41 protein-coding genes (1 of these 41 only partly in view) are annotated in these 42,879 nt (G+C 38.7%); 15 read left to right on the forward strand and 26 right to left on the reverse strand.

Annotation, left to right across the window (positions count from 1 at the left end):
- On the reverse strand, positions 1–427 hold the 5' portion of the coding sequence (locus EHW67_RS09330; protein ID WP_126162102.1) for an N-acetylmuramoyl-L-alanine amidase family protein. The gene continues 233 nt to the left of window position 1, outside the view; 427 of the gene's 660 nt are visible here — the first part of the coding sequence; the start codon lies at positions 425–427; its stop codon lies off the left edge, out of view.
- 203 nt (positions 428–630) lie between these two features.
- On the opposite strand from EHW67_RS09330, the gene EHW67_RS09335 reads away from it, so the two are divergent.
- The 9 genes from EHW67_RS09335 to EHW67_RS09380 all read left to right on the forward strand — a co-directional run bounded on the left by EHW67_RS09335 (position 631) and on the right by EHW67_RS09380 (position 9,121).
- Positions 631–918 (forward strand): hypothetical protein, encoded by a 288-nt coding sequence (locus tag EHW67_RS09335; protein ID WP_126162103.1) that lies wholly within the window; start codon positions 631–633, stop codon positions 916–918.
- A gap of 270 nt (positions 919–1,188) precedes the next feature.
- A complete protein-coding gene (locus EHW67_RS09345) occupies positions 1,189–3,603 on the forward strand; it encodes a TraG family conjugative transposon ATPase (protein WP_126162105.1) in 2,415 nt (804 codons plus the stop codon).
- Positions 3,600–4,181 carry a conjugal transfer protein gene (locus EHW67_RS09350; protein ID WP_126162106.1) on the forward strand — a complete coding sequence of 194 codons (582 nt, stop codon included), beginning with the start codon at positions 3,600–3,602 and terminating at the stop codon, positions 4,179–4,181. Before EHW67_RS09345 ends, EHW67_RS09350 begins: the two co-directional genes overlap by 4 nt.
- Positions 4,182–4,184: 3 nt before the next feature.
- Positions 4,185–5,027, forward strand: coding sequence for a hypothetical protein (locus tag EHW67_RS09355; protein WP_126162107.1), 843 nt, complete (start codon positions 4,185–4,187; stop codon positions 5,025–5,027).
- Between the two features lie 43 nt (positions 5,028–5,070).
- The gene (locus EHW67_RS09360) at positions 5,071–5,685 is read left to right on the forward strand and encodes a conjugal transfer protein TraK (protein ID WP_126162108.1); all 615 of its coding nucleotides are present in this window, start codon (positions 5,071–5,073) and stop codon (positions 5,683–5,685) included.
- Positions 5,675–6,598, forward strand: a complete 924-nt coding sequence (gene traM / locus EHW67_RS09365) for a conjugative transposon protein TraM (RefSeq protein WP_126162109.1) — start codon at positions 5,675–5,677, stop codon at positions 6,596–6,598. The genes EHW67_RS09360 and traM overlap by 11 nt, the downstream gene beginning before the upstream one ends.
- A gap of 21 nt (positions 6,599–6,619) precedes the next feature.
- Positions 6,620–7,438, forward strand: coding sequence for a DUF4138 domain-containing protein (locus tag EHW67_RS09370; RefSeq protein WP_126162110.1), 819 nt, complete (start codon positions 6,620–6,622; stop codon positions 7,436–7,438).
- A gap of 352 nt (positions 7,439–7,790) precedes the next feature.
- Entirely contained in the window at positions 7,791–8,558 is a 768-nt protein-coding gene (locus tag EHW67_RS09375) for a phospholipase D-like domain-containing protein (RefSeq protein WP_126162111.1), read from the forward strand.
- A 278-nt stretch (positions 8,559–8,836) separates the two neighbouring features.
- Positions 8,837–9,121, forward strand: coding sequence for a hypothetical protein (locus EHW67_RS09380; RefSeq protein ID WP_126162112.1), 285 nt, complete (start codon positions 8,837–8,839; stop codon positions 9,119–9,121).
- Between the two features lie 55 nt (positions 9,122–9,176).
- Here EHW67_RS09380 and EHW67_RS09385 read toward each other — a convergent pair whose 3' ends face one another.
- From EHW67_RS09385 to EHW67_RS09435, 11 genes are all read right to left on the reverse strand, one after another.
- Positions 9,177–9,938: a phospholipase D family protein gene (locus EHW67_RS09385; RefSeq protein ID WP_126162113.1), complete on the reverse strand. Its 762-nt coding sequence runs from the start codon at positions 9,936–9,938 to the stop codon at positions 9,177–9,179.
- Positions 9,939–10,035: 97 nt separating this feature from the next.
- Positions 10,036–11,637: a type IV secretory system conjugative DNA transfer family protein gene (locus tag EHW67_RS09390; RefSeq protein ID WP_126162114.1), complete on the reverse strand. Its 1,602-nt coding sequence runs from the start codon at positions 11,635–11,637 to the stop codon at positions 10,036–10,038.
- 40 nt (positions 11,638–11,677) lie between these two features.
- Positions 11,678–12,703: a MobB family relaxase gene (mobB, locus tag EHW67_RS09395; protein ID WP_126162115.1), complete on the reverse strand. Its 1,026-nt coding sequence runs from the start codon at positions 12,701–12,703 to the stop codon at positions 11,678–11,680.
- A 4-nt stretch (positions 12,704–12,707) separates the two neighbouring features.
- The gene (locus EHW67_RS20675; protein ID WP_238389880.1) at positions 12,708–13,262 is read right to left on the reverse strand and encodes a BfmA/BtgA family mobilization protein; all 555 of its coding nucleotides are present in this window, start codon (positions 13,260–13,262) and stop codon (positions 12,708–12,710) included.
- 598 nt (positions 13,263–13,860) lie between these two features.
- Positions 13,861–14,241 (reverse strand): DUF6876 family protein, encoded by a 381-nt coding sequence (locus EHW67_RS09405; protein WP_126162116.1) that lies wholly within the window; start codon positions 14,239–14,241, stop codon positions 13,861–13,863.
- Between the two features lie 83 nt (positions 14,242–14,324).
- Positions 14,325–14,663 (reverse strand): single-stranded DNA-binding protein, encoded by a 339-nt coding sequence (locus tag EHW67_RS09410; RefSeq protein WP_126162117.1) that lies wholly within the window; start codon positions 14,661–14,663, stop codon positions 14,325–14,327.
- Between the two features lie 682 nt (positions 14,664–15,345).
- Positions 15,346–16,458, reverse strand: coding sequence for an endonuclease/exonuclease/phosphatase family protein (locus EHW67_RS09415; RefSeq protein WP_126162118.1), 1,113 nt, complete (start codon positions 16,456–16,458; stop codon positions 15,346–15,348).
- Between the two features lie 97 nt (positions 16,459–16,555).
- Entirely contained in the window at positions 16,556–17,239 is a 684-nt protein-coding gene (locus tag EHW67_RS09420; RefSeq protein ID WP_126162119.1) for a P-loop NTPase family protein, read from the reverse strand.
- Entirely contained in the window at positions 17,223–17,897 is a 675-nt protein-coding gene (locus tag EHW67_RS09425; protein ID WP_126162120.1) for a hypothetical protein, read from the reverse strand. The genes EHW67_RS09420 and EHW67_RS09425 overlap by 17 nt, the downstream gene beginning before the upstream one ends.
- A complete protein-coding gene (locus EHW67_RS09430; protein ID WP_126162121.1) occupies positions 17,894–18,184 on the reverse strand; it encodes a helix-turn-helix domain-containing protein in 291 nt (96 codons plus the stop codon). The genes EHW67_RS09425 and EHW67_RS09430 overlap by 4 nt, the downstream gene beginning before the upstream one ends.
- 291 nt (positions 18,185–18,475) lie before the next feature.
- Positions 18,476–19,321 carry an RteC domain-containing protein gene (locus EHW67_RS09435; protein WP_126162122.1) on the reverse strand — a complete coding sequence of 282 codons (846 nt, stop codon included), beginning with the start codon at positions 19,319–19,321 and terminating at the stop codon, positions 18,476–18,478.
- Positions 19,322–19,677: 356 nt separating this feature from the next.
- Between EHW67_RS09435 and EHW67_RS09440 the strand changes: the two genes are divergently transcribed.
- From EHW67_RS09440 to EHW67_RS09455, 4 genes are all read left to right on the forward strand, one after another.
- The gene (locus EHW67_RS09440) at positions 19,678–20,064 is read left to right on the forward strand and encodes a DUF7793 family protein (RefSeq protein ID WP_126162123.1); all 387 of its coding nucleotides are present in this window, start codon (positions 19,678–19,680) and stop codon (positions 20,062–20,064) included.
- Between the two features lie 46 nt (positions 20,065–20,110).
- On the forward strand, positions 20,111–21,100 hold the full coding sequence (locus tag EHW67_RS09445) for a helix-turn-helix domain-containing protein (RefSeq protein ID WP_126162124.1): 990 nt from the start codon (positions 20,111–20,113) through the stop codon (positions 21,098–21,100).
- A gap of 84 nt (positions 21,101–21,184) precedes the next feature.
- A complete protein-coding gene (locus EHW67_RS09450; protein ID WP_126162125.1) occupies positions 21,185–21,685 on the forward strand; it encodes a MauE/DoxX family redox-associated membrane protein in 501 nt (166 codons plus the stop codon).
- Positions 21,686–21,774: 89 nt separating this feature from the next.
- The gene (locus EHW67_RS09455; protein WP_262707163.1) at positions 21,775–22,071 is read left to right on the forward strand and encodes a DUF6520 family protein; all 297 of its coding nucleotides are present in this window, start codon (positions 21,775–21,777) and stop codon (positions 22,069–22,071) included.
- Positions 22,072–22,163: 92 nt separating this feature from the next.
- Here EHW67_RS09455 and EHW67_RS09460 read toward each other — a convergent pair whose 3' ends face one another.
- The 3 genes from EHW67_RS09460 to EHW67_RS09470 are packed head-to-tail and all read right to left on the reverse strand — an operon-like array spanning position 22,164 to position 29,485.
- Complete coding sequence (locus tag EHW67_RS09460) at positions 22,164–24,995, reverse strand: M16 family metallopeptidase (protein ID WP_126162127.1); 2,832 nt, start codon at positions 24,993–24,995, stop codon at positions 22,164–22,166.
- Between the two features lie 18 nt (positions 24,996–25,013).
- On the reverse strand, positions 25,014–26,423 hold the full coding sequence (locus EHW67_RS09465) for a RagB/SusD family nutrient uptake outer membrane protein (protein WP_202911944.1): 1,410 nt from the start codon (positions 26,421–26,423) through the stop codon (positions 25,014–25,016).
- Between the two features lie 11 nt (positions 26,424–26,434).
- Positions 26,435–29,485 carry a SusC/RagA family TonB-linked outer membrane protein gene (locus tag EHW67_RS09470; RefSeq protein WP_126162129.1) on the reverse strand — a complete coding sequence of 1,017 codons (3,051 nt, stop codon included), beginning with the start codon at positions 29,483–29,485 and terminating at the stop codon, positions 26,435–26,437.
- Positions 29,486–30,635: 1,150 nt separating this feature from the next.
- On the opposite strand from EHW67_RS09470, the gene EHW67_RS09475 reads away from it, so the two are divergent.
- Complete coding sequence (locus EHW67_RS09475; protein ID WP_126162130.1) at positions 30,636–30,956, forward strand: hypothetical protein; 321 nt, start codon at positions 30,636–30,638, stop codon at positions 30,954–30,956.
- A gap of 96 nt (positions 30,957–31,052) precedes the next feature.
- On the opposite strand, the gene EHW67_RS09480 is transcribed toward EHW67_RS09475, so the two are convergent.
- From EHW67_RS09480 to EHW67_RS20685, 11 genes are all read right to left on the reverse strand, one after another.
- Positions 31,053–31,781 carry a hypothetical protein gene (locus tag EHW67_RS09480; protein WP_126162131.1) on the reverse strand — a complete coding sequence of 243 codons (729 nt, stop codon included), beginning with the start codon at positions 31,779–31,781 and terminating at the stop codon, positions 31,053–31,055.
- A 250-nt stretch (positions 31,782–32,031) separates the two neighbouring features.
- Complete coding sequence (locus EHW67_RS20365) at positions 32,032–32,178, reverse strand: hypothetical protein (RefSeq protein WP_158285113.1); 147 nt, start codon at positions 32,176–32,178, stop codon at positions 32,032–32,034.
- Between the two features lie 284 nt (positions 32,179–32,462).
- On the reverse strand, positions 32,463–33,236 hold the full coding sequence (locus EHW67_RS09485) for a hypothetical protein (RefSeq protein ID WP_126162132.1): 774 nt from the start codon (positions 33,234–33,236) through the stop codon (positions 32,463–32,465).
- Between the two features lie 453 nt (positions 33,237–33,689).
- Positions 33,690–33,905, reverse strand: a complete 216-nt coding sequence (locus EHW67_RS09490; protein WP_126162133.1) for a hypothetical protein — start codon at positions 33,903–33,905, stop codon at positions 33,690–33,692.
- Positions 33,906–34,345: 440 nt separating this feature from the next.
- A complete protein-coding gene (locus EHW67_RS09495; RefSeq protein ID WP_126162134.1) occupies positions 34,346–35,041 on the reverse strand; it encodes a toll/interleukin-1 receptor domain-containing protein in 696 nt (231 codons plus the stop codon).
- 11 nt (positions 35,042–35,052) lie between these two features.
- Positions 35,053–35,295 carry a hypothetical protein gene (locus EHW67_RS09500; RefSeq protein ID WP_126162135.1) on the reverse strand — a complete coding sequence of 81 codons (243 nt, stop codon included), beginning with the start codon at positions 35,293–35,295 and terminating at the stop codon, positions 35,053–35,055.
- A gap of 350 nt (positions 35,296–35,645) precedes the next feature.
- Entirely contained in the window at positions 35,646–36,368 is a 723-nt protein-coding gene (locus EHW67_RS09505; RefSeq protein WP_158285114.1) for a GNAT family N-acetyltransferase, read from the reverse strand.
- 430 nt (positions 36,369–36,798) lie between these two features.
- Positions 36,799–37,641 (reverse strand): hypothetical protein, encoded by an 843-nt coding sequence (locus EHW67_RS09510; RefSeq protein ID WP_126162137.1) that lies wholly within the window; start codon positions 37,639–37,641, stop codon positions 36,799–36,801.
- Positions 37,642–37,795: 154 nt separating this feature from the next.
- Positions 37,796–38,950 (reverse strand): DUF3800 domain-containing protein, encoded by a 1,155-nt coding sequence (locus tag EHW67_RS09515; protein WP_158285115.1) that lies wholly within the window; start codon positions 38,948–38,950, stop codon positions 37,796–37,798.
- A gap of 664 nt (positions 38,951–39,614) precedes the next feature.
- Entirely contained in the window at positions 39,615–40,151 is a 537-nt protein-coding gene (locus tag EHW67_RS20680) for a Fic family protein (RefSeq protein WP_238389881.1), read from the reverse strand.
- Between the two features lie 17 nt (positions 40,152–40,168).
- A complete protein-coding gene (locus tag EHW67_RS20685; RefSeq protein WP_238389882.1) occupies positions 40,169–40,501 on the reverse strand; it encodes a Fic/DOC family N-terminal domain-containing protein in 333 nt (110 codons plus the stop codon).
- Between the two features lie 727 nt (positions 40,502–41,228).
- Between EHW67_RS20685 and EHW67_RS09525 the strand changes: the two genes are divergently transcribed.
- Positions 41,229–42,879 (forward strand): proprotein convertase P-domain-containing protein (locus EHW67_RS09525; protein WP_202911945.1); only part of this gene is annotated, 1,651 nt, incomplete at its 3' end.

A 42,879-nucleotide genomic window follows, 5' to 3' on the forward strand; every position in this document is an offset into this window, starting at 1 on the left:
GAGCCAATTCTTCAGACTTGAATAGAAGCTCCTTATCGGTACTTGCGTCTGGACGCGGTACATACACTTCTATTCCTTGGGCAGATTTTCTGGTAGCCTGATTGCAATGGATAGAGATAAAAACATCAGGCTTTAATGACTTGGCCAATTTTGTTCTATCCCCTAATGAAATCAAGGTATCATTGTATCGAGTCAGATAGAACTCGATTTCATTATCGAACAGTTCTTTGTTCAAGCGAATCATTTCTTTTACGACCTCCAGAACAATGTCCTTTTCCTTTATTCCATTAACTCCAAAAGCCCCCGAATCCACTCCCCCATGCCCCGGGTCAATGACTACTATTCTACCTCCACTTTCCTGAGCATGAGTGATAATCCCTAACAGGGCAAAGCAAATCCATAGGCAAACTATCCGAAAACGTTTCATAAATTCAATTTTTTAATTGCGTGTTGCACAATTTTCATCCTTTCCTTGGGTTCGTCACGAATCCGTAAAATTTTAACGCGCTCGGCTGTTAAAATTTATATGATTCCCATCGTTATACCAGATCCTTTAGAAATTCCTTAACGAATAATCCGATGCCTCTCCTCAAAAATGGAATTTGAGGGACATCACATAAATATCATATCATGAAAAAACCGATCAAAGTATTTGCCATTGCCCTATTGACCTCCCTATCGGCCCATTCTCAAATTGGGGGTATAGAAGATTCTGTCAACGATGTTTCGGACACCATTAGGGCCATTTTTCCAATTATCCTTGGGGTCATCTTTCTTATTGGCTTCCTGTTCAATGCAGGCCATTTTTTTGGCGAGAACTCCGATCTAAAAAAAGGGATTACCCGGGTATTGGTCTTTGTCCTTATAGCCGGAGCGGTAGTGGGCATCTTTACGTATCTAATAGGAATTGTGGTATAATGCAAAAATTCGAGGTATATAGGAACATCAGAAAAAAGGCCATGATATTTGGACTGTCCGTCCCTTTCTTCGCCCTCCAAATGACCTGCCTCATAGCCTCCTTAATGGTCATTATTTTTTCCTTTAACCTGTTTGTTATCATTCTGGCGTCCACTTTTAACAGCGCAGTCTATGTGATATTGACACGGGTCTCCCAAAATCCGCTTCACATCATTATCACGAGCATATTTCCCAAAATCATAAGCAACAAAAAATCCACCCTGTTAGACTATGAAAAAGATTAATCTCGTTGCCCAACACCCCATCCTCCATATCCGGTCCAATTTGGTCTTTGCCAACAATGGCAACGTAGTTCTATGTTATAAAGGACAACTTCCGGAAATCCACTCTCTCTCCGAAAAGGATTTTGAGGACCTGCACAATACTTGGCTCCAGGCCCTTAAATCCTTGCCCATCGGGTGTGTGGTCCACAAACAAGATGTTTATCAAAAAAAACGCTTCTCATCAAAAAAATTGCCCGATACCACCTTTTTGGCCAAGGCTACCCATGAGTATTTCAAAGGTCGGGAGTATATGGAACATGAGTGTTTTCTGTTTTTCATATTGGCCAGGAACAAAGCCCTGAACAACCCAATCTATGTAAACCCTTTTCGGAATGTTCCAGCTAGTATCCACTCGGATATGGACACACAGTTAAATGCCTTTGTGGAAGCGGTAAATGATTCGGTTTCCTTTATAAACAATGGCCGTAAAATGCAGTTTGCCCCTTTGACCGAAAATGAAATTCTATCCATGACCGACTACTACTTCAATGGTTTCAACGAGGGTTTTGACACCGACATTCTTTTGGAAAGTTCCAATGTCAACATAGGAGAGCATTATTTTGATGTTCTGGCCGTAAACAGCGAATTATGTTTTGGGGGAGTCGTCCAAAGCAGTAGGCCCAATGAAAAATTCACCTCGGACGATTTCTCCTTTCATCAGGGGTTTATAGATGGTTTAGGGCTCGCCCTTAATGAGAATCACATCGTCAACCATATCATCTACCTTGACGACAAACACAAATGGCGCAAGGTTCTGGAAAAAAGAATCGAGGAATTGAAAAAAAGCTCCAATTTCGGTTCCCAGAACAAGGTTTCGCTGTCCAAGGTCCAACAGATCCTAGACCAGATCAATGCTGATGAAAGTTCCCGAATTGTCCGCGGTCAACTCAATATTATCTATTGGGATCACGGATTGGCTAACCTTCGTAATATAGGATCAAAGATCAGGAGCGAATTCAAGGAACTTGACATTACCCCTTATTACCCTAAAGGCGAGGAACGCAAGAATTACTTCCTAAATAGTTATTTCTGCCACTCCTCCAATTTTTCAGATCAAGACCTTTATGTGACCGACCTAAAACATGCCCTATGCCTGTATATAAACACTACCAATTATAAATCGGACCCTTCAGGGATCCTATTTAACGATCGCGTCCATAACATTCCTATTATCAAGGATGTTTGGGACGAAGGAAAAAAGCGTATCAAGGCACGGAACTTTGCCATTTTCGCCCCTACCGGGGAAGGAAAATCATTTCTGGCCAATAATATCCTAAGGCAATACTTCGAGGCGGGAGTCCGTCTGGTCATTATCGATCTAGGAGGCTCCTATACAAAATTTGCCAAGCTCTATCCCGAACACTTCACCATTCTAAGATATGAAAGCGGCAAGAACCTGGGCATCAACCCTTTTTTCGTGGAAAGTCAAAAGGACATGGACCCAGATCGTCTGGAGGACCTGGCCATGTTCATTTTTGAACTGCTGGGGACAGGCAACAAGGTGAGTAAGGCACACCAGGTCTCCCTTAAAAAAATCCTTCAATGCTACTATAAACTCGTGCATAAAGGCCATTCCCTGGACAGCTTTTATCGCTTTATGGAGAACAACCAAAAGGATTTATTGGACCAGCTTAAAATACAGTCCGATTATTTCAACATACCTGCCTTCCTGCACATTATGTCCGAATTTGTTGAGGATGGACTCTATAGTTTCTTGTTCAACGTTAGCGAAGACCAATCCTTTCATATTGAGGACAAACGTCTGATCGTTTTTGAACTGGACGAGATCAAGGACAACAAGGAAATTCTCTCCGTGATGTTGAAACTGATCAAGTCGGCCATACAGGCTACCATATGGAAGAACCGTGCAGAAAGGGGCATCATATTGTTCGATGAATTTGCAAAACAGTTAAAATTCGACAACGTCTTGGAAAGTGTTGAATTTTACTATCAGGCCATCCGAAAACAGAACGGGGCCATAGGTATCATCCTCCAATCCATAAACCAACTGCCCAACAGTTCCACCTCGGCCAGTATCCTTGAAAACACCCAGGTAATTTATAGCCTCAACAATGAAAAAGGCTATGCCGAACTAAAAAGTAGGCTCAACCTTTCAAGCCATGACCACAATCAGTTGAAATCGATCAGAAACAACCTTACCGGCCCTAAAAAATATACAGAGGTTTTTATCAAAATAGGAAGGGAGAGCAACATTTTTAGGCTGGAGGTTCCCCCAGAGGTCCATGCCGCCTATCTAACGGATGGCGAAGAAAACGCGGCCATAATGTCCCTGTATAAAAAGACCCAGAATATGGAGACCGCTATTAAAGAGTATATAGAACTAAAAAAAGTAACATCATGAAAAAGAAAATCAGAATACTGGGAATTGCGCTTGCCTTTGTCCTTTTAAGGCCAGCAGGCGCTGCCTGCCAGGGTATGCCGGTCTATGATAACACCAATTTTATCTCCATGACCAAATCTCTTATAGAATCTGCCAAACAGACTTCTGAGCTATTAAAGACGGTGGAATTTTTAAAAGAGCAGAAAGAGAACATAATGAAGGTCAGCGATGTGGTAAAACAGCTCAGGGTCGTAAAGAATATGGCGGACAACAATCGCCGTATGATCGATATCGTAAACAGGGACCTAAGGGAAATCTTGAACTCCCCTTTTATAAAGGCCGAGGAGGTCTCAAGAGTATCCAACTCCTTTAATGCTATCATAGAAAATTCACTGAGCGACCTAGATTTTATAGAACAGATCCTTTCCAACGACTATCTAAAGATGACCGATGCAGAGCGCACTGTCCTGTTAAAGGAAAAGGAAATGAAGTCCCTTGAAATGGTGGCCGAGATCGAGGCCAAGACTAGGAGATATCGTGAGGTAATCGCATTTAGGGAAATGCAGGATATTATCAACAGCAGGGAAATAAAATATTGAAACATGTCAGGAATAGTTTTAAGCATAGGGCTCGAATATGTAGATACGGTCTTCCAAACCATTAAGAACAGTGATTTTGCACAATACACCATCACCGGGATGAAGACCCTGGCCATTCTGTTCTTCCTGATCAACATACTCAAAAAATACAATGAGGGCATTGCAAATAATGAGGGGTATACATGGGGGCTGACCCCCTCAGTACTGGCCAAGAATTTTGCTGTGGTCATACTGGTCATTTTTTCCACACAGGTGCTGGGGATTTTCGACACTATTTTGGTGGCCATTGAGGCCCAATATCGCGACACCGCCCCTGCATTGCTTCCCTTGCAACTTCAGGATATAGACTTGGAACAGGACGTAGGCCCGATAGAGGCTGCAAAAAAGGCAATGGCCCTAATATACGAAACCTTGATAACTCCTTTGTACGGGCTAAAAATACTGGCATTTATTTTAGGGGTGTTCCTTTGGCTCATGGACCTATTTATCTATCCATTGTTTCTGGCCGAGCGTTTTTTTCTGATGGGGATCATGCAGGCCTTTTTCCCACTTGTGATCAGCCTTGCCGTATTTGAAAAGTTTAGGGCCTTGGCCTACAACTACTTTAAATTATATACCGGCATCTATATGTTGGTCCCGGCGTTTTTCCTTGTCAATGTCTTTGTCAACAATCTGTACACCGAGGTGAACGGCAATTTTTGGACCACTCTTTTTGGTTCGGATTGGGGGAGCCGTTACTATGCACCTTTAGTAAATCTGGGATCTATCGGGTTCATTGTATTCTTAAAATTCAAATTGTACCGTAGGGCCATAGCCTTTACCATTAGGCTCTTCAGTGGGGCCTAACCAGCATCTAAACTAAATCCAGTGTCAAAATAAAAGTACCATCATGAAAACACCTTACAAAAATATCCACAACTTGCTAAGCCTTAACCGGCATATTGTGTGGTCCCTAGTGATAGGCACCACGGCAACCTGTATAATAGCCTTATTTTCCGTCTTAAAAATGCACAGGGAAATACTTCACAATGCCTTTGTTGTCAATAACAATGGAAGTGTAATACCATTGAAATGGGTGGCACAAAAAGAAAACCTGACCGTGGAGGCATTGTCCCATTTGGAGCTTTTCCATACCTATTTCTACAACATTGACGCCAGCAATTATAAAAATAATTTGGGGAAGGCCCTATGGTTGGGGGACAGTTCGGTGGATGGGCTATATCGCCAAAAAAATGCGGACGGGGTATATAATCGGCTATTGCAATATTCCTTGGTGCAAAAGGTCATCCAAATCGACTCCAGGTTAGAGCTATCCTCCAAACCCTATACCTTCACCACCACTACCATCTTTGAAATCAACAGGGGAACCGTAACGGATACCTACGAACTGGTCAGCACTGGACAACTGATCCATGTAGATCGCAACTTCCCCAAAAACACCCATGGGCTTTTGATCACAAACTATTTTGAAAAGACCTTAAAAAAATTACATCATGAAAATTGAAAAAAATAAAATCCTGTTCTCTTCTATATTGCTGGTCATTACATTGTTCATCATTGCCTACGCCATGATGGTGTTGGACAGTGGAGAGGATGGCAAGGAGCTGTTAAAGCAGACAGAGGTGCCAAAATTGGAACAACAGCAGGAAACGTATACCTCCAAATTGGAAGCCGTGGATAATATTGAGGAGGCGCGCACCACCAATGCACCTAGTATTTACGATGAACGAATGTTGGATTCCAATAATGTTTTCAACCCTGATCTTAGCGATAAGGAAAAACAGCGCAAAGTGGACAGTATTTATGAACAAGGCAGGATTAGGTATAGTTCGACAATGACTAAAAACAACATCACCACCCAAATACGGCCAAAAAAGGCCTTAATGCCAACACCCAATGAACCGGAGACTGAAGAGCCCCCATTTACTAGGGAAATGGCATTGGAACACCAACTGTTTTTTGCCTCGGCCCCACAGGCCACCTTAAAAAACTACATTGAAGAGGAAACAAATATCCACGTGCAAGTTGATGGCGACCAAGTGGTGAGGGCAAATAGCCGTTTGCAATTACGTTTATTGGAGGATATACAGCTGGGTTCCACTACGATCCCCAAGAACACTCTAATCTATGGTCTTGTGAGTTTCAAACCCAATAGAGCACTTCTCAAAATTGACAATATTGATCATATGCCCGTAAAAATGAAGGCCATTGATCTACAGGATGGATTGGAGGGCATCTATGTGGAGAACAGCTTCAGGGGTGAGGTAAAAAGGGAAATAGCCAGTGATATAGTAGAAGACATAAATGTTGTTGGCCTTCCACAATTAAGGGGTGTAAAAAACATCTTTCAGCGCAGTAATAGGAAGGTAAAAGTAAAAGTGGCCGACCATTACCAACTCATTTTAAAGGCCTATTAAACCATCTCTAATAATATTATTATGAAAAAATTAATAACCCTAAGCAGTATTCTCATTGTTACTGCCCATGTATATCCACAAAAGGATAGAACAATCGATACCATTTATACCAACGATCAAAAGATTGTTTCCTTGTTTTTTCCCGACCCCATTCGACAGGGTATAACTGGAACTCCCAATTATACTTTCAGTTATAATCGTGAAAAAGAGCAGTCTTTTGGATTGCTTCAGTCCACCACTGGGGAAGAAAGCAATCTCCTGGTCATTACCAGCCGTGGCAAAGTGTATTCCTATATACTGCGCCACTCCCAGAAACTGGAAAAACTCCATTACTTCATCGATTCCACGGAAAGCATAGGTCATGAACATAAAAGTTCACACCCCAATACAGGTACTTCAACCAAAACTATCCAGAAGAGCAAAACAGATTCTTTGGGCAAGGAAATATATTCTAAACTCTGTAGTCAATTGCTCGGAAACCCAAGGTCCTATAACCAAATAAAGTATAGGGACGGGCTTACGATCCGTATGGCGAAAAGTGTTTATTATGCCAACGAGGTATACGTGGTATTTGAAATAGAAAACAATTCCAAAATCGACTTCGAGATCAACACCTTGAACCTGTATACAGTAAATGGCAACAATAAACGCAAGTCGTCCTATCAAAAGCTTCTACTTTCCCCAATTTATGAGTATAAAATTCCAGCATTAGTTCCAAAAGGCCAGAGTGTTCAATTTGTATGTGTATATCCCAAATTTACTTTGGGCAAAAATGAAAAGCTTATGGTCACATTGAAAGAACTGAATGGGGCTAGGGATGTGGTGGCCAAATGGAAGTGAACACCCTTAAGTAAAGTTAGAAAATAGGGATTCAGAGCAATGTTAACATGATAAAACAAGAATCATCAACCTTTTGTCTAGTTTAATTTTAAGATAGAATTTTAGTTTAGATCCACATTCATAGTAGCTAATCGAAATTTAAACTAGCTAAGAATTCTAATTTATAGTCTATTTTGTTATATTTAAATCAATTATAACTTCCTGTTTGCTCTATTTCTCGTTAGAGAATATACAACTCCATTAAACCATTAAGAATAAATCAAATTTGGGTACTATAAAATCCAAATTTAGATGTGGTAAATATTAAATTTCTTCTGATGAGTATTTTTACTAAATTTAAATAAATTTATTTATGGAAGTTCATTTTGACAACATAAAGGAAAATATTATTAATGAAATAAACTGTGCCAAATTTTCAATTTATGTATGTGTTGCTTGGGTGAGTGAGAACTTTATTATAAAAGAGCTTACCAATTGTTTGAAGTTAGGGATTCAAGTTGAGCTTTTAGTGAATTATGACGATAAATTCGATTATTCTAAGCATAAATTTGAAGACTTTATTTCGAATGGCGGCAGATTATTTTTATTTGACACAAATACAAAGTTGATGCATAACAAATTTTGTATTCTTGACTTATCCACGACTATCACAGGTTCATTCAATTGGACCTATTCAGGAACAAAACATGAAGAAAACATAATTATTGAAAGAAAGAATATTGATTATGCCCATTTGTTTGCGAAACAATTTGTTAAATTAAAAAGGCAATCCACATTATTTTCCAACTTTTTCACTGGAAATGCTGATTTGTATCGTCATGTCAAGGTAAGCTATGAAACAAAAGAAAGTAGTCATCCAGGTCTACATTCGTTAACTTTAGTGTTTAGGGAAGGTTCAAAAGAATTTACTACTACAGTATTGAAAAGTAAATTCGAAGAAGCTCTTGGTCATAAAAATTATCCAAGGGAAATCTTAGGTTTCTGGAAATTAACGACAGAGTATTTCTCAGACCAGTTTACTGGTGAGCAAATGTTAGAGTTTTATGAATTTATTTGTGTTGAAAATAGGTTTAAAGGAATTTTGAGGGTAGATTTAGATGACAAATTTGGACGTAAATAGCTTTTATACAAATATTTAAAAAAATATCATTATCTAAAAAACAGTTCCCTTAGAATTAAATGACGACCTTTAAGTAAAATAAGACTTATTGTGGGTGAAATGCGATTCTTAGAAGGTTAGGTGAGGATAATATTTTATCCGCTTATGAAATTAAGAAACTCAGCACAGTCGTTTTGGAAACTTCAACCTTAAAAAGAGTTGACCAATTATGGTAAAAGTTTATTTAAACTTTAGTTTGATAGATTAACTGTATAAGTAAAATAACTAAAAATTATATCATGAATCCCTATGATGTTTTAATGGTTTTTGTAGGTTTCGTTTTAGGCATAATAGTATCAATTATAATTGCCTATCATTCAAATAAATTGGCGGACAAGGCACTGAAAAGGGCTGTCAATACAATTGTCAAAGAATTACCGAAAGCTACTGCTACGGCAGTAGAAACCAATCAAAAAGAAAAAATTGGAATTAATATTTTGTCTCTTGCTTTAAATCTCATAACAACCGAAAAAGCTATTAATTTTCTCAAAGGGATAAATAAGAAAGAAAAAGAGCAAGGATGAAGACATATTCCAATTAACGAAAATAATAGTTTGCCTCCCAAATATTATTTCTATTTCAATTCCCTGCCTCCCCATACAACTCCCTTCCCCACTCTGCCAAATCCCTTTCAGGATAATCTGGGTTGTGGAACAAGCTTTCAAATTCCCCCAACAGTTCCTTCACCGCTTTTTTATCCGTGATACGGATACGGGTCTCATAGTTGTTTCTGGTTCCATTGGCGGTAAAATTCAAGGAGCCCAGATAGGCAATCTCATCATCGATCAGATAGAGTTTTCCGTGAATAAATGGATGCGAATAGGAGTTGCTCTCAGGAGTCAAGAATACTCTAAAAGGAAATAGTTGCCGATAGGAATAAAGGTAAATTGTAGTATTCTTGATCCTTTTGGAGTAGTTACGGATCAAAAACCATAGCAATAGCAAAGGTATTCCCGTCCATAGTACCATTCTATCTTGTAATTTAAAGGCCATTACAAAAAGTACCGCGATCATTGTCCATAATAAAATGTACAGTAAGCGCTTTCTGAGAATCAATTTCGACCGCAGTGCCTTTGCTTCTTCATCAATAAATATGTCCTGAATTATCAATTGGTGTATATTCCTTTGCCAGTCCCCATAGAAATCCGCTATATCATCCATTGTTATCAGTTGTACATCAATATCCCTATGGTGTAGATCGATCAATTTTCTCACCAGAGCAGCAGACATATAGGGCGACATCACTTTTACGGAACGTTTTGCATTTTGGAGTTCTTCCATTAATTTCCTTCCTGCTCCCGTCCCGACATAAACATCACATATGGCCTTGTTATAATACATAGTACCGGCATTTATGAACACCCATTAAGTTACGAAATCGCCCTTTCAAAATAAAGTGAAATTCAGATATAGATAATTAGTTATCAACAAATTGCACTTACTTGGATTTTAATTTCAGGAACCTTCTGACGTCCAAATGGATCTTTTCAAAATTCTCTTTTATTGCTCCTGCCCCTGCAGTGAATTTGGCATCCGGAAGGTCTTTGGTGATGTTGGGCAATGGAAATTTTACTTTTTTGTCCTTACCGTCGGCAAAGGCGATGAACTCCCCTTCCCTCAACCTAAAGAATTTCTCGGCCCTTACCTTGCTCACCTCACGTTCCCCCCTTGTGATCCTGGTATCAAATTTCAGAATATTCTCCCCCCTACTAACACTTCTTGTGGGCCGTTTTACGATCTCGAAAAAACGTTCATAATACCTGGCCGTATCCGGATCGTTTGCCTTTCCGAAGAATTGGTAGGATAGGTTGCTCAAAATGGCGCGACTTGCCTTATCGCCGTACATCATATCATTTTGGATCTTGTCCTGCAGCACATAAATAGTGGCAATATCATAACTTCTTAGGGTGGCAGGGATTCTGTGCATATTGAGGAGGCGAATGGTTGGGGCCTCTTCCATCAAGACAAAAGAAGGATTTCGTCCGCGTATACTGATCTGTTTGGTGATGGTGTGCATAATGGTCGCGATAACCGGGGAGTACGCGGTTTCGTATTGGGGATTATTCACTATGGAAACCACGCAGGGGTGCTTGGGGTTGTTGATGTCCAATGGCACCTCGTCGGCTGAAAGTGCCATAAATATGCGTTGGGTGCTTATTTTTTTAAGGGCATTGGCCAAGGTGGCCATTACCCCAGCTGTCTGGCGTTCGGAATCCTTACCGGAGATAAAGGCATCGGCCATGGCTTTGGCCGTATAATCGGAACTCAGGAACTTGATAAGGTTAGGGGTATCCAGATACTGATAGATGGCAATGAGATGTGGCAGGGTACAATAGTTCCCATAGTCTGTCTTCAACTTCCATATCAAACCGCCCAATAGCCCTTCCACGGCATCGTTAAAGAATTTGGAGGAGCCCATGGCAACGGATTCGCGCTGCTCCAACAGATTTTCCAGAAGCACCCTGGAGACCTCGTTAACACTTTCCTCATCCTTCATATACCTTGGCGCTATGGGATTCACCCGGCCATGGATATCGTCAAAAGAAATGATATGGAAGGGAATGTTGGCCTCCTTATAAAGGGGGTAGGCCATTTCCGTGATCTCAAAATCCTTGTAGTCATGGATGACCCCTGAAAATCCATGTTTACAGAAATGTTCCAAAAAACCGTAAACCACGCTTTGGGTTTTACCGCTTCCCGCAGCACCAATAATGGAAGCCCCTCGACGGATATTTCCAAGTACCAAGTTTCCGTTCAAGAGGTTGAACTTCACCCTGAAACGTTCCGGCTCCTTAGCGGTGCTAAAATCATAGTTGAAACCTATAAAAAGTAACAGGTTCAATAGCTGCAACGGCAACAACCACCATATCATTAGCTTGGCAAAAACCAGCCACCCGTGCAGCGATTGTAAAGCCCCTCCCAATACCACCATTATCAGGACATTTTGGACGAAGGGATACTTTCCGTGCTTATAGGAGGTGTACATGATGGACATGGCAACAACATAGATACCAATGGAAATTAGAACGGTATGGTTCATCTCAAATTAATTTTACCAAGTTTTGTATAGCTCCCTATTTTCATAATCCAATGGTACTTGAGGATTTGGCCACATCAACGGTCTTTTTAAATTGTTTGATCGCTTTCAGGGCTACTTCCACTTTGTTCGTGGGAATATTGAGCCTTGGTACCTGTACCCCTGCGGTCCCTAAAATTTTAAAGGCGGCGCTCCTCTCATTGACAGGCAATCCCAAGAGGTGGGCAAAATATTTTTTCGGATCCTTAACAAAGGCCTTGTGGGCACTATAGGATTCAACATAGTTCCTATTGTATTTGAACAAGGTATCGAACCTCTTTTCTGCAGCTGCATAAAACCGGTCCCTATTAAAACCTCGCTTTACTATTTTGCCGTTCAGGACAGTCTCAGACTCCCTGTATTTGCTTCCTGGGGAAAGGCTGTACCTGTTGGAAATATCCTTTCTGCTTACAATTATATGTACATGGGTCTGTAGACCAGGCTTTTTCATTCCCTGGGCCACTACTTCCCCATTGATCCGGTGCGGGATATTTTTATTGAGTCTGGCTATTTTCTTCTTAATGGACTTTACATCTGTAGTAAGCTCGCCACGTTCCACCTTTCTGAGGTCGTGTTCCAATTTTACGATCTTGGCCCGGTAGGGTTGGTTTTCCTTGACTTCTTTATCGAAACCCTTAAAAGTGCGCTCATACTCCACCTTGGCATAATATTTAATGTTGTTTACGGACACCGGTCTATCCCTATAGAAAGACGCAGCATAATCTTTCATGACTTCGCGGACATATTGTTTAAGGAGTTTTGGATCGTTATTGATATGCTTTAATTCCCGCTTGCTGGGATTGATGGTAATAGAAAAGAATTTGGGTTCCCGCTTTTTAAGTTTTGCCGTATTGCCATCTATTTCCTTGATCACCTTTTCTGGATCAATCCGGTCATGTCTACGACCAAAAAAATGCTCTTGAAGTTCGGGTTGTTTTCCTTCGTTTTCTTTTTGCAGATAGGCCACAAAATCGGAACAGCTCTGGGAAAAGGTTTCGTTAAGATGCTGTTTGGTGATACTTATATACATAGTCCTAATGTTTAGCTATTTTAGTTTTTAGTTTCTCGAATTCCTCTACGCTCATTTCCAATTGTAACCGCGGTTTTCCAAAACCACCCTTCACCAATTGCACCTTGTTCAATAGGTCAATAAATTGAAGTCTCAATTGCCCATAATCCCGTTTAAGATCGGTATGCTCCCTTTCCATTTCTATGGCCCTTTCCACCTTTTTAAAGAACATCTCTTTTTCGGGGTCGGCTTCCTTCCCCTCCATCAGTAAAGGAGCCTGTCCACTTTTCTTTTGTGGGGAGGATTCGAACAGCAGTTCCAGCATGGTCTTGGTCGGGAGTACCCCGTGCGTTTCAATGTTCTTCATCATGGCGGCCATGGCATTGAATCTTTTCTTGATCAGGTTGGCAATGGTCCTACCATTGGGGCCGAAAGATTCCTTTGGGGAAATCTCGTTATAAACAAAAAAATCCAACATTGTTTGTAACGCTTCCGTATGGGTTTTGAACAACCGCTTCGAGAATTTCTGGAACTGCCGTGCCGTATCAATTTTAAACCGTATGTTGCTGAAAGTTTCCAAAATAGTTGTCTAAATTTTTTATTGCCGCAAATTCTGTCGTGTTTATTGGGGTTTTCGCGCCGTTTGTCGCAAAACTCTTTGTGTCTAATCCTCAATTATTGAAACATTCAAATTTAAACAACTAATAATCAGTTAATTACAATAAAAACAAACTAAACAACGTCGCAACGCGTGTTGTCCTCTTGCTATTCCTTTTTTTCGCCGGGGCGAAAAATTTTTATGTCTTAGATGAAGTTAGTGGGTCCAGTTTCCTTCCTGTGGCCCGTGGAAAATTTTAAGAGTAATGAAGTAGGATTTTTGAAGAATTTCCAATGGAATCGAAGAAATCATGAGAATGTTTTAAACCGGACGATTCCCCCAACATGGAGCCATGGGATCAAAAAACAAAAGGACCTCAGATCCCAAAAGTCATTAGCCTTAAAAATTGAAGATCAAATGGATTAAGGCCTTACCAAATACCCTTAAGGCAATGTGTTAAAAATTACCTAATTGTTCCATTGAACAATCCATATTTATCTATTTTCGCCCTTCTCTGTTTACTAGTTTATGGTAATGTAGAAAAAGAGGGCGGTTCTTGGTGGTGCGCCCTCTTTGTTGTTCAATACTCGCTTGGCAGCATCAGGGTATTGTCCACAAAGAACAATCTAATTTCTTCCAAGGGAAAGTCGGTCACATGATAGTTGTGGGTCTCAAAGATGTTCCCATTGCCATCGCTGTAATCAATTTTGGCCCCATATCCCCTAACTTCCCTTTCCTCTTCCGAAAACTTTTTGAAGTCGATGGTAATAAACCGACTTTTATCCATCAGGCTTTTGGCGATTACCGAGGTATCGGTGACTAACCAAAAGCATTCACCGGCCTGGGCAAGATATTTTATGCCCTCCGTAAATCTAGTATTTAGAAGGGGCATTTTAAAAAGTCTTAGCGAACCGTTAAAATGTTGTAACCCTTTCTTTAATTCTATATGTTTGGCATCCATTATCGATATAGTTTTATTTGATAGTGAAAAAACAATAAGAGGGCGTTTAATTTCGGGGACGCCCTCTTTATTGTATTACTCCTTTAGGACCTACCTCCCAATAATAAGATCTCATCGGCGACCACTTCGGTCACATAGCGGGTAGTACCGTCCTTGGATTCGTAGTTCCTGTTCTTAAGTTTTCCGGCCAGGCCGATTTCCTTTCCCTTGGCGGCGTACTTCTCCACAATCTCTGCGGTCTTTCCCCAAGCAACAATACTGTGCCAGTCCGTATCCTGCACCTTCTCTCCTTTTTTGTTTTTGTAGTGCTCATTGGTGGCCAACTGGAATCGGGCCAATTTTTTGCCACTTTCAAGATTGGTGACCACAGGGTCTTCCCCTATGTTCCCGATCAACTGTACATGATTTCTTAATTTACTCATAATTGAAAAAGATTATGTCCATGCTACTATGGACGGTTAATAATTGATTTTAAATGATTTACTTATTATATCCCGCACGTTTTCCTTGGCTGCGAGGTGCAGCCTATTTTGATTTTTTTGTGACGTTTTATTTTTAATGCTTGGATTTGATTTCATGACTTTCTGTTTTTGATTTACTTCCCATAGAGCTCTCACTGTTACCTTTTTTGATGCCATGCCGATACAATATTCGATCTTGGCAAGACGTATAAATAAGATCTCGCCTTGGGGCGGGACTGGTTTATGCCGTCGAAAAGAGCGAATGTTGTTGATTCGCTATCGTAAAAAAGGTACGGGAGCTCGGATAGTGGGGATACAAAAGCCGTTCATGGAAGAATGCCAAGGCCTATAAAACGGCGCAAAATGCATATATGGGATTCCTCTTAGGTGCTAATCTAGCAAAACCGATAGTTCCAATATTGGCAGATATCATTATTTAGATGGAAGGCCAGGCGGACTTGGGCAAGGGGTTCCGGGAAAGGCATTGCAGGATACGTAAGGACTCCCATGGAACCCTTGTTCGTGTCCAAGACATGCCCGAGGCGCTTTGCCCTGCACCCGTTTTTCAGGGAGCCGGGTAATGGGCCGCAGGTTCTGCCCCAGGGGACCAACATAGTTCAATTAGTTGTTCAGGTCGCCCATCTCATATACCATGGAACTCTCCCCAGATCAATGGGTGCGCACTGGCCGCATGTGAACTATTATTTAAACTGGAGTAAACCTCCCATTTTGTATTTCTATCGGGCCACATTCCTTTTCTATTAAGCCCACAAGAGCTCAGAAGCAGTTTCATTTCATAGGAAAGCAGCATATAATCCTTTTGTCGGATATTCACTCCCATTCGGTAGGCTCCCAATCGAAAATAGTCCGCCCTATTGCCAAAATCTTTTTGCGCTCTGTATTCGGGTTGCTTGGAAACATCCTCTAGATCAGTTTCCCTAAGTAGGGGCGTCAGACAATCACTGAAGGACACATCGTTCAAGGTCCCACATACCATGATCAGTTCCTTTCCTTCAGCCTTCATTTTTTCATAGATGGTGGCTAGCTTTTGTGCTTGTTTCTTTCTTTTGGTATCCTTTTCCACTGCAAATTGCACGGATAGGATATATATTTTAAGGCCTTGGGGTGTGCTAATGACATATTCCTGACAATCTGTTTCGAACAAGGGGTCCTGCTTACTGTCCAAGTCTGTCCCATGACTTTTCAACGAATCCAAAAGATAACCGTTCTTGGTCAATATTGCCATTCCCCTGCCCCGGGCATCGTTTCCTTCCAGAACAAGGATCTGTTCATAGGCGGCGATATCAAATTCCCCTAATCGTCTTATATTGAAATCCATCAATGATGCTCTGTCCTCCACTTCCTGTAGAATAAGGACATCGGCATCGGTTTCCGCAATAAGCCTAGCTTTGTTCTCCGTAGCTGTATGGGATATGGCCACACTTTGTAGTGCGACCCAACCGTTCCAATTGGTCAAATGAGTAGCCCGTGGTTCATTGGCAAATCCCCCTTGTTTTAAAAACAATTTCCCCTGTCTTTTCCTAAGGACCCCATAGGGTCGATGATCGATTTTATCAAATCCCAGCAAAAAGCTGAGTTCTCGGATGCGTGCAATATCGTTTTCACTTTTATGCAGTCTATGCAACAAGCTGTCCAGCTCGGACACCCAATCGGACACATTTTTGTTCTTCCGCTTAGCCAACAGATCCTTGTCCCGATGGTATAGATTTTCGATATTGAAGGTGGCTATTTTCATATGTCTAGATTTAATTATACTGTTTGCGTTGTGATACTCGCCTTTAAACATTCCTTTGTTATATCAGTTATCATGTTTTATTTCATAGTCCGTGATATTAGATCCGTTTATCTTTGGTATACCTGTCAAAAGAAATCAGGTTGAACATTTGGCGCATCCTACTGCGCACCCTGCTACCGTACCTATCTTCCAATTCCTCTGCATTGAGGTTGGTAGTGATATGGGTAAGGATCTTGGTTTTTTGGAACAGGTCATGTCTGGAGACCAATATCTCCCCCATTACGTTGCAATCGTCCCCAAAATACCTTCCCCTGGGTTCCACCCCTAGGTCGTCAAAACAATAGCACCGACCGTTCCCATAGTCCTCGATGATCTTATAACCAATGTGGTTAAATGCGAAGGTGATATTGCGCGCAGGAATAATTTCATAGGTCTTTTTGTGCGGCACGATATGGCGAACGAGCCGCATCATACTGGTCTTGCCACATCCAACCGGACCTGTCAGTAGTATTCCCTTCTTAAGGTCTATCTGCATTTTTTTACAGCTTTCGGAGTCCTGTACCAGGTAGCTAGATAGTTTTAAAAAAGTAAGTTTGTCCTCTTTTTTTATTTCAAACTTCTCACCGAAGAGGGACTTCCCTTTTGCATTCAGATAGGCAAGTACTTTATAAAAATCATAATCGATCCGTTTGCCATCAAATTTTCCGAGGCAAAATTCAGTACCGCCCTCCACTAGGATATGGGGGCGTGGATTCGTAGTGTTATCACAAGGGTTCTCCATAATCCTTTTGTATTGAGGTATCTAAATAATCTTCTGTTGCTCTGTTGTGGGACCTTGAAGCCATAGCTTTTTCCTCTTTCATATCCTTCGCCCTGATCATCCAGCTTTGTGCCGTGGCCTTCCAGTCTACGATGGTAGACTTCCCCCCTACCTTCCACCCTATCCCCTGATAATGGTTAAAAAATTTGTCCGCTTCATTGACCGGCCAACTATTTTTCTTAAAAAATTCCATAACCTCATCAATAGTTTTTGGTCGGCCTTTTCCCAAATGTTTATTTTCTGTTTTATTATGTTTATTATTGTTTATATATGATACCAGCGCCAGTCTAGGACCAGTTTCATGCTTGTCCACCACTTGTCCAGGACTTGTCCCAAAAATGGGCATCATAATTCGGCTTCCTTTAAATCGGTTATAAGAGGGTTGGTAGGCGATATATTTCCAATCGTTCAAATTGCTCAAACACCTATGGTAGGTCGACTTTGATCCTATTTTGGAAAGCGACATGGTTTCTTCCCGGTCTACCAAGAAGCTTTCGGGAAACCTGTTAAGGTTCCAGTATTGGAACAGAGCCATATAAAGGCTTATATGGGAGGGATTGAGCCTTGAATCTTTTGAGAACAGTTGAAATACCGCATTAAGGTGTCGTATGTAGTTCATTTTTTATCTTTTGAATGTTGCACCAGGTTTTCCATTAAGATTTTTTCAATTTGATCGGCCTCATAAAAAATAAGCCCACCAATCTTGGTATAGGACAGCGTACCGTTATCCCTTAATTTCTGCAAGGTCCCGGAACTAATATTGAGCTTATCCATTACCTGGGTACTCTTGAGCCATTCTTTTTTAATGACCTTCGCCTGATTTTCTCGCAAGAGTTCCCTGATCTCTTCGAATAACTCTGCTTTGAATTCCTTTAAATCGTCTGTAGTGATGATAGCTGTTGGCATATAAGTGAATTTTATAGACAATGTGGTACTTGACATGACGTCGACTTTGTCTAGGTTCAATTTATATGGCAAAAATCAAAAGCATTGAACAAACAACTTCACAAGGCGTTCGTAGTTACGGGGCATTTTAACAAACTATAATTTGGATCTATTTAATGGAATTTAGGGTCGCCGAAGTACTAAAAAGCAATTGGTTCCCAACAAAATGAAGCGATATTTTCATAAAAGTCCGTATCCGTAACCTCTTCGTAGTTACGAAGGTTTTTTGATCAATAAAGAAGTGTTCAAAGTTTAGAAACTATCATCCTCTCCCATTTTTTCATTGAATCTTGTGACCAAGTCCTCCAGAAATCGGGACCTTCCTCCTTTACGGGCCTTGATTTCAGAATAGGTCTTGTATAGGTTATCAAGATTTATATTGAACACCGATTCAAAAACAGCTGCTATAGCCTTGACATTTCCGCTGCCATCGTTAATGGCATTCACGGCATGTAAGGCATAAATAAGTTCGGTAAGGGCTGTTTTTGATGCATTCCAGGTCAATGATTTCTTGGTCCTTGCCCCTTGGAGGTCCCTATGTTTTTGTGCCCGCAACAGTTTGATACGTTCCTGCAGGTATATTATGAAAATGTTCAACCCTTTTATCCGTGCCCAAAGCATATCATGGGATGTAAAAAACTTGGGGTCCAGATAACATGCTTCTGGAAGGGAATATAGGGGAAATACCTGATTGGAGCGGGTAAAGTACTGTATGTCCAGATAACTGAGCCCTTCCTCCATATAGTGTACAAAGTCCCAGTTTCTATTAAAGAACTTATTGATGCGGTTTATTTTCTTTTCCAAAAAGTTCAATTGGTTGCTAAGACCGATCTTGGGCATTAAGAGTTCACAGGACCTCACTTCGCTAAAATAAACCAAATACCCCAATGGTTCGGACTTTACGGTTTTGAAAAAATGTACCTCCTCTTCCAAGGTCTTAAAGTCTTTTTTTTCCACCAAACTTCTAAGTAGGTAAAGGGTATTGTTACATAAATGGATGCCCTCGTTACATTTTTTTAGACTGTTTATTTTTTCAGGCTCTAACATTAAGAGCTTCTCCTTAAAGCCAAGGATCACTTTTTTAAATCTGAGGTTCATCCTGCAATCATTTTAAGTTAGGTTTAATGACCAACTAGGATAAGAGGTTCGGATATACATTTGGGGCCGACCCTGTAAACACATGAACTATTTATGATAGTCCTATGGCATAAGGTATAAAATAACATCAAATAGTGTAATGTACCTTTGAATAGTTTTTAGCAACGTATATATTTCACATTAAACTATACAAAATCAAATACTTATACACATTACAATTCTATTTGTCCTAAAAAAATCCCTTACAGATACGAAATACTCCCGCTTAGATATCTTTTTAACATTTTGTACGAATTTTCTTTTAGATGTAATAGTAAAAATTAGTATTTTAAAAGGCAATTGTTATTGGGCAAGCCATGAAAAAGTATATTGAAAATAATTTTGCCTCCTTTAAAATGGACAGGGGCATACTCCACATTGCCTACAAAGAAAATTTATGCCTTTCTCTAAAAGCTGCCAAGGAAGTGGTTTCCCAGCGTCTCAAGATACAGCATGGCAGGGCCTATCCCATTGTTTGTGATATGCGGGGCATTAAGGATGTCACTGTGGATGCCAAGGAATACCTTGTAACGGAAGGCTCCGTACTGATATCGGCCCTGGCCATGATTACCAAGACTCCCCTCTCCCTTCTATACACTGAAATTTATACCCTAGAAACTCCCCCCATTACAATAAGAAGGTTTACGGACGAATCCAGGGCCCTGGAATTTTTGCGTCCCTTTGTTGAATTAAACGATTTCTAATTGAATACCAGCACAAAACAGACGAAAGCATCAAATTACCAAAACTATGGACACATTTACAAACAGGCAAAGACTGCAAAAAATAAACCATCACCTATTGGAAATGGTAAAAGGCAATTTCTCTCTACGTATAGAGCGCAGTGACAAGAAGGACGAATTGGAGGCCTTGGCGGCCGCTATCAATTTCCTGACCGAGGAAATACAGGAATCGGTCCTACACCATGGCTATAAAAATCCGGACAATATCTTTGCCCTGACCGATCAAATGGTTTTTATTTTAAATCGGTCGTATCGGATCTTACAGACCAATAACAGCGTAAAAAGGTTTCTACAATTTAAACAACGGGATATCTTGCACAATGAATTCGAGCAACTATTATCCGCGGATTCCCTTAAGAATTGGAGGGAAACAGTAGAAAAATTGGAGGAGCAACAGGAACAGGAAGCTAGGCTACGGTTATCTTTCAAAACAGAAAAAGGGCTATTGTTACCGGCAGACTGCAAGCTTATATTCTTTAGAGGGAATGGGGTATTACAGGATAAAATTTTAGTTTCATCTTCCCATATTTTACCATCCCCAAAAAACTACGAACTGGTATCCCTAAGAAATGATGAATTCTCTAAAAAGATGATTCAACCAAGGGCCCTACACAAGAAGCATCACCTATATTCCTCAGATATTGAAAGTATACGTGCGGCACGGGAATTTATCATGGACCATATACAGGGTCCCGTTCCCTTGATAGAAATTGCCCATAGTGTGGGCATCAATGAGTATAAGCTAAAAAGAGGATTTAAGGAATTGTACGGATCAACTGTTTTCCAGTTCATAAAGGACCAGCGGCTAAGGAAAGCCCGTGTATTGGTACTATATACCAATAAATCCATTAGCGCTATTGCCAAATTGGTAGGCTTTAAAAAGGGCAACCATTTATCACGGGAGTTTAAGAAACTATATGGACATAGTCCCACCCAACTGCGTATCCTCAATATTGATCATTACACCAACAATTTTAACACAGACACTTCAAATTAATCCCTCTTAGAGCCAATTTATCATTTTTAGATACTTTGGTTCCAATAATTTTACACCATTGAATATCAAAACAGTACAAATGATATGAAATGGCACCAAAAACATAGGGAAACAATTGTAGCGGTCATCAGCCTGCTGTTCATTGTTCTTTTTGCCTATGCCGGGCTTACCAAACTCCTGGAAGGGCATATGTTCTATGACAACATCAGGAACTCCCCCGTACTTGGGGGCAGGGCCATGGCTTCCTTCGCCTCTTGGGCCATACCGCTATCGGAACTGGCCGTTGCCCTGTTATTGATTTGGAAAAAAACGAGATTGATGGGTCTTTATGGAGCAGGCATCCTAATGCTCCTTTTTACCGGCTACACCCTGGCCATTGTATTTTTTGCCCCTTATCTCCCCTGTTCCTGTGGAGGGGTGATATCACTGTTGAGCTGGGAGCAGCATTCAATTTTAAACTTATTGCTACTATTACTGGCCCTACATGGTATCATATCCTCCCACATGGACAGAAAAAGAATGCGGCGATTAAAACCATCAAAGACTTATAAATCTTATAACATTAAAAAAAACAGGAAAATGTAGAATGATATTTTGTTGCAACAAGAGCAGGGGAAAGACCGAAAACCTGTATAAAAGAGTAGGCACTTTTTATTAATTAAAATTACAGTATCATGAAAAAGTTAAAATTAATATTACCGATGTTGGCATTTGTTTTTGCCATTGCACTGTCGTTTGCGTTTGTGAGCACTACGTCCGAGGATTATTACGCTACCGGATTTATTCAGATAGGCACTACCTGGTACGAGGTGGATATGGATTGTTCTCCTGGAGAAGAGCTCTGTAAAGTAACTCTTGAAGGTGACGAAACTGAAACCAAATATCAAGTTTATGACGATGAGAATGGAAATCCTTTAGAAAGCACATCACCTTTTCCAGAGGAAATTCCCGATCCAAGATTAAATCCATAAGGATGGTTTAATAAAATAGGTACCGGAAAATACCCTCCGGTACCTAATGACCTTACTATTTACCTTGGCCATTAATCCCATTAGTTGTTTATTTATTGATAAGTGAATTCAAAAAGATGCTCCTCCTTTAAATATTTCCTAGCAACTTCCTGAATATCCCTTATACTCAATGATCTTAGAAATTGTTCTACTTCCAATGGGCTTACATAGGGCTCATTATATCTAAAGTGATGATAATTGGTAGATCGTGGTATATTTAATAGGCCTGGTTTGTCCACTACATTGTCCAAAATTTCATGGGCAAATTGCCCCTTCTTCACTTCTTCCACCATCTCCTTGCACATCTTCTGCAACATTTCCAATTCTTCCGGAATGCAATCCAGAGACATTCTGAATTCGTATTGCATCAATTCCCTATTATAAGTGGCTCCCGCATTCATTATATACAATGATGCATTTTTTAAGAAGCGTAGTTCTTTGATCCTATAATTCATCAAATAGCCCAAGGTTTCCATTCTTAATTGCTCTTTCCAATCCATGGGGTCATTTAGCTTGGCCATGTACCTCAAGGAATATTTAACGCTTTTCATCTTATAGGCCGCCGACATTTCTGATACATAAAACTTCTTGTACACAGGTCCCTTGGGCAGGGTATGAGCTACTGGATGCCTAGAAATACAAGTATCTCCACTGTTTTGGTTGGGCAGGTTGCCTAGGTATTTTTGAAGTAGTGGCAGGACCTTCCTAATCGGGAAGTTCCCGCTCACAATAAAGGTGTAATCCCTTGCATTCCCATATAATTGTCTATATATACGGTATGCTTTATACATGTCTGTTCCAAAAATTCCCTGAAACCTTCTCGTTCCCTGTGGTATAATGGAAGGGTCCTCCACATACTCCTTTATAGATTCAAAAAAATCAAGGGATAAAGGGCTATATGTAGGATCCTGAAATCGTTTTTTTTCTTGGGTGTGCCAATCCTCAAAAGCTTCCCTGTCCATTCTTGGGTCCGTAAAATATAGGAATACCAATTGTAACATGTTTTCCAGGTCTTCCAATTCCGCATCGGCCCTAATGCCAGTTTCCCTATAATCGATATATGGATGAACCCCTTGCCAAAAACTTGTCCCGGAAAGAAATCGTTCCAGTGCAAACTTGTCATAATCCCCAACCCCAGCATTTTTAACAATATTGGCAGCATTGATTGCGGAGAACTTATCGGTTTTGGGAAAGCATGCCGCACCCTTTGGGCTAAAACCATGGAGTTGAATCCGAGGGTCATTTGAAGGGCTCGTATCCAAAACGACCTTTGTTCCATTGGCCAGCATAAATTTCCTTGCACCCCAATCAGTTGTCCCCATATCTGTATACCTTACTTTTTCCAAAGTGGAGGTCTCCTTTTTGGTGATTAACCTGGCCGGAGTTTTTGGGAGTTCTATCGGTTCCATATCCTCTCCTATTGTCTGCATTATCCAATTTCGGACCTCCGTTTCCCTATGGTGCACGGGGACATCACCACTCTGTTGCAAAACCGTTACCGCGATATCGCTGGGCACATCGGATATGTACTGTTCCAATAACACATTGAACTCTTTCAGGGAAAACTTGGAGAACCATTGTTGTAGGACCGTTGCCTTATTTTTGGGCAATGCCACACCGTGAGTAAAATAATCTCCGATCTGTTGCATCCAATAATTGGAATCCAGTGTATCCATTTGCTCCTGGATCTTCCAGTATTCCTTTTGAGCCAAATTCCATTCCTCTTCGCCAAGACCGAACCGTTTTATGGACTGCAATGTCCTTATGACCTGTCGGGTGGTTTTTTCGGCCTGGTCCACCCCGGTCTTTATCACCACTTTATATGCCGGCATAATCGGGTCAGGAGAGGAACCCAAGGCGTAGAAAGTTTTATTGTATCCCCTGCCCTCCTCTGTAAACCTAATATTGATAATTTTGTTCAATACGTTCCATATCAGTCGACGCCTTAAGCCATTCCAATTATTGTGTTCCGTGATAGTTTTGGGATCACGGAAATACAACTGTAATTCCACTTCCTCCAATTTTCTATTTTCATCGGGCTCGGGGTTCAAGGCTATAAAGCTGTTGCTTCCTTCCAAATACGTTAAACGGCAGTCTTCCCATTGCGGTGGGTACGGATCTCCCTTTATTTTGGAAAACCGGGTTTTTATCCGTTGTTCCAAGGCATGGACATCGGGGATATCGCCCACGACAATCAATCCCATACGGTCCGGCCTGTACCACTTTTTGTAGAATTGTATAAGCGAATCGGCAGAAAAATTTTGGTTATGCCCGAAAAAATCTGAATAATCGGATTGGCATGGGAACAATTCGGCCCTAATCTGTTTTCGCCTAAAGTGCCCTTTTAGATCGGTTCCTGCCCTAAATACCGTTTCTTGACGTAATGGACCGCGTTCCTGATCGATTATTTCCTTGGTCAACCTTAGATCGGAAATATTCTCGAACCAAAGTAGGCCGGTATCCATGGCGTCCGGATTGGCAATGGGCACGTTAAAGCTATACCAAGTGGAAAAATATTGTGTTTGTCCAAAAATATCCTTTTGGGCAAGGCCCAAACGTGCAAGAAGTAGCGGATCGTTCAATAGATTATTCGGAAAGTCCTGGGCACATTTAAAAGCCAAATGCTCCAGAGCATGGGGAAAGTTCAACTCGTCATTGTTTTGATGGGAGGAACCTACTTTTACATACAGCCGCATATTGATCCTATCCCCTCCGTCCTTTACGGATTTTATATAGTATGTAAAGCCATTGGGCAATCGGCCGTATATGATACTAGGGTCCAGGGCAAGGGAATCTACCGGACCTAGTTGAGGGCTTGCCCCTATAATATTATTGGATGTTATCTGCATTAGAGCGAACAGGACAAGTTTTATGATCCGTTTCATAATAAAATTTAAGATTTGTTAATAACCATTGTTTTGGGTCAGGTTCGGGTTTTTCTCCCGTTCTTCCCCGGGAATGGGAAACAGAACATCAGTATCCTGCCAAAGAGGTTTCATTGCCCCCAATACTTCGGTTACCCGCTCCGTACGTTTAAGATCCAACCAGCGGTGTCCCCATTCTGCAAAAAATTCCTTTTTTCTCTGCTCCATAATTTCCTCCAACAGTTCAGTTTGGCCCATTTCTTGATCCATCTCGGCCAAAAGGCCAAGACCGGCCCTGTTTCGTACCACATTTATATCTTTTATCGCTTCGGTAATTTTTCCCTGCATTGCCTTGGCTTCGGAGCGGATCAAGTACTGTTCAGATAAGCGTAAAACGGTAGAATATTCCACAACATCATTCCTACTTCTTGCATCCTTATATTTCTGAGGAAAATAAAATCCCCTACTCGTGTTATAGCCTATCCAAATGTGAAGGCGCTTATCATTGGCCGACATAGCTCCCACAAAATCTTCCGATAACTTAATTTGTGACGAATTTTGCCCCCTGAACATATACCCTTCTCCCGTATATGTTGCACTCAATCCCCTCCCAACTGGCGAAATCTGCCAAATGGCTTCACGACTGTTCTTTAAGAAGACCTGTTCTAGATCATCCAACATGCCATATAATGAAGTTTGGGAAATGACCTCACTGGCAAGTTCTTCGGCCTTTGCCCAATTTTCCTGATACAGGTAGACCCTGGCGCGCAAGGCTATGGCCACAAAACGGTTAACGTTGGTACGTTCCGAATCATTATATTCCATTGCCCCCTCCATAAGAATGATCGCTTTGTCCAGATCATCCGCTATACGGTTATATACAGTATTGACATCGTCACGCTCGGCCTTGGCATTTTTACGGTAATCCGTAGTTAAGATCAAGGGAACCTCTCCATAAAGATTTACGAGATAGAAATAAGTGAACGCCCTGATAAACCTGGCCTTCCCTTCTACAAGATCCTTCACTTCCTGTGAAATGGACTTAGAGTTTTGCGTTCCTTCCATAACACTGTTGGCCATATAAATTATATTGTAAATACTGGACCACATATTATAGTTGGCCTTGGCATCGTCCGAATCAATGGGGGAGATCTCATTCTGTTGAAAAGGGCCATATCTCGCATCGGTTGCACTGGTAGTTTCAAAAATATCCGGTGTCAACCCGGCTAGTACCGTAACAGAATAAAGATATCCACGGGAAAAATCCGCTTTGGCCAATTCATTATATATACCGTTTATTGCCGCCAATGCCGTTTCCTGATCGGCAAAAACGGTTTCTGAGATCATCATATGATTTGGAGTCTCTATATCCACATAATCCTCACATGCCGTAATTGAAAAACTACCGATTAGTAAAATCAGTAAGGTTTTAAATCCTTTTTTGATCATGATATTAATTTTTAAAGTTGAAGTTGTATTCCTAAGGTTATGGTACGTAAAGAAGGTATGGACGAGTCTCCAGGTGTCTCTACATTTAAACTATTGTAGCGGGTAAGTGTAATAAGGTTCCGACCTTGTAAAAAAAGTTTACATGTACTGAATCCAATTCTATCAAGTACGGCATCTGGAAATTCATAACTGATCCCGAGGTTGTTCAGTCGTAAAAAAGATGCATCTGAAGTGAAACGATCGGATATGCGGTATCTCCGATAGGCTGAAAGCGCCGCGTTGGTCAAAGATAATTTTTGCACTACATCGCCTTCCGTGCCTTGCCAAACTTTATAGAATTCAATAGACTGTTGACTGATGGTCCCTGGAGTGGCCAATGGATAGTTTAATCCGTCCTTAACTACAAAGTCCATAGAAAAACTCAGCCCTAGGCCTTTATAGGAAATAGTATTGGTAATGCCTCCAAAATATTTGCTTCCCAGATTTTTTACAATTATTCGGTCAGTATAATCGTACCGCCCATCTTCATTTACATCTACCATTCTGTAATAGCCCGTTTCTGGATCCAAACCATCAAATTTGTACAACAATCCAATATTTAAAGGATGCCCCACCCTATAAGTGTTGGCATAAGATGTTTGGTCTATATCGGGAAAACTAACAAGCTTATTGTTGGGAAAGGTTAGGTTAAGATGAGTCTGCCAGTTGAAGCCACGGGATCGTATGTTTGCGGTAGAAAGCTCAAATTCCCATCCGGTGTTCTGGACTGTTGCCGGAAGATTGGCTTGTACGGATCCAAACCCTGTTATAGAAGGCAAAGGGAATCCTACCAATTGATTGGAAGAGCGATTGCGGTACCAACTGGTACCCAAATGGACGCTCTCTTCCAAAATACCTAGCTCCAAAGCTACCTCCAACTTTTTATTGACTTCCCAGGAGTAATCCGGATTAAAAAGTTGTGTGGGGTATAACCCCCCTGGCCCTCTTGTAGCTTCATAACTGTCAAGATATCCGTAATCTCCAATCTGGTCACTTCCGGTTGTTCCATAACTACCTCTCAGCTTTCCAAAGCTCAAAAAGGGAATACTGCGCTTTACAAAAGGATCCTCACTAAATATCCAGGCGGCCCCAATGGCACCAAAATTTGCAAATCGTTTGTTTGGTCCGAAACGAGAGGACCCGTCCCTTCTTCCGGTTATATTTACAAAATACCGTTGTTTCCAATTATAACCAAAGCGAGCGAAAACTGCATTATACCTGTACTTTGTGTATTTGTTGTCCGATATACTGATTACCTCGGCAGCGGACAAGTCTTTTATCAAGGCTTCGGACGGGTATCCTTCCCCACTCACCTGTAAGCTCTTAGATTCATTTTGTTGATAGGTCATACCTATTAACCCATCCAAGCTCCCATTTCCCAATTTATTTTTATATACCAGTTGGGGCTCAATTATAGAAGATTTTCTGGTTCTATGACTCTCGGTGGATCTATGATTCAGGAATTCCCTAAGATCTGGCCTGTATTCATCCTTAGAGAACAAACCTTTGAACTCCCTATTTAAGTAGGTGTGCCCTGCATTGACCTTAAAGGTCAAGACATTTAAAACACTATAAGATAGGCCCATGTTGGCTATTAAATTATATCCAAGGTCAGTAGCTGTCCTATTTAAAATAGCAGCTAAAGGGTTGTTTAAATTGGAAGAATATTCCCACTCTTCCCAATGCAAACTGCCATCATCATTATAGATTGGCGGGGCATTTGGGGGTAAAGAAAGTGCCGTGGAATAAAAACTACCGTCATATGCCGGGGTACCACTTTTATCAAAACCATAATTGGCTGAAACGGTTACTCTAAATTTCTTATTTTTGGATCTATGGCTCAAATTCAATCCAGCAGTAATTTTCTGGTACTGTTCATCTCCAGGAAAGACCAACCCTTCCTTATGAAATGAGCCTCCTAAGCGAAATGAAGTGGTAGCACTACCGCCAGAAGCGGAAACATTAAGGTCCGTAATCATTGAGGTACCTCCAAAAAGCTCTTCTTGCCAATCCGTATAGCGGTTTTGGTCCCATAGCAATAGGTCGTAGTCTGTAGACTCATCCGGTTCCCTTTCATCATTGGCCAGTACAGCTTTTCGCAACCTAAGGTACTGTTCGGTATTCAAGAGGTCCATCTTATTGGACGCCGTTCCAAAGCCAGAATACATATGGGCCTCAACTTTTGTTTTGGTAAAATAGCCTTCTCCTTTTTTAGTTGTGACCAGTACCACGCCATTGGCACCACGGGAACCATAGATGGCTGTGGCATCTGCATCCTTCAACACCTCAACACTCTTAATGTTGGCCAGGTTAAGCGTTGTCAAAGGGTCTATTCCATTCAAGTACATGTTGCTCCCCCCAGTAATAGGAGTAGAAATTACAGGCACCCCATCTATTATATACAAAGGAAGGTTACCATTGTCCGTAGTACCATTCCTTAAACTGTTCTGTCCTCTTATTCGGATTATGGGCGCACTTCCAGGCACGCCACTTTGTTGTATTACCTCTACCCCTGCCATCCTACCCTGTAGGGCCTCTAACGGACTTACAATGGGCTGTAGTTCTATTTCCTTGGCGGTGACCCTACTAATGCTACCCGTGCGTTCTTTTTCCTTTACGGTATAGTAGCCCGCATTGACCTCTACTTCCTGTAGTTCGGTGACCTCGGACAACATTTCCACATCTAAGGTGGTCCTGCCCAATACGGGAAGTTCCCGGCTGTGGTAGCCCAAGTAGGAAAAGACCAGAATATCCTTGTTGGTAACGGTAATGGAATACCCTCCCTTGTCATTGGTAAAGGTTCCCTTATTACTGCCCTTTATGAGTACATGTACCCCGGGCATGGGGCCATAGGTATCACTAACAGTTCCCGTTATGGTAAACTGTTGTTGGGGTTCTAAAATTGAAACATCCTTAAAACAATGCCCATGGGGGAAATGGGCAAAGTATGGTGGGGGAACCAAAAAGCAAATATATAGTAAACATAGGCGCATAAAGCCCCTGTATTCAAGATTATTTTTCATAATTTTGAAGATTAGATGAAACTTAGTTTTATTTAGTTAAGGCCTTCCAAACGGTTGCGTCAAACAGGGTTTGGGAGGCTATTTTTTGTATATGTTCTATGTCATAGGCAATGGATTTTATTGATTGAACATTATTATTCTTTAGAATATCGTAGTGTTTAACTTTTGATCCGTTGATTTTAGAGGTTCATTGATGATTTGTGTATTATTTCCATATCTACTTTCATTTTTCATTTCTTTTGCTCGCCCAAAAGAAACGAAACAAAGAAAAAGGCGCCTTTTCCGATGATTTTTTTCGACAACTAGGTCGAAAAACCGTAAGCGAAACTCCACGTCGCTCATTAATTCGCTCCTGCTCCGGAGCTTTCGCTAACTATTCCGCGGATAAGGAATCTTGGCGACGCCAGCTGATGTAAAAAATTAAACACTTTCAGCACCAGGATATATAAGATTTTCGTAATCTCAAAATCTTGGATCTGTGCAAAGTTGCCCACTACCCTATTAGCTATTTTAATACAGCTAACAGGCAACGGGCTAACCTAAGGTATTTAGGCTGTTCTGTCGTTATTTGGCCGGATGCCAAAAATGTGTGGATCGTGATTATGGGATACAAAGATTATCGAGTTCCGGAAAAAAGGGTACAACACAAATCCCATAATAATGCAAAGCCTATACTGGGTTCTTTGGCTTTTTGGTAAAGAGAATATCGTACAAGGTATGATCCATGCACTTGGCAAGCTGCTTATAGGCTGCTTTGTTATGTATTATAGACCATCTCTGTTTCATTCTTTTTTAGCCATTTAGTTATTTGGTATGCGACGCTTCCAAAAGATAAGGCTTGGATACGCATTGGGCAGCACCACAAATTCTGGTTGCTTTTCAACTGTCCAGGTCATTAAAACAGTAGATGCTGGTTATAAGCAAACCCACGCCCGGGTCATGGGCATCTTGCTTATCATCCCATTGCATCAATATTACCTGTTTTTAGACCGGGAATCCAAGCGAAGACTTCTAGACTAATTCAAATAGAAGAATCGCATAATGCATTCACAAACTGTCATAAATGAATGATTATAAATCAAATATAAAAAAATATATCGGTACGCCAAAGCGTACCGATATATTTTTAACGATATAGTTAATTGCGTATATGAAAGAGGAGTTAATTCCGGACATTAAATTTAGAATTGCTATTAGCTTAAATAGACTCTTGGATACGACTAAACAATTTCGTCCAAATAGAAATAATGACGAAGAAATAGCTGAGAGTTATAATAAAATTGCATTGGCATCATTTTTACGAAAAGCTACAGTTTCAGATATTTTTAATGCAAAGTCAAAAACATCCCCCGCTACAGGGTCGTTACTTTTAATAATTGAGGCCATGGGTTATTCGCTCGGTGATTTTGCTAAAATCTATGATTCAGTTACAAAAACTGATATTGAAAAGTTTAAACATTCCGGTAATTAGGGTAAAACTTAACCATTCCTACCTCAATTTTATAAAATTTTATGGCAGGCCATCATTAATCCTCCTCGTTAAGGACGTAACCGCCTAATTGAATAGCTACTTCTCCTTTTTAATAATGGTATTGATATAAAAAGTATTCGTTCTTTTGTTATGGTAAAATATGAAGCATAATTTATAATTTTTATCGAAAGGGACATATGATTTAAATCCATTTTCTATTTCCACCCTTTCTCCTTCAAAAAATGCTTTCAGCGAATAATTTATTATTCGTAATGTGTGATATAATTCAGCTTCACAATTACCTGTAGATAAGCTTATTCCACTAATAGAGAAGTGTTTAAAACTATGGAGTAAACCTCCTATAAAATCAAATTTACCCTCATCCTCTTTTGATGTTTTTAATTCTCGGAACAAATCTATTCTTAATACATCATTATTTACTTCATTATTGTCAACTTTCATAGCATACAAGTATGCTCTTTTTGCTAAAAAAACAGCGAATCTATCAACATCATCATTCCAAGTACATTGATAATTTGGATTATTTAAAAGTATTCCTTTTAAGACATCTTTTGCATTACCTGTGCCAAATAACTCTGGTTTTTTTGTTGCAATAACCGATAATGTATTATTATCAACTATTATACTTTTAAAAGTGTTTGTTGCAATACAGCAATACTTGGGGTTATCGATTTGTGGAGAATAATCAATATAATTAGAAATTGGAAATCCAATTTGTTCAGAGTTTTTACTTTCATCTTCTTTTATGGATAGAGCACGTTCTCTTATAAACCCATTAATAACATTATAAAGTTCTTTAGTCATTTTACATTTGCGAATAACAATAGTATATAGCGATTAGTAATCATACTCCTTGTATTAGTACTATAATGGTAACGATTTTCTGTTGGTGCCGTGATTAATTAACGTCCTAACTCTGTAACCTTTACCTGTCTAGTCGCTTAATTTCCCATAGTTTAATTATCCAATTACCATTTGAACTTTTATACCATAAGTGAGTGCTACAACTTATTTCGTGTATACCATTAGGTAAGTACTCTGAATTTTTCTCATATTATAATTTCTCGCCTCCTATCTCTTCCATGAAATTGATAATTTCCTGGTTTTCAAGAGTATTTTTAACCTCCAGAATCTCCTTCTTTAATTGTTCAAGAGATAATAAAGATAATATACTATTTATTTTTTCTTTCAAGTTATTCATTTAAGATTATTTAATTTGTGCTTATTCTTGAACCAGCTGTAAAATCAGTGCCGTTTATACTTATGAAACTCAAGTTGTCAAAAATCCATCTCCATTTCGCTTTTCAATTTGAATAATTTATTCATCTAACACTACACCTGGCATATTCACACATTACCAAAAAAACTTAATAAAATTCTATGCAAACATCAATATTTCCCATAACTAGTCGATTGGTTTCAACTAGCCATTATTAGTACTAGCATATCCGCAGGAGGAATACTTAAGTATAATGGTCCTAAATACTATTCAATTAATCTAAATTCTACGATATCATTATCCAATTCACTCACCTTAATAAAACTCAAATTCAAGTTGACTATGTTATCATATTTTAATATAATAACATGCCCATCAATGTCTTTATATTTCGTTGAATTTCCCTCAGATATAAATTTTCTTTGAGCATTTTTAAGATATAGCAAGTCTAAACCACCATCAGATGACAGCTCATAATCAACTAAAATTCCGGTATAAATATATGAATGCTCACCCAATGTCAATAAAGCATCAATAAAAGTTATATCTATATCCTTAATGGTGTCGTTAATTAATTCAATTTGGGAACGCTTAAATAATATAAACTTGGCAGAAAGAAGATAATGCCAAACATTTTTATACCTAAAAAATTTATTTTTCGCATCATAGGAGTCTTTTAATATTAGGTCTTTTAGCTTATACCCAAATGCGAAAGAGGCAGAATTAATTATTACTTGAAATAATAGAATTTCGAATTTGAAATTATCGATTCTTTTTATCGAATTTTCTACCAATTCTTCACCCGAACTCAAAATCCCAAGCAAGATTCTAAAATCGTAATAATATCCAAAAATGAAGTAAATTACTGGTAGAAATAATAAATACGAAATTAAACTGGGAAAAAGTGTATTTATAAAAAGTTGAAAAAAATCACGTATCGTGTATTGATTTGAGAACTCTTCAGAAAAATATCCTTTACGAAATGAAATTCCAGGCAGTAAAATTATCAATAGGACAATACCTCCTAAAGCAATTTCCATTTCTATTTACATCTTTTGGCGAATCTTACAGCCTCAGCTGTAGCTGGCGATAATTTAATACTTTGACTTTTCCCTTTGATAGCCGCTCTGACAGCTCTAACTACTTTACCAGAGTCCTTACTATTGATTAATACTTTTCCTATAGTACTACCAACTGGGACTGATGAGCCTCCAAAATTTCTAACGTGAATATTTCTTGTTTTTGACATATTGACTAATATAACACAATTTTTAACCTAAACTTCTTTTTTATACTATATTTTAGACGTAAAACGCAATCTTACATTACACATAGTAGTTTAGTTATCAGCGCAGCTAAGGCAAAGTAACATTTAGGACAATATGAGCTCTAAATCAAAACATTTTGTTTTGACTTAATTTTTTTATGGCCAAATCCAAAAGATTTAGTTACTATACAAATAAACAATTTTTCTTTAATATCTTATACAGTATCTATAGGTATTTGCCATTTAAGGGCTCTAGTTTTTGATATAAATCCAAATAATCCTCAGTTATCCTGTCCAAAATGTTTTTAGAAATATCTTGACTGCTTAAAAAGTTTATAAGTTGGGTTAACTTATTTTTCACATCATCAGGATTGGCATATTGGACGTCCAAAAAATAGTCGTGTGTTTTGCTTTCTAATTCTTTTGTATTAAGTTGTCTCATATGTTGCCTAACGCCAATTGTAAATAGTTACTAGTTGTTATATTTCTTTATATGCCTAATTAAGTAAATCTTTTTAGTTGCCCAGTTACAATTTAGGGTGAACCTTTTACCCTTACCTCCCCTATCCAATTCTTCTCGGCCTAGCTTATACTGTCTTTCCTACTTTTCTCGTGATAAAGAAAAAAATTACCAGAATAATGCCTTGCGGAAAACCGTAATGCCGGTGTAAATCTTGTACTCTGATCTTGAAGAATGGCACAAGAGGACCGAAATGCTTGCCGTATTATGATGCTGAAAATTTAGCAACCTCTATAATTAGGAAAGTCCGGATCCGGTACTGTCAATAAGGTCTTCATGTTTGGCTCCCTCATACATCGCGGGACGGGCTGTACCGACCACACGAAGACTTAGTTCTTATTGTATGTAGTTATTTTTAATTTCTATTGATAACTTACTATTGTTTCCGGCGTAACTAATTCAGCTAATTTAGAGGCAATTTCTTCCATTGAATCTTCTACGGTACTTAATCCACTGCGAGAACCTAGTAATGGACTTGCATCTCTTAAATTTTCATAAGTTGTATTATGGACGATTGGTACTATTAAATCACGAGCTAAAAGCGCAGAAAGTTCTTTGTCAGCAATACCTGAACCTTCAATTCTTTTTAAAAATAATGGTGTAACTAGAACTATTCCAACCTTAGATTTTATAAGTCCTTTATCAATTTCACGCATTAATGGCGAACCTAGTGCAACATCTTTTTCACTAAACCAAACAGATACACCTTTAGATTCTAATAGGTCGTGTAATTCTTTTGCAGAACCTTTTCGGTCGTCCCAAGCGTGACAGAGAAAAATATCACGTAAATCGGGTTTTTCTAAACGTTCCTCAACATTTTTTCTAACTGGTGTTAGTGTTCGTATCTCTGCTGGGGTATATAAAACAGTCGAGCCTGATGAAGACCAACTTGCCTTTCTTTTTCCACTATTGTTGCTACTTCTAGGGCTGTAAGTAGGTGAAGAATAAGGTTGAGAATATGAATATCCATAACTACGACTTCTTCCTCCACATGCTGGACATTTGGCTCTAGCGCTTGCAGAACGATGTCCATTTACTGGTGCTGTACATCTTGCCATAACTTATATAATTACCTTTTTTTATTTGATTGAGATAATACTGAACCTGCTAGAGTTTTAGTTTCATTGCTATACTTTTTACTGGTCATTACAGTCGAAGCTAAATTTTCCAGTTTAGCACCAGTTTGATTTGTACTCTTAGACTGAGATAATACTGATCCAGCCAGTTTTTTAGCAGTATTAGATGCATTTTGATTTTTTAGTGTTTTAGCCGCAAGAGAAGCTACACTTTTAGATGTCTTTTTCTTATTCATAATATGAGAATTTTATATTAATTTAAAATTATCTAAATTTTCTAAAAGTTTATTTTCAAATGTAAACACTTATTAAACAAGTTTTTAACAATGTTGTTTTTATAATTAGACATAATGGTTCGGTTAGCGTAGTGCGGAGACAAGGAAACTTTTCGTTTCCGTCTACGCACGAAGCTAAAGCTTATGGCCCGCCCGTACCGAACGGCTACGTTCGGGCGGGTTTAGTTTTATTTTTTCTCTTCTTAAGCTAAATCCATGAGATTTAGCGACATTATAAATATACACAGACCTTTCGTTTAAGCCCTAAAATCAGCATTACGTTTAGGTGGTTTGTTGTGTTTAGAGTTTTTTTAGACAATTAATTCACGTATTATCAAGAAATTTCCATGTTCAACATTATTATTTGGAAACCTCTCGATTTCTTCTTCTAGAATAATTTCTCCATTTATTATAGCTTGCAAATTCCATTTGTAATAAGCAGGTTGGATTATAGGTTTTTGTAACGTTTTACCATCGTTCTCAAATTGCAATTCCCATTGATATTTTGGGTTCTCCCTTTCCTTTCTATATCCTTTACATTCCCATAATAGAATTTTGTTTTGTTTTGTTTCGCCAGGATTATTAGGCTTTAAATATTCAACTATTGGCTTAAACATCGAAATTCTATTATTATGCGGAAATTCTGGAAAGTCCAGAAAGCCCAGTCTTTTCCAAGTGGACTGTGATGATTTAGGTACGCAAAATAATTCTAAAACTAGAATACCAAAACTTTGAAAATATTCGGTTGATCTATCTAATAATTCTTTACCTAAACCTTTTCTGCGTTGTTCTGAATGAATAACACATATATCAATATGCGCTACATAATCGTCCAATTTAAAGGTCAAAAACCCATAAACTAAATCCTCGTATTGGATAGTGATTAGATTTTGATTTTCAAAAGATTTAACTATTCCATTCCAGTTTCCATAAAATTGATGTCCTCCAGAATTATATTCTTTAGAAAGCCATTTTTCTATCTGCAAAAGATGTTTTCGAGATGGATTTAAGTTGGTTTGCAATATTTTCAACATTAAGCACAACTCTTGTATATGGTAACCAGTAACCATATTTCTTTCATAGGCCTAATTTAGTAAATCTTTTTTGTTGCCTAGTTACAATTTAGGGTGAACCTTTTACCCTTACCTCCCCTATCCTATTCTTCTGGGCCTAGCTAATACTGTCTTTCCTACTTTTATCGTGATAAAGAAAAAAAATTACCAGAATAATGCCTTGCGGAAAACCGTAATACGTGATTGATTCTTGTTCCTAACCACTACATAATGGCAAAATAAGACCGAAATACCTTCCAGATTTTGACACTGTTAATTAGCTACCTCTATAATTAGGGAAGGCCGGATCCGGTACTGTCAATAAGGTCTTCATGTTTGGCTCCCTCTGTTTAAGCGGAATAGGCCGTACAGACTAAAGGAAAACAACATTGTTGGCAACTATGTATTGTATTCATTTATCAAATTCATTAAACACTTTTTTTATATCCGCTTGATTGTGAATTTGCTCAAATTCCATACCCCTCCGAAATTTTCTTAACTTACTATGGTTGAGAAAGAAAGTAGAAAAGAATTTCCAATGTAAATATAATCTATCCCAAAACTTATCCAGTCGATGTCCAGTTCGCAATAACAAAATTTCATACAAAGACCATAGGGAATACAGATACAGAAAGGGAATAAAAGCAATGGTAAGTATAATTGGTAGCAGAAGAGTTTTTAAAGTAAAAATATTAGCGAATTCATGAAACCCATTGTAAATCTGAATGCAGGTATTGATGAAAACAATTATTCCAAATCCTGTGACCAAATTTTTAAATAACTTATCGACAGGTTTATATTTTGGATTGTCCTTGGTATAAACTTGAGAAATTACAATAATGGACATAACTGGAATTATTATTAATTCAGCGAATAAAGAGAAATTATAAAAGTTTGCTATAAATTCAATCAAAACAATTCCTTTAATACCGTCAAAAAAGATAGTTTTCAGATAATTCTCCTCTCCACTTATTTTGTCCAATTTCAACAATAATGGGAAACCAACAATTATAGGCCATAGAACCGTGTCTTTCAATAAGGCTTGCTCCCAAAATCCAAGTTCTAAAAGACCAATAACTAGTAATTCAACATAAATTGTCATCAAAAGAATAGACGCAATAATTTTATGGTGAAAAAAAGTTTTTACTAATTGTACCGATGATTTTCTAACTTTTTTCCGAGAAAGAGAAAAAATTAAAAAAACTGATAACCAAAAGATGATTGCAAGTTCCCTATTGCCAAAAAAATTAAACATTTAACAGTTTTACATTATTGCCTACGGTTACGGTTATGGAAAAGTAGCGAAAATAGAGACGCAGATTTGTCGGCTTAAACTTTCGTATCTTGGTTTTCTAAATTAAACTTTTTCGATGAAACCCGCTATTTGCTGTAACCGATGTTAGTGTTACTTATAATTGACCTATTAATTTTTTAATTTGTTCAAATCTTTCGTCTTTTTCTAACGGGTTAACATCATTAAAAGAGGTATTAACCATTTTTTGATTTAGAACTTTTATTTTTTCCAGCATTGGCACAATGTATCTCATAAAGTGATTGAAATGCTGAATTATATCCTCATAACTGCTCGCTAGCTTATAACCTGGTTTACCGCTATGACTAATTATAAATAAGCCTTCATATCTTAAATCTCGAATTATAGTTCTTAGTCTTTCTTCACTCATTTGCATTGTGAAGTTTTTTAAATAATCTACAATTTCATAGCTCGGTACTAATCTATGAGGACTCATTCTGTTTTGAAGCGCCAAATAGTCCAGAAGTCTTATTTGTAAATGATCTTTCTTGTAATTAGCATTTTCAATATACTGTTCTAAAACTTCTCCGCTCAACTTTTTAATAAGTAAATTCAACTTCTCATCTTCTTCTGTAGTTTTTATCTGATAATTTGATTGAAACGGAAAATGTTGTATAGTTAATCTCGTATGTAAGATTTCATAAATTTCGTCCATTTTTTGACTTGAATGACTTGAACAAAATATTCTTCCTAAAGAACCGGCAACTATATCTGCTAATTGAACTAACTTTTCATCTTTGACATCATCTGCAAGTTTATAACTACGGTCAGGATTAAATAAGTCCGGTTTAATGACATTTTGCATTATAAATCTCTCTAATTCTGTTACGAAGCCTTCTCCAACTTTATCAGGGTAAATCTCGTATGAATCGAATATCTCATTGTACTTACCTACAAAGAGTTTTTGAAAGTATTTATAAAACACTTGTTTATGCTTTAATCCTCCTTTCTCGTTATCAATCCTACTTTTATCAATTATCAGAACATCAATTGTAAAATCTAGGTTTTCAATCAGATATTTTAAAATATCCAATCGTTTTTGGAAATATTTTTTATCACCGAGATTTTTAGATTTTATATTTGAACCAAGTCGAAATTTGCAACAAATTTCCTTTCTAATTTTTCTTGCTTTTTCTTCTTGATCTTCACTAATTATAACAGCGGTGTAAACGAAGTGACTAAAAGTTCCTTTTTTACTTAGATCCAAGTGAGTATTACCAAACTCATCTATATAAATTTTAGCTTTCTTCAAATTTATGTTATTATAATTAGTCCCAACACATGGGTATCATTATTGATTATAAATCTTTTATACCCCTAATTTAATAAATCTTTTACGTTGCCCGGTTTTAATTTAGGGTGAGCCTATTACCCTTTCCAATCCTACCTTATTCTTCTAGGCCTAGCTAATACTGACTTTCCTACTTTTATAGTGATAAAGAAAAACAATTACCAGAAAAGTAAGTTGCGGAAAACCGTAAAACGTGAATGGAACTAGGCCCATAAAAATTAAAAAGTGGCACAATTGGTCCGAAATGCTTAACACAATTTTATGCTGTAAATTTAGCAATGCCCATAGTAAGGGAATCTAGGACCCGGTTCAGTGAACACGGTCTTTAAGTTGGGCTCCCGCATTATTTGTGGGACGGACAGTTCTTAGTTATTGTACTTTGTTCTTAAACTCTAACCAATTTTAATAACGATTCAAATGCATATAGCGCCGCTCTTCGACCTGAAGGTTCTTCCATTGTTCTTATCAATTCTTTCTCTAGAAGAACTCTTGTGAACCTTGATGCTGTTGGGCCAGGAATCCCGCTTTTTGAAGTAAATCTATTGTTTCTAAATATTGGATTTGTAAAAATATAATCAAGTGCGCTAAAACTCGATTTAGATGATAATGTATCTGAAAATATTAATTACATATCCTCGTATAAATCTTTAATATTCTCGGCAATTTGTAAATTCCTCATTGCCTGATTTTCCACTGCTTTCAAAAAGAATACACACCATTTTTCCCAGTCATTATGCTCTGAAACATAGCGCATAGTGTCAATGTACTCATCTTTGTTTTCTTCTAAATATCCACTTATATAAAAATGTGGTGCTGAAATGGTTCCTGATGACCACAATAACAAAGTTATTAACATTCTACCAATCCTGCCATTTCCATCTTGAAATGGATGCAGCGCTTCAAACTCTAGATGCATTAATGCTGTTTTAACTAAAACTGGATCTTCACTCGTATTTATGTAATTAAATAAAATTTCCAATCTATCATTTAGCTTTTCCGGGATAATTGGTGTATAAAGTACTTTCTGTTTTATCTTGTCTGCAAGAAAATTTTGTTCTGTCTTGTATTGCCCTAGTGATTTTTTTGCTCCTCTACCAAAGGACAACAGTTGTTGATGAATCGTTTTTACTAAGTGGGATGAAAGTGGATATCCATCCTTCATTGCTCTTTGAGCATTCGTTAATGCCCTTTGATACAATTTTGATACAATATAGTCTCATATATTTCTGTTCTTACATGTTTAGCCTCATCTGAGTCACTTTCAGAATCAGCTTCAAATTTTAATATTTCATCCATCGTACTAATCGTACCCTCCATACGAGATGAAATTACGGCTTCCTGATTTCTAAGTGGGGCTAATAAGATTTCACTGTTATGCATGTTTTTGAGCATTTGATCATAGCGAGCTAATGCGTCCGTCGCCTTTAATAAAGGGTCAACAAACAAAGCGTAGTTTAGCCTTGAAGGAGGTAATTTATCGTAATGATAAGCTACAGAGTTTTCAAAATCCATTTTTTGATAATTTGACATAAATATTAAAATCAACAACAAGCAGTTTAGATGTAAATAAAAAAATATTTATGATAAACAAAGTGCCTAGATGTAAAGAAATTAATGACAAACTCATTTGCTTATCACTTTTTTAAATTTAATAACAACAAGTGTGATTGATGTAAATGAATTAATGGCAAAATGATTTAAACTTAAGAATCGTGGCTATTTGATAAACAAACTTATTGTGAAGATCTAATCTAAGCCACCCTGCACATTCCGAGCAGAGATTTTTACGAGGGGCTGAATGTCCTTGGGACTATACCAATATGAAATTGTAATTATCAGTACCATCCCGTAGATGATGCTCCAAAAGGACATTGAACTTCTTAACCCAAAAGTCTAAAATCCCCTCCATTCCTAACCTAATTAAAAAATCAGGTGCCTTTTGCCAAACCCATTATTTCCCTAATTCTGATTTAACATCAACAATTGGTATTTTCACAACAATAATATGTAGGAATTATCTTCTTAAGTTACTATTGTAAACTAATTTAAATTCTAGCTAACCTATGTATTATTTCTACACACTTCCAACACAAATCGTTAAATCAATATCCAACTATTTATTAAGTAAATCATAAAAAGATATTTCACGCTACAGAAAGGCGCAAAACCATTGCTAAAAAATTAATATGATAAAGCACTTTTAAAAGTTTAATATGATCAACTATTTCAACCATTAAATATGAAAAATTTACTATCCTTCTTTATAATATGTTTTACATCGGCACTGTCATATGCCCAGGTACACAAAACGAATAACACTACTGGCACCATCACCAATGTTACAGGTCCTGGGGCACACATAGATCGTACTTTTTCTTTTTCTGCAGGGGAATTATCCTCTACTTCTTTAACTGAAGTAGAATTGAGTCTCCATTTAATTATTGGTAACGGTACGCCTCCTACAACAGGGCCATATGGAATTCATGAAGATCTGAATGTTCGTTTAATCTCACCTTCTGGCACGTTCGTTGATTTAGTGCAGGACAGATGGGGGTATAACACAGGTGATCCAACGCAATTAAGTACCTTTCATTTGTTTAACCCTGTAAATGCCACAGTAAACTTTGACGACGACAATCCGACGAATATTGAAACGCTTGATTATTGGCAGGCCGGCAACTACGCCCCTCATAACGCACTAAGTGCCTTTGATGGGGAGAACGCTGCCGGCACTTGGACTTTGCGTATTTCTGATGGAAATTCCCAATTTTCCCCTCAAGATTATTTTCATTTTGTTACAGCAACACTAACCATTACATCCGGTCCAAGTAACAACCCACCAGCCATATTCATAGATAATTCAAATCTAGCTTATACCGAAGGAGAAACTGCCAAACAGATAGATAATTCTGCCACGGTTAGCGATGCCGATGGAGATGCGGATTGGAATGGTGGCTCCATAGTCGCGCAAATTACAGCCAATGCAGAAGCTGCAGATGAATTAAGTATAGGTGATGCAGATGGAGATGGAACTGAAATCACTATTAGCGGTACTAATATTTATTCCAACGGAGTAGATATCGGCAACTTAAGCGCTAGTGGAGGAATAGTAACCAATGGGACTGCCCTTACCATCACTTTTGATAGTGATGCTACCAATGCCAATATACAAGAGGTACTTCAATCCATACGATATAGAAACACTTCTACAAACCCTGGCACTTCCAACAGAACAGTAACAATTACTGCTGCCGATGCCAACGCAGCAAGTGCCAATGATACAAGAACAATAACTATTGCCAAAATCCCAGAGGTAACAAGTGTTGCCGTCCCGTCCAACGCTACCTATATCACAGGACAAAATCTGGATTTTACCATAAATTTTAATGAAAATATAACTGTAAACACAGCAGGAGGAACCCCACAATTAAATATTACAATAGGTGCCACGACCCGACAAGCTACCTATCAAAGTGGTAGCGGAACTTCCGCATTGTTGTTCCGTTATACCGTACAGGCCGGTGAACTGGATACAGATGGTATTACAGTGGGCAGTTTAGCGGCTAATGGCGGTACACTTAGAAATAACTCAGGGAATGATGCTGTCCTAACATTAAACAGTGTGGGTAGCACCACGGCAGTATTGGTGGATGCGGTAGCTCCTATAGTGACAAGCGTTAACGTACCTGCCAATGCTACCTATATAGCAGGACAAAATCTGGATTTTACCATAAATACCAGTGAGAACGTAACCGTAAATACAACGGGGGGAACACCTCAATTAAGTATTACAATAGGTGCGACGACCCGACAAGCTACCTATCAAAGTGGTAGCGGATCCTCGGCATTGTTGTTCCGTTATACCGTACAGGCCGGTGAACTGGATACAG

Source organism: Arenibacter aquaticus (genome assembly GCF_003957295.1).
In the GTDB taxonomy this organism is placed as follows: domain Bacteria; phylum Bacteroidota; class Bacteroidia; order Flavobacteriales; family Flavobacteriaceae; genus Arenibacter; species Arenibacter aquaticus.

Excerpts from the sequence above, each read along its gene's own strand:
- EHW67_RS09430 (WP_126162121.1), bottom strand. The coding sequence starts at position 18,184 with ATGCCAACAGCTATCATCACTACAGACGATTTAAAGGAATTCAAAGCA.
- EHW67_RS09415 (WP_126162118.1), bottom strand. The coding sequence starts at position 16,458 with ATGAAAATAGCCACCTTCAATATCGAAAATCTATACCATCGGGACAAG.
- EHW67_RS09360 (WP_126162108.1), top strand. The coding sequence starts at position 5,071 with ATGAAAACACCTTACAAAAATATCCACAACTTGCTAAGCCTTAACCGG.
- EHW67_RS09455 (WP_262707163.1), top strand. The coding sequence starts at position 21,775 with ATGAAAAAGTTAAAATTAATATTACCGATGTTGGCATTTGTTTTTGCC.
- EHW67_RS09390 (WP_126162114.1), bottom strand. The coding sequence starts at position 11,637 with ATGAACCATACCGTTCTAATTTCCATTGGTATCTATGTTGTTGCCATG.
- EHW67_RS09370 (WP_126162110.1), top strand. The coding sequence starts at position 6,620 with ATGAAAAAATTAATAACCCTAAGCAGTATTCTCATTGTTACTGCCCAT.
- EHW67_RS09435 (WP_126162122.1), bottom strand. The coding sequence starts at position 19,321 with ATGAACCTCAGATTTAAAAAAGTGATCCTTGGCTTTAAGGAGAAGCTC.
- EHW67_RS09375 (WP_126162111.1), top strand. The coding sequence starts at position 7,791 with ATGGAAGTTCATTTTGACAACATAAAGGAAAATATTATTAATGAAATA.
- EHW67_RS09405 (WP_126162116.1), bottom strand. The coding sequence starts at position 14,241 with ATGGATGCCAAACATATAGAATTAAAGAAAGGGTTACAACATTTTAAC.
- EHW67_RS20680 (WP_238389881.1), bottom strand. The coding sequence starts at position 40,151 with ATGAAGGATGGATATCCACTTTCATCCCACTTAGTAAAAACGATTCAT.
- EHW67_RS09385 (WP_126162113.1), bottom strand. The coding sequence starts at position 9,938 with ATGTATTATAACAAGGCCATATGTGATGTTTATGTCGGGACGGGAGCA.
- EHW67_RS09510 (WP_126162137.1), bottom strand. The coding sequence starts at position 37,641 with ATGTTTAATTTTTTTGGCAATAGGGAACTTGCAATCATCTTTTGGTTA.
- EHW67_RS09355 (WP_126162107.1), top strand. The coding sequence starts at position 4,185 with ATGTCAGGAATAGTTTTAAGCATAGGGCTCGAATATGTAGATACGGTC.
- EHW67_RS09345 (WP_126162105.1), top strand. The coding sequence starts at position 1,189 with ATGAAAAAGATTAATCTCGTTGCCCAACACCCCATCCTCCATATCCGG.
- EHW67_RS09335 (WP_126162103.1), top strand. The coding sequence starts at position 631 with ATGAAAAAACCGATCAAAGTATTTGCCATTGCCCTATTGACCTCCCTA.
- EHW67_RS09470 (WP_126162129.1), bottom strand. The coding sequence starts at position 29,485 with ATGAAAAATAATCTTGAATACAGGGGCTTTATGCGCCTATGTTTACTA.
- EHW67_RS20685 (WP_238389882.1), bottom strand. The coding sequence starts at position 40,501 with ATGGATTTTGAAAACTCTGTAGCTTATCATTACGATAAATTACCTCCT.
- EHW67_RS09475 (WP_126162130.1), top strand. The coding sequence starts at position 30,636 with ATGAAAGAGGAGTTAATTCCGGACATTAAATTTAGAATTGCTATTAGC.
- EHW67_RS09410 (WP_126162117.1), bottom strand. The coding sequence starts at position 14,663 with ATGAGTAAATTAAGAAATCATGTACAGTTGATCGGGAACATAGGGGAA.
- EHW67_RS09425 (WP_126162120.1), bottom strand. The coding sequence starts at position 17,897 with ATGAACTACATACGACACCTTAATGCGGTATTTCAACTGTTCTCAAAA.
- EHW67_RS09350 (WP_126162106.1), top strand. The coding sequence starts at position 3,600 with ATGAAAAAGAAAATCAGAATACTGGGAATTGCGCTTGCCTTTGTCCTT.
- EHW67_RS09465 (WP_202911944.1), bottom strand. The coding sequence starts at position 26,423 with ATGATCAAAAAAGGATTTAAAACCTTACTGATTTTACTAATCGGTAGT.
- EHW67_RS09445 (WP_126162124.1), top strand. The coding sequence starts at position 20,111 with ATGGACACATTTACAAACAGGCAAAGACTGCAAAAAATAAACCATCAC.
- EHW67_RS09450 (WP_126162125.1), top strand. The coding sequence starts at position 21,185 with ATGAAATGGCACCAAAAACATAGGGAAACAATTGTAGCGGTCATCAGC.
- EHW67_RS09420 (WP_126162119.1), bottom strand. The coding sequence starts at position 17,239 with ATGGAGAACCCTTGTGATAACACTACGAATCCACGCCCCCATATCCTA.
- EHW67_RS09460 (WP_126162127.1), bottom strand. The coding sequence starts at position 24,995 with ATGAAACGGATCATAAAACTTGTCCTGTTCGCTCTAATGCAGATAACA.
- EHW67_RS09490 (WP_126162133.1), bottom strand. The coding sequence starts at position 33,905 with ATGAGACAACTTAATACAAAAGAATTAGAAAGCAAAACACACGACTAT.
- mobB (WP_126162115.1), bottom strand. The coding sequence starts at position 12,703 with ATGTATATAAGTATCACCAAACAGCATCTTAACGAAACCTTTTCCCAG.
- EHW67_RS09495 (WP_126162134.1), bottom strand. The coding sequence starts at position 35,041 with ATGGCAAGATGTACAGCACCAGTAAATGGACATCGTTCTGCAAGCGCT.
- EHW67_RS09480 (WP_126162131.1), bottom strand. The coding sequence starts at position 31,781 with ATGACTAAAGAACTTTATAATGTTATTAATGGGTTTATAAGAGAACGT.
- EHW67_RS09505 (WP_158285114.1), bottom strand. The coding sequence starts at position 36,368 with ATGTTGAAAATATTGCAAACCAACTTAAATCCATCTCGAAAACATCTT.
- EHW67_RS20365 (WP_158285113.1), bottom strand. The coding sequence starts at position 32,178 with ATGAATAACTTGAAAGAAAAAATAAATAGTATATTATCTTTATTATCT.
- EHW67_RS09485 (WP_126162132.1), bottom strand. The coding sequence starts at position 33,236 with ATGGAAATTGCTTTAGGAGGTATTGTCCTATTGATAATTTTACTGCCT.
- EHW67_RS09500 (WP_126162135.1), bottom strand. The coding sequence starts at position 35,295 with ATGAATAAGAAAAAGACATCTAAAAGTGTAGCTTCTCTTGCGGCTAAA.
- traM (WP_126162109.1), top strand. The coding sequence starts at position 5,675 with ATGAAAATTGAAAAAAATAAAATCCTGTTCTCTTCTATATTGCTGGTC.
- EHW67_RS09440 (WP_126162123.1), top strand. The coding sequence starts at position 19,678 with ATGAAAAAGTATATTGAAAATAATTTTGCCTCCTTTAAAATGGACAGG.
- EHW67_RS09380 (WP_126162112.1), top strand. The coding sequence starts at position 8,837 with ATGAATCCCTATGATGTTTTAATGGTTTTTGTAGGTTTCGTTTTAGGC.